The 55,652-nt window shown below is 64.1% G+C and carries 55 protein-coding genes and 1 pseudogene (2 of these 56 running past the window's edge); 18 read left to right on the forward strand and 38 right to left on the reverse strand.

What is annotated here, in order from left to right; translation table 11 throughout:
• On the forward strand, positions 1-134 hold the 3' end of the coding sequence (locus F758_RS0124535) for a nucleotidyltransferase domain-containing protein (RefSeq protein ID WP_024510354.1). The gene continues 694 nt to the left of window position 1, outside the view; the window shows 134 of its 828 coding nt (coding positions 695-828); the start codon falls outside the window, past its left edge; its stop codon occupies positions 132-134.
• A gap of 22 nt (positions 135-156) precedes the next feature.
• Here the strand turns inward: F758_RS0124535 and F758_RS0124540 are convergent, their stop codons facing one another.
• Together F758_RS0124540 and F758_RS0124545 are read right to left on the reverse strand one after the other, a co-directional pair.
• A complete protein-coding gene (locus F758_RS0124540; protein ID WP_035722941.1) occupies positions 157-792 on the reverse strand; it encodes a hypothetical protein in 636 nt (211 codons plus the stop codon).
• Positions 793-953: 161 nt separating this feature from the next.
• The gene (locus tag F758_RS0124545; RefSeq protein ID WP_024510356.1) at positions 954-1,805 is read right to left on the reverse strand and encodes a DUF1194 domain-containing protein; all 852 of its coding nucleotides are present in this window, start codon (positions 1,803-1,805) and stop codon (positions 954-956) included.
• 244 nt (positions 1,806-2,049) lie between these two features.
• Here F758_RS0124545 and clpS point away from each other — a divergent pair, with 244 nt between their 5' ends.
• On the forward strand, positions 2,050-2,355 hold the full coding sequence (gene clpS / locus F758_RS0124550; protein WP_024510357.1) for an ATP-dependent Clp protease adapter ClpS: 306 nt from the start codon (positions 2,050-2,052) through the stop codon (positions 2,353-2,355).
• 50 nt (positions 2,356-2,405) lie between these two features.
• Here clpS and F758_RS0124555 read toward each other — a convergent pair whose 3' ends face one another.
• The 5 genes from F758_RS0124555 to fabI form a co-directional block, all read right to left on the reverse strand.
• Positions 2,406-2,894: a DUF4399 domain-containing protein gene (locus tag F758_RS0124555; protein WP_024510358.1), complete on the reverse strand. Its 489-nt coding sequence runs from the start codon at positions 2,892-2,894 to the stop codon at positions 2,406-2,408.
• A gap of 21 nt (positions 2,895-2,915) precedes the next feature.
• Positions 2,916-4,508: an SUMF1/EgtB/PvdO family nonheme iron enzyme gene (locus F758_RS0124560; protein WP_035722943.1), complete on the reverse strand. Its 1,593-nt coding sequence runs from the start codon at positions 4,506-4,508 to the stop codon at positions 2,916-2,918.
• A 395-nt stretch (positions 4,509-4,903) separates the two neighbouring features.
• Positions 4,904-5,992, reverse strand: a complete 1,089-nt coding sequence (gene aroC / locus F758_RS0124565) for a chorismate synthase (protein WP_024510360.1) — start codon at positions 5,990-5,992, stop codon at positions 4,904-4,906.
• Between the two features lie 226 nt (positions 5,993-6,218).
• Positions 6,219-6,818, reverse strand: coding sequence for a histidine phosphatase family protein (locus tag F758_RS0124570; RefSeq protein ID WP_024510361.1), 600 nt, complete (start codon positions 6,816-6,818; stop codon positions 6,219-6,221).
• Positions 6,819-6,830: 12 nt separating this feature from the next.
• Positions 6,831-7,649, reverse strand: a complete 819-nt coding sequence (fabI, locus tag F758_RS0124575) for an enoyl-ACP reductase FabI (protein WP_024510362.1) — start codon at positions 7,647-7,649, stop codon at positions 6,831-6,833.
• A gap of 199 nt (positions 7,650-7,848) precedes the next feature.
• Between fabI and F758_RS0124580 the strand changes: the two genes are divergently transcribed.
• Both F758_RS0124580 and F758_RS0124585 read left to right on the forward strand, forming a co-directional pair.
• On the forward strand, positions 7,849-8,337 hold the full coding sequence (locus F758_RS0124580; protein WP_024510363.1) for a sigma-70 family RNA polymerase sigma factor: 489 nt from the start codon (positions 7,849-7,851) through the stop codon (positions 8,335-8,337).
• A gap of 40 nt (positions 8,338-8,377) precedes the next feature.
• Positions 8,378-9,148, forward strand: a complete 771-nt coding sequence (locus tag F758_RS0124585) for an anti-sigma factor family protein (RefSeq protein ID WP_024510364.1) — start codon at positions 8,378-8,380, stop codon at positions 9,146-9,148.
• Positions 9,149-9,454: 306 nt separating this feature from the next.
• On the opposite strand, the gene F758_RS0124590 is transcribed toward F758_RS0124585, so the two are convergent.
• Together F758_RS0124590 and F758_RS0124595 are read right to left on the reverse strand one after the other, a co-directional pair.
• Entirely contained in the window at positions 9,455-10,429 is a 975-nt protein-coding gene (locus F758_RS0124590) for a DnaJ C-terminal domain-containing protein (protein ID WP_024510365.1), read from the reverse strand.
• Between the two features lie 150 nt (positions 10,430-10,579).
• Positions 10,580-10,975: an RT0821/Lpp0805 family surface protein gene (locus tag F758_RS0124595; protein ID WP_502689177.1), complete on the reverse strand. Its 396-nt coding sequence runs from the start codon at positions 10,973-10,975 to the stop codon at positions 10,580-10,582.
• Between the two features lie 160 nt (positions 10,976-11,135).
• On the opposite strand from F758_RS0124595, the gene pdxH reads away from it, so the two are divergent.
• Both pdxH and F758_RS0124605 read left to right on the forward strand, forming a co-directional pair.
• Positions 11,136-11,777, forward strand: coding sequence for a pyridoxamine 5'-phosphate oxidase (pdxH, locus tag F758_RS0124600; RefSeq protein WP_024510367.1), 642 nt, complete (start codon positions 11,136-11,138; stop codon positions 11,775-11,777).
• 185 nt (positions 11,778-11,962) lie between these two features.
• Complete coding sequence (locus F758_RS0124605; RefSeq protein ID WP_024510368.1) at positions 11,963-12,715, forward strand: SDR family NAD(P)-dependent oxidoreductase; 753 nt, start codon at positions 11,963-11,965, stop codon at positions 12,713-12,715.
• Positions 12,716-12,852: 137 nt separating this feature from the next.
• Here the strand turns inward: F758_RS0124605 and F758_RS0124610 are convergent, their stop codons facing one another.
• Positions 12,853-13,794 carry a LysR family transcriptional regulator gene (locus tag F758_RS0124610; protein ID WP_024510369.1) on the reverse strand — a complete coding sequence of 314 codons (942 nt, stop codon included), beginning with the start codon at positions 13,792-13,794 and terminating at the stop codon, positions 12,853-12,855.
• Positions 13,795-13,905: 111 nt separating this feature from the next.
• On the opposite strand from F758_RS0124610, the gene F758_RS0124615 reads away from it, so the two are divergent.
• Positions 13,906-14,454 (forward strand): hypothetical protein, encoded by a 549-nt coding sequence (locus tag F758_RS0124615; RefSeq protein WP_024510370.1) that lies wholly within the window; start codon positions 13,906-13,908, stop codon positions 14,452-14,454.
• 27 nt (positions 14,455-14,481) lie between these two features.
• On the forward strand, positions 14,482-14,805 hold the full coding sequence (locus F758_RS0124620; protein ID WP_024510371.1) for a carboxymuconolactone decarboxylase family protein: 324 nt from the start codon (positions 14,482-14,484) through the stop codon (positions 14,803-14,805).
• Between the two features lie 247 nt (positions 14,806-15,052).
• Here the strand turns inward: F758_RS0124620 and F758_RS0124625 are convergent, their stop codons facing one another.
• From F758_RS0124625 to F758_RS0124640, 4 genes and pseudogenes are all read right to left on the reverse strand, one after another.
• A complete protein-coding gene (locus F758_RS0124625) occupies positions 15,053-15,391 on the reverse strand; it encodes a hypothetical protein (RefSeq protein ID WP_024510372.1) in 339 nt (112 codons plus the stop codon).
• Positions 15,392-15,600: 209 nt separating this feature from the next.
• A pseudogene (locus F758_RS52030) lies at positions 15,601-17,285 on the reverse strand (HAMP domain-containing methyl-accepting chemotaxis protein).
• 210 nt (positions 17,286-17,495) lie between these two features.
• Entirely contained in the window at positions 17,496-17,726 is a 231-nt protein-coding gene (locus tag F758_RS0124635) for a hypothetical protein (protein ID WP_024510373.1), read from the reverse strand.
• A gap of 283 nt (positions 17,727-18,009) precedes the next feature.
• Positions 18,010-18,987, reverse strand: coding sequence for a magnesium transporter CorA family protein (locus F758_RS0124640; RefSeq protein ID WP_024510374.1), 978 nt, complete (start codon positions 18,985-18,987; stop codon positions 18,010-18,012).
• A gap of 369 nt (positions 18,988-19,356) precedes the next feature.
• Between F758_RS0124640 and F758_RS0124645 the strand changes: the two genes are divergently transcribed.
• The gene (locus F758_RS0124645; RefSeq protein WP_024510375.1) at positions 19,357-20,043 is read left to right on the forward strand and encodes a L,D-transpeptidase; all 687 of its coding nucleotides are present in this window, start codon (positions 19,357-19,359) and stop codon (positions 20,041-20,043) included.
• A gap of 50 nt (positions 20,044-20,093) precedes the next feature.
• On the opposite strand, the gene F758_RS0124650 is transcribed toward F758_RS0124645, so the two are convergent.
• Positions 20,094-21,182 (reverse strand): extensin family protein, encoded by a 1,089-nt coding sequence (locus tag F758_RS0124650; RefSeq protein ID WP_024510376.1) that lies wholly within the window; start codon positions 21,180-21,182, stop codon positions 20,094-20,096.
• 93 nt (positions 21,183-21,275) lie between these two features.
• Here F758_RS0124650 and F758_RS0124655 point away from each other — a divergent pair, with 93 nt between their 5' ends.
• The 3 genes from F758_RS0124655 to F758_RS0124665 all read left to right on the forward strand — a co-directional run bounded on the left by F758_RS0124655 (position 21,276) and on the right by F758_RS0124665 (position 25,455).
• On the forward strand, positions 21,276-22,904 hold the full coding sequence (locus F758_RS0124655) for a fatty-acid--CoA ligase (RefSeq protein WP_024510377.1): 1,629 nt from the start codon (positions 21,276-21,278) through the stop codon (positions 22,902-22,904).
• A 317-nt stretch (positions 22,905-23,221) separates the two neighbouring features.
• A complete protein-coding gene (locus F758_RS0124660; protein ID WP_024510378.1) occupies positions 23,222-24,430 on the forward strand; it encodes an ABC transporter substrate-binding protein in 1,209 nt (402 codons plus the stop codon).
• A gap of 167 nt (positions 24,431-24,597) precedes the next feature.
• A complete protein-coding gene (locus F758_RS0124665) occupies positions 24,598-25,455 on the forward strand; it encodes a DUF1499 domain-containing protein (protein ID WP_024510379.1) in 858 nt (285 codons plus the stop codon).
• Positions 25,456-25,650: 195 nt separating this feature from the next.
• Here the strand turns inward: F758_RS0124665 and F758_RS0124670 are convergent, their stop codons facing one another.
• The 3 genes from F758_RS0124670 to ribB all read right to left on the reverse strand — a co-directional run bounded on the left by F758_RS0124670 (position 25,651) and on the right by ribB (position 29,271).
• Positions 25,651-26,571 (reverse strand): MBL fold metallo-hydrolase, encoded by a 921-nt coding sequence (locus F758_RS0124670; protein ID WP_024510380.1) that lies wholly within the window; start codon positions 26,569-26,571, stop codon positions 25,651-25,653.
• A 211-nt stretch (positions 26,572-26,782) separates the two neighbouring features.
• Positions 26,783-27,997: an acyl-CoA dehydrogenase gene (locus tag F758_RS0124675; RefSeq protein ID WP_024510381.1), complete on the reverse strand. Its 1,215-nt coding sequence runs from the start codon at positions 27,995-27,997 to the stop codon at positions 26,783-26,785.
• A 197-nt stretch (positions 27,998-28,194) separates the two neighbouring features.
• Entirely contained in the window at positions 28,195-29,271 is a 1,077-nt protein-coding gene (ribB, locus tag F758_RS0124685; protein WP_024510382.1) for a 3,4-dihydroxy-2-butanone-4-phosphate synthase, read from the reverse strand.
• 208 nt (positions 29,272-29,479) lie between these two features.
• On the opposite strand from ribB, the gene F758_RS0124690 reads away from it, so the two are divergent.
• Positions 29,480-30,718: an aminotransferase-like domain-containing protein gene (locus F758_RS0124690; RefSeq protein WP_024510383.1), complete on the forward strand. Its 1,239-nt coding sequence runs from the start codon at positions 29,480-29,482 to the stop codon at positions 30,716-30,718.
• A gap of 126 nt (positions 30,719-30,844) precedes the next feature.
• The gene (locus F758_RS0124695) at positions 30,845-31,486 is read left to right on the forward strand and encodes an HAD family hydrolase (protein ID WP_024510384.1); all 642 of its coding nucleotides are present in this window, start codon (positions 30,845-30,847) and stop codon (positions 31,484-31,486) included.
• Positions 31,487-31,558: 72 nt separating this feature from the next.
• Here F758_RS0124695 and F758_RS0124700 read toward each other — a convergent pair whose 3' ends face one another.
• Entirely contained in the window at positions 31,559-31,882 is a 324-nt protein-coding gene (locus F758_RS0124700; protein ID WP_024510385.1) for a helix-turn-helix domain-containing protein, read from the reverse strand.
• A 301-nt stretch (positions 31,883-32,183) separates the two neighbouring features.
• On the opposite strand from F758_RS0124700, the gene F758_RS0124705 reads away from it, so the two are divergent.
• Both F758_RS0124705 and F758_RS0124710 read left to right on the forward strand, forming a co-directional pair.
• A complete protein-coding gene (locus F758_RS0124705; protein ID WP_198026559.1) occupies positions 32,184-33,458 on the forward strand; it encodes a serine hydrolase domain-containing protein in 1,275 nt (424 codons plus the stop codon).
• A 173-nt stretch (positions 33,459-33,631) separates the two neighbouring features.
• A complete protein-coding gene (locus F758_RS0124710) occupies positions 33,632-33,850 on the forward strand; it encodes a hypothetical protein (protein WP_024510387.1) in 219 nt (72 codons plus the stop codon).
• A gap of 189 nt (positions 33,851-34,039) precedes the next feature.
• Here the strand turns inward: F758_RS0124710 and F758_RS0124715 are convergent, their stop codons facing one another.
• From F758_RS0124715 to F758_RS0124730, 4 genes are all read right to left on the reverse strand, one after another.
• The gene (locus F758_RS0124715; RefSeq protein ID WP_024510388.1) at positions 34,040-34,858 is read right to left on the reverse strand and encodes an aldo/keto reductase; all 819 of its coding nucleotides are present in this window, start codon (positions 34,856-34,858) and stop codon (positions 34,040-34,042) included.
• 351 nt (positions 34,859-35,209) lie between these two features.
• Positions 35,210-35,659: a hypothetical protein gene (locus F758_RS0124720; protein WP_024510389.1), complete on the reverse strand. Its 450-nt coding sequence runs from the start codon at positions 35,657-35,659 to the stop codon at positions 35,210-35,212.
• 160 nt (positions 35,660-35,819) lie between these two features.
• Positions 35,820-37,061, reverse strand: a complete 1,242-nt coding sequence (locus F758_RS0124725) for an ABC transporter substrate-binding protein (RefSeq protein WP_024510390.1) — start codon at positions 37,059-37,061, stop codon at positions 35,820-35,822.
• Positions 37,062-37,124: 63 nt separating this feature from the next.
• Positions 37,125-38,543, reverse strand: coding sequence for a M20/M25/M40 family metallo-hydrolase (locus F758_RS0124730; protein WP_024510391.1), 1,419 nt, complete (start codon positions 38,541-38,543; stop codon positions 37,125-37,127).
• Between the two features lie 256 nt (positions 38,544-38,799).
• Between F758_RS0124730 and F758_RS49800 the strand changes: the two genes are divergently transcribed.
• Complete coding sequence (locus tag F758_RS49800; protein WP_157450142.1) at positions 38,800-38,970, forward strand: hypothetical protein; 171 nt, start codon at positions 38,800-38,802, stop codon at positions 38,968-38,970.
• Positions 38,971-39,013: 43 nt separating this feature from the next.
• Here the strand turns inward: F758_RS49800 and F758_RS48080 are convergent, their stop codons facing one another.
• The 9 genes from F758_RS48080 to F758_RS0124780 all read right to left on the reverse strand — a co-directional run bounded on the left by F758_RS48080 (position 39,014) and on the right by F758_RS0124780 (position 47,806).
• Entirely contained in the window at positions 39,014-39,451 is a 438-nt protein-coding gene (locus tag F758_RS48080; protein WP_024510393.1) for a c-type cytochrome, read from the reverse strand.
• A complete protein-coding gene (locus F758_RS0124745; protein WP_024510394.1) occupies positions 39,448-41,043 on the reverse strand; it encodes an NAD(P)/FAD-dependent oxidoreductase in 1,596 nt (531 codons plus the stop codon). Before F758_RS0124745 ends, F758_RS48080 begins: the two co-directional genes overlap by 4 nt.
• A gap of 123 nt (positions 41,044-41,166) precedes the next feature.
• A complete protein-coding gene (gene cobT / locus F758_RS0124750; protein WP_024510395.1) occupies positions 41,167-42,222 on the reverse strand; it encodes a nicotinate-nucleotide--dimethylbenzimidazole phosphoribosyltransferase in 1,056 nt (351 codons plus the stop codon).
• Positions 42,223-42,243: 21 nt separating this feature from the next.
• On the reverse strand, positions 42,244-42,993 hold the full coding sequence (gene cobF / locus F758_RS0124755) for a precorrin-6A synthase (deacetylating) (protein ID WP_024510396.1): 750 nt from the start codon (positions 42,991-42,993) through the stop codon (positions 42,244-42,246).
• 48 nt (positions 42,994-43,041) lie between these two features.
• Entirely contained in the window at positions 43,042-43,719 is a 678-nt protein-coding gene (locus F758_RS0124760) for an energy-coupling factor ABC transporter permease (RefSeq protein ID WP_024510397.1), read from the reverse strand.
• Positions 43,720-43,762: 43 nt separating this feature from the next.
• On the reverse strand, positions 43,763-44,488 hold the full coding sequence (gene cobA, locus F758_RS0124765; RefSeq protein ID WP_024510398.1) for a uroporphyrinogen-III C-methyltransferase: 726 nt from the start codon (positions 44,486-44,488) through the stop codon (positions 43,763-43,765).
• Entirely contained in the window at positions 44,485-45,834 is a 1,350-nt protein-coding gene (locus tag F758_RS0124770) for a cobyrinic acid a,c-diamide synthase CobB (RefSeq protein WP_024510399.1), read from the reverse strand. Before F758_RS0124770 ends, cobA begins: the two co-directional genes overlap by 4 nt.
• Positions 45,834-46,616 carry a precorrin-4 C(11)-methyltransferase gene (cobM, locus tag F758_RS0124775; protein ID WP_024510400.1) on the reverse strand — a complete coding sequence of 261 codons (783 nt, stop codon included), beginning with the start codon at positions 46,614-46,616 and terminating at the stop codon, positions 45,834-45,836. The genes F758_RS0124770 and cobM overlap by 1 nt, the downstream gene beginning before the upstream one ends.
• Complete coding sequence (locus tag F758_RS0124780; RefSeq protein WP_024510401.1) at positions 46,613-47,806, reverse strand: bifunctional cobalt-precorrin-7 (C(5))-methyltransferase/cobalt-precorrin-6B (C(15))-methyltransferase; 1,194 nt, start codon at positions 47,804-47,806, stop codon at positions 46,613-46,615. The genes cobM and F758_RS0124780 overlap by 4 nt, the downstream gene beginning before the upstream one ends.
• On the opposite strand from F758_RS0124780, the gene F758_RS0124785 reads away from it, so the two are divergent.
• Entirely contained in the window at positions 47,805-48,554 is a 750-nt protein-coding gene (locus F758_RS0124785; protein WP_024510402.1) for a cobalt-precorrin-6A reductase, read from the forward strand. The two genes, F758_RS0124780 and F758_RS0124785, sit on opposite strands and share 2 nt — an antisense overlap.
• On the opposite strand, the gene cobJ is transcribed toward F758_RS0124785, so the two are convergent.
• The 6 genes in view from cobJ to cobW are tightly spaced (at most 2 nt apart) and all read right to left on the reverse strand, a layout consistent with a single transcriptional unit that may run on beyond the window.
• Complete coding sequence (gene cobJ, locus F758_RS0124790) at positions 48,530-49,261, reverse strand: precorrin-3B C(17)-methyltransferase (RefSeq protein ID WP_024510403.1); 732 nt, start codon at positions 49,259-49,261, stop codon at positions 48,530-48,532. The genes F758_RS0124785 and cobJ overlap by 25 nt on opposite strands.
• Positions 49,258-49,989 (reverse strand): precorrin-2 C(20)-methyltransferase, encoded by a 732-nt coding sequence (locus F758_RS0124795; protein ID WP_024510404.1) that lies wholly within the window; start codon positions 49,987-49,989, stop codon positions 49,258-49,260. Before F758_RS0124795 ends, cobJ begins: the two co-directional genes overlap by 4 nt.
• Before the next feature lie 2 nt (positions 49,990-49,991).
• Entirely contained in the window at positions 49,992-50,621 is a 630-nt protein-coding gene (locus F758_RS0124800) for a precorrin-8X methylmutase (protein ID WP_024510405.1), read from the reverse strand.
• Positions 50,621-51,784, reverse strand: coding sequence for a precorrin-3B synthase (gene cobG / locus F758_RS0124805; RefSeq protein WP_024510406.1), 1,164 nt, complete (start codon positions 51,782-51,784; stop codon positions 50,621-50,623). Before cobG ends, F758_RS0124800 begins: the two co-directional genes overlap by 1 nt.
• Positions 51,781-55,029, reverse strand: coding sequence for a cobaltochelatase subunit CobN (cobN, locus tag F758_RS0124810; RefSeq protein ID WP_024510407.1), 3,249 nt, complete (start codon positions 55,027-55,029; stop codon positions 51,781-51,783). The genes cobG and cobN overlap by 4 nt, the downstream gene beginning before the upstream one ends.
• A protein-coding gene (gene cobW, locus F758_RS0124815; RefSeq protein ID WP_024510408.1) for a cobalamin biosynthesis protein CobW crosses the window boundary here: on the reverse strand, positions 55,029-55,652 show its 3' portion. 426 nt of this gene lie beyond the right edge of the window; only the last 624 of its 1,050 coding nucleotides appear in the window; its start codon lies off the right edge, out of view — the gene reads right to left on this strand; the stop codon is at positions 55,029-55,031. The genes cobN and cobW overlap by 1 nt, the downstream gene beginning before the upstream one ends.

Consider the following 55,652-nt stretch of genomic DNA (forward strand, 5'->3'; position numbering starts at 1 on the left):
GATTTCCGCTGTCGATCCCGGCATTGATGCCGCGTGTCGCCGAGATCTGGCGGTTCATTGGTGAGCAGAAATTCGAGGCGGCGCTGACGATTTTACGCAGGTTGGAACAGGACTTGAAGAGCTTATCGACGTAGGCGTTCGTCGCTGATGTGTTGATCAGGCCAGCTTGTTCACCAGAGATGAATCGTCTTGCGGCTTTGTCACCGGTACGGCGAAGGTCTGGCGCCCCACCTGCAACATGACCTTTCCATTCCGTCCATCGTCGGTTGAAACCTGCGCTTTGCCGAACATCACGACGTTCTTGTACACGGTACCGGTGCCTTGGTAGGTAAAGCCGTTGGTTGTATATCTCACCTGCGCATCGCTTCCGTCGACGGACAAGACCTGAAAGGTGACGGCCTGTCCGTTGTCAGGTGACGCGCCGCTCCAGGTTCCGATCAGCTTGTTGTCGTCTGCCGGCGCGGCCTGCTTGTTGAGGAGTGCGCTCATCGTCGCGCCGCCCGCGGAGAATTGCAGTCCCGCCACCGTTCCGTCGCGCGTCGCGACCATGACGTTGCCATAAGTGATCGTACTGCCGTTGACGACGCCGAACCCCCGCTCCGTGCGCCCGTTGTGCGTATATTCGACCTGCGCCCTGGTGCCCCTGATGTTGAGAACCTTGAACTCGACGGCCTGGTTGTTCTTGGTCCACGAACCCTTCCAGTCGCCCAGCAGGTAGCTTTGATGATAAACCCTCTCGTTCGCGGGTGATATCTGGTTGGTGCTCTGGATCGTTGTCATCGCCGACTCCATTCCTCGTCCTGCAGAACACGTGCTGCGGAATCGTGCATTCGAATGCCGCAGCGTGTTCTCTGGCGCTCACAGAACCTGAGGTAGAATAGGCCGTTCGCTTGGTTAATGAACGGTTAAAGGGCTGGGGAGGAAGGTCGCGACAAATTGCCTCGACCGCCGAGCTATCTTCCCCAACGATCCTGCCAGATCTTCTCCCCGATCATGCAGGACACCCGCGGCTCCTTCTCGGCGACCCGCACCACGGGATGGGCGGGCGTTCGGCTGGCCACTTCCTGGATCAGCTTGGTGCGGATCGCTTCCTTGAATTTCTCGCGGTCCTTGATCGGCACCACGAAGGAGCCCGGACCGCCGATCACGCAGTCCTCATAATACCAATCGAGATTATCGATATCCATGGTCGAATAGGACGGCTCCTTGACCATGATCGGCAGCCCGTTGATGACGATGCCCCTGGATAGCGCTTCATCGCGCGCGGGGGTGATGGGAGCGCCGTTATTGTTCGGGCCGTCCCCGGAAATATCGATCACACGCCGCAGCCCTCGATAGGGATCCTCGTCGAACAGCGGCATGGCAAAGTAGATGGCGCCGGAGATGGAGGTGCGCGAGGCGCGGCGGATCGGCGTCTTCAGGATATCGTTGGCGACCGCATCCGCGCTCTCCGGACCGTCGATGACCCGCCAAGGAATGATGATCTTCTGGTCGTTGGAAGCGGCCCATTCGAAATAGGTGATGGAGATCTTGCCGTTCGGACCGGTCTTGAGCGCCTGCAAGAACTCTTTCGACACGATCGCCTGCGCATAGCCCTCGCGCTGCACCGCGAGTTCGTCCATGTCCATGGAATAGGAGACGTCCACTGCAAGGATCAGCTCGATGTCGACCGACGGAGTGGCCTCCTTGTCGGCGAGCTGTCGCGGGGCTTCGGATGTTGGGCCCGGTGTCGCAGCGCTTGCGGCATCTCCGCCGGCCAGTGCGCCGGCGATCAGCACAGCCCCCATCGAAGCAAACCAGCGCATGAGCCGCCCTCCAATGATGTGACGTGATGGTGACATGCAAATGCGGCCACGCAAAGCCGGAACAGCAACCCGCCTTCACATTCGAGTTAGCGGCGTGGTGCGGCCCGCGCTCGTGACGCGGGCCTGGCAGCAGAGCGCCTTTGCGTGCTGCTCATGCAGGCAAGGCATCGCAAAACAGTCGGTTCCGCGAGCGGCTCGGAAACGGTATTCTCCGGCGCGAGGATAGCCAGGAGGTGCCGCCGCAATGAACGACGCCGTCACCAAACCCCGGACCAGGGTGCGGACCAAGGTCGAACGGCCGCGCATGCACAAGGTCATTCTCGTCAACGACGACTACACGCCACGCGAATTCGTCGTTACGGTCCTCAAGGCCGAATTCCGCATGACCGAGGACGAGGCGTACAAGGTGATGATCACGGCGCATCGCCGCGGCGTCTGCGTGGTGGCCGTCTTCACCAAGGATGTCGCCGAAACCAAGGCGACACGCGCCACCGATGCGGGCCGCGCCAAGGGTTATCCGCTGCTGTTCACCACCGAGCCCGAGGAATAGGTGTTTGGCACGCGCGATGGTCTGCATCGCGCATCAATTCTCGCCGCTTGCTAGTGATGGTGGGCGCCTGCGCCCGGCTCAAGACCGGCAACGGATCCGCGGGTTGCCGGGCTCTCCTTGACCGTGATGGTGATCTTCTCCGAAACGAGCGGCGGACTGAACGGATAATGCTTGGCATCGCCCAGCACGAGCTGCAGCGTATGTTTGCCCGGCGGCAACTCAAGACGCGCCTCGGTCTGGCCCGCGCCATAATGAAGATGGTTCTTGTCCTGCGGGATCGGTTCATTCACGTTGAGCGGTTCATTCACGTCGATCAGCAAATGATGATGGCCGCTGTTCTGATAATCATCGCCGGCGTGCGTGACGCCCATGTTCCGCAGACCAAAGCGGCACCAGAACCCGCCTTTGATGACCGCGCCGTTCTGTGGCCAGATGAAATACAGAAGCGCGTCCTTGGCGGCAGGCTTGCCTTGGGCATGAGCAGCGCATGAGATGGACGCCAAAACTGCCGACAGCGCGATAAGGCGGACGATCCTCATGATGATCCCCCTTTGAAACGTTCAAGGAGAGAGAGCGACCCGAAATCCGTGTGTGGGATATCGAACGTTGGTATCGTAGCTGTCGCGGTTCGCCGGCCGAACGTAGCGCTGATCATTCTTCCATGAGCCGGACCGGATGACGTGCGAGGTGCAGTCGCCTTCGACCCAGGCTGAACCGTCCGACGGCGCGCCGTGATAGCTCCTGTGCCAGCAATCTTCGACCCACTGATCAACGCCGCCGCCCATGTCGTACAGTCCGAATGGATTGGGCTTGAAACTGCCGACCTTGATCGGCTGCTCGGCGGCCCCAATATCCGCGCAATTCTTGCAGTTGGCCATGCCGGCCTGAAACTCGTCGCCCCACCAGTACCTGGTCTGCGTTCCGCCGCGGGCGGCATATTCCCATTCGGCTTCGCTTGGCAGCCGATATGCCTTGTGCGTGACGCCCGCGAGCCAGGTCACGAATTGCTTGGCATCGCTCCAGCTCACATTGGTAACGGGCGCATCCTCCTTCCCGGTCGCCACGAACGAACACGCATTCGCCGCGGCACATTGGTTCCACTCGCGAACGGAAATCGGATAGCGGCTGATCGCGAAAGGCTTGACCGTCACCTGGTGAACGGGCTTCTCGGTGATGTCGTCATTGCTGCCCATCAGGAAGATGCCCCCTCGAAGCGTGCTCATCTCGGGCTCTCGCGGCGATGGTGCCGGCGGGGCCTGTATGGCGGCCTCCTTGGTCGTGCGCGCAGCCGGACCGAGGCCGACCAAGGCGGAGGGTTGAGTTTGCGGCGCGGGCGGCTGATCGGTCGTGGCGGGCGATGCCTGTGATGGTGGCGGCGCTTCTTTATTGAGGGCCAGCCGCGGTACGGTATCCGAAGTCCGCGACTGAGCCTGGGCCGACATTCGATCTGTCGCCGTTTGATAGGGTAGCCGGAGCAGATACCAAAGCGTACCCCCAGCGCCTCCCAGCAAAATCAGACTGAGCAGGATGATCAGGATGGTCTCGCGCCGCGTCCGCGCCCTGCTGAGAGCGCCCGGATCCGGAAGCACGCGATAGACCCGCACCGGATCGGTGATATTCTTGACCTTGCGGTCTCCAAGCGATTCATATCCGCAAACCAACTTGTGCTTGATCTGCTCGTAAATGCCGCCGGAGATATAGACCTCGCCGGGATCGGCGATGCTTTCGAGACGGACCGCAACATTGACGCCGTCGCCATAGATGTCGTCGTCCTCGATGATCACATCGCCCAAATTGACGCCGATCCGATATTCGATCCAATGATCCTTCGGCAGCGAGGCATTGCGTCCGGACATGTTCTGCTGAATGACGATGCCGCAGCGCACGGCTTCGACGGGACTGTCAAAGATCGCAATGAACCCGTCGCCGGTCGTCTTGACGAGCCGGCCCTGGTGCTCGGCAATGCTGGGCTCGATCAGGTCGCGCTGGATCCGCTTCATGCGGATATGCGTGCCCTCTTCATCGACCTCCATCAGGCGGCTGTAGCCGACGATGTCGCCTGCAACGATCGCGGCGAGACGGCGCGGCATCAATCCGCGCGGCGGCACGTCTTCGTTCCTGGTAGAATTGACGTCGCGAAACTTCTCGCGCATGGCGTCACACTCTGCGCCGCTTAAAATCGACTTGCTTTTGCCGAGTCGAGTGACAGTTGCTCAGACCAAATCAGCAGAGAAAATTCTTTGGTTTCGCGCATTGGCGCGCGGCAAATGTTCTAAAGAACGTGCTCAATACGACATGCACGATAGCAAAAAGCCCTAATTGTTGCCAGCAGCTACGCCGTTCGCTGGCGGACCGCGTCGGAATATAGCAGGTATCCTGACACTCACAGAAGGCCTAGCAGAATTCGGCTCGCGCCCTGTATGAACTGACGCACAGTTCGGCATCACGATGACGGCGACCGCGTGACAAAGCGGCGCACCCGCTTGAGGCTTGGGCCACTGATTGAGGACAATAGCGGGTTCGACTGCAATCGAGCCAGCGTGCGCCGTTACCGGCCCACCTGACCGCGATGGCGCAGGAAATGATCGGCGAGCACGCAGGCCATCATGGCCTCGCCGACAGGGACTGCGCGGATTCCGACACAGGGGTCATGCCGCCCTTTGGTCAGGATCTCGGTTTCATGCCCCTTCCGGTCGACGGTCTGCCGCGGGGTGAGGATCGACGAGGTCGGCTTCACGGCAAAGCGCGCGACGACCGGCTGGCCGGTCGAGATGCCGCCCAAGATGCCGCCGGCATGATTGGAGAGAAACCGCGTGCCCTCATTGCCGGTGCGCATCTCGTCCGCGTTCTCTTCGCCCGACAACTCCGCAGCCCCGAAGCCCGCGCCGATCTCGACGCCCTTCACCGCGTTGATGCTCATCAGCGCCGCCGCAAGATCGGAGTCGAGCTTGGCATAGATCGGCGCCCCCAGGCCGGGCGGCACGCCTTCGGCGATGATTTCGATGACCGCGCCGATCGAAGACCCCTTCTTTCTGACGCCGTCGAGATAGTCCTCGAAAAAGGCGGCCTTGTCCTTGTCCGGGCAGAAGAACGGATTGCGCGCGACTTCGTCCCAATCCCACTTGTCGCGATCGATCTTGTACGGCCCCATCTGCACCAGCGCACCGCGCACTTGCACATCGGGCAAGACCTTTCGCGCGATTGCCCCCGCGGCAACGCGCATCGCGGTCTCGCGCGCCGATGAGCGGCCGCCGCCCCGATAGTCGCGCAGGCCGTATTTCGCCTCATAGGTGAAGTCGGCATGACCCGGACGAAACTTGTCCTTGATGTCGGAATAATCCTTGGAGCGCTGATCGGTGTTTTCGATCAGAAGCGCGATCGGCGTGCCCGTCGTCACCTGCACGCCCGTATCGGGATGCGGCATCACGCCGGACAGGATCTTGACCGCATCGGGCTCCTGACGCTGGGTGGTGAAGCGCGACTGCCCGGGCCGGCGGCGATCGAGGTCGCGCTGGATGTCCTCATTGGTGAGGGGGATCAACGGCGGGCAGCCGTCGACCACGCAGCCGATCGAGACCCCATGGCTTTCGCCAAAGGTGGTGACGCGGAACATGTGGCCGAAGGTGTTGAAGGACATAATGCCGTTAATGGTGCGCAGTTGTGTTGATTGTCAACGTCATTCCGGGTTGGGCCGAAGGACCAAACCCGGAATCTCGAGATTCCGGGTTCGATCCGGAGCCTGTCATCGGGCCGGGCGTTCGCGCAGACGGGGTGGCATCGCCCCGGAATGAAGCCCCGGCACGTCATGGCCGGGTCAAGCCGGTCAAGCCCGACTATGACGACGGAGCGAGCTGCCGGCAGCCTTAACCGTACTTCTTCAGGCCGTCCTCGCTGAAGACGTAGACCACGCCCTGCTCGATATATAGATCAGCGGCACTCTCCGGCGTCTCGAAGCCCAGTGCCACCATGAGCGCCCGCGCGGTGCCGCCATGCGCGACGGCGACGGTATCGACCAGCAGCGAATCGTACCAGTCGCGAACGCGGAGCTGCACCGACGCATAGGTCTCGCCGCCGGGCGCGCCGACCGTCCATTTGTCGAACTGCCGCCGCGCGAACAGCTCCGGGTCCAAGGTCTCGCTCTCGGCGAGCGTGCGACCTTCCCACGCGCCATAACCGATCTCACGCAGCCGGTCGTCCAGCCCGTAGTCGCCGGGCGGCAGGTCCAGCTCGCCGCGCACGAGCTCCATGGTCGTGCGCGCGCGGCCCAACGGGCTCGCGATGAAAGCCAGCCGGTCCTTGTCATGCCCGTTGCGCCGAATGAGATCGGAGAGGATGCGGCCGGCCTGCACCGCCTGCCTGCGCCCAAGCTCATTCAATGGAATGTCCAGCGTGCCCTGCAGCCGGCCGGTCCGGTTCCAATCGGTCTCGCCGTGGCGGAGATAGTAAATTGTCGGCGTCGGCATTGCGGCGCTTGGCTATTCCTTCGCCAGCGAAATATCCGGCGCGTCCGGCCGCTTCATGCCGACGACGTGATAGCCGGAATCGACGTGATGCACCTCGCCGGTGACGCCGCGCGACAAATCGGACAGCAGATAGAGCGCACTGTTGCCGACATCCTCTATCGTCACTGTGCGGCGCATCGGCGCGTTGTATTCGTTCCATTTGAGGATGTAGCGGAAATCGCCGATGCCGGAGGCCGCCAGCGTCTTGATCGGTCCGGCGGAGATTGCGTTGACGCGGATGTTCTTCTCGCCGACGTCGGCGGCGAGATAGCGCACGCTTGCTTCCAGCGCCGCCTTCGCGACACCCATGACGTTGTAATGCGGCATCCACTTCTCGGCGCCGTAATAGGTCAGCGTCAGAATCGAACCGCCGTCGGTCATGAGCTTTTCCGCGCGCTGCGCTATCGCGGTGAGCGAGTAGCAACTGATCAGCATGGTCTTGGAGAAGTTATCCGCGGTGGTCTCCAGGTAACGACCATCGAGCTGGTCCTTGTCGGAGAAAGCGATCGCATGCACGACGAAGTCGATCTTGCCCCACTTCTCCTTCAATCCTTCGAACACGGCATCGATCGTTGCGGGGTCGGTGACGTCGCAATGACCAAGCAGCAGCGCGTCGATTTCGCCCGCCAGAGGCTCGACGCGCTTCTTCAGTGCGTCGCCTTGCCAGGTCAGTGCGATCTCCGCACCGGCCGCATGGCAGGCCTTGGCGATACCCCAGGCAATGGAGCGATTATTGGCGACGCCGAGCACGACGCCGCGCTTGCCCTGCATCAGACCTGAACTTTGCGCCATCCGCTTTCTCGCTTCGAATTGAGGGGGTTTGGAGGTACACCAGCCCTCCGCCGCGGTACAGCCTTAAATCCGACGCCGGCGCGGGGCGATCCTAACTCCCGGAATAGTCAAGGCATTTGGGGGTTAGCCTGAATGGGGCGATCGCGCGCTTGCGGTGGCCTGCCGCAACAGTTGAGACCGAGCCGCCAAGCGAACCACCATGAGCGCGTTCCGCCAGAGCGTCGAAGCCATGATCCCGGCCCTGCGCCGCTATGCCCGCGCGCTTGCGCGCGATGCTGATATTGCCGATGACCTCGTCCAGGACACCTTGGTGCGGGCATTGCGTTCGGAACGGCTGTTTCTCGGGGGCGACTTAAGGAGCTGGCTCTACACCATCCTGACCAACCTGAACAAAAACCGCAGGCGCTCGCTGGCGCGGCGGCCGCAATTCATGCCGCTCCTGGACAACAACCCGGACGCAAGCGGCACCGAGGCTGAAGGGCGCGACATCGAGCGCGCACTGTCGACGCTGGTCGAGGAGCAGCGCGCGGTGCTGCTGCTCGTGGTGCTGGAGGGCATGAGCTATCGCGAGGTCGCCGACATCCAGGGCGTGCCGATCGGCACGGTGATGTCCCGCCTTGCGCGGGCGCGCGCGCATGTGAAAGCCTCGATCGAGGGCGAACGGCCATCGCTGCGTCGAGTGAAATAATGCGAGATTTTTCGAATTTGATTGGTACGAGACCACGAAAATGACCGAGCGCAAGATTCCCGTCACCGAGGACGAGCTCCACGCCTATGTCGATGGCGAGCTGCCAGCGGAACGTCGCAGCGATGTCGAAGCCTGGCTCGCCGCGCATCCCGCGGACGCCGAGCGGGTGCAGTCGTGGCGCGCGATGGCCGAGGCGCTCCATCTGCGGTACGACTCCGTCGTCAACGAGCCGGTGCCGAGGCAATTGGAGCTTGAGCGCCTGGTGCGACAGCCACGCCGCTGGATCTATGGCTCGGTTGCGGCCGCACTGGTCGCCTTCGTTGCCGGCGGCGGCGTTGGCTGGGTGGTCCGCGGAGCGACGTCCAAGCCCTCGCCCGTCCAGGACTTCATGCTGGACGCGCTGGATGCGCACCGGCTCTACGTCGTGGAGGTCCGCCACCCCGTCGAAGTGCCCGGCAGCGAGCGGGCGCACCTGCAGGCCTGGCTGACCAAACGCTGCGGCCGGGAGGTGCGCGCACCGGAATTGGCGTCGGCCGGGCTGAAACTCGTCGGGGGGCGGCTTTTGCCGGGGCCGAGCGGGCCGGCGTCGTTCCTGATGTATGAAAGCGCCGCCGGCGAACGCTTCACGGTCTATGCCGCCAAGGCGTCCACCGAGACCGCGCATATGCGCTACACGACCATGGATGATGACGGCGCCATGTTCTGGGCCGACCGCGGCGTCGGCTATGTCGTGAGCGGCGGCAATGACCGCGAGCGACTCGCCCAGGTGGCGCGGGCGTTCTATGACCAGGTCGAAAAGAGCGGCGGCTAGCGCCCGACAAGCCGGGCCATCTTTGCGCCCTAAGCAGCCTCGCGGATCCTGATCCAGGCACCGAGACAACCTACCGGTGCGAGGTTCCAGTGCCTCGCCTTTGGCGCGCGCACGCCAAAGTTCCGACATTGAAAATCTGGAATCAAGTCATGGGTGCGTCTCAATATCGCACCGGATACTCACCAGAAAATGAACATGCGTTCGATCCGCCGATCGACGCAAGCGGCCTCGCAGTGGGGTTTGGTACCGCGCTGGTCCCTCACGCGAGGCCGCACCATTTTTTTCTTCAAATCTTCTTCCGATGCGTCACGCAAGGTCGCTACGCGGATTATAAGGACGGGCGTCCTTCCATTTCTGCATCAACGTCTCGAGTTCGGCATCGTTCCCGTCCGGTAGCATGATCCGGGTCGTCACAAAGAGATCGCCATTCGCCGCCCCGGTCTTGGGCAAACCCTTGCCCTTGAGTCGGAAGGTGCGGCCGGAAGACGTGTTCTTCGGGATCGACAGTTCGACCGCGCCGGTCAGCGTCGGCACCCGGACCTTGCCGCCCAGCACCGCCTCATAGAGCGTCACCGGCAGATCGAGCCGCAGATCGCTGCCCTCAACCTTGAAATAGGGGTGCGGGGCGATGTTGATGGTGATCAGGAGATCGCCGGGCGGATGGCCGGGCGCGGTTTCGCCCTGGCCCTTCAGGCGGATCTGCTGTCCGGCGGTGACGCCTGCCGGTACCTTGACGTTGAGCTCCTTGCCGGTCGGCAGTCGGACACGCTTTTCGGCGCCCCGCACGGCCTCTTCCAGCGACACCGTCATCGAGACGTTGAGGTCGAGATCAACCCCGACGCCGCCCCCGCCCATCTCGAATTCAAACGGACCGGCGCCAGCGCCGGCGCGGCCGGCTCGCGCACCACCGCCGGCGAACATGCTGTTGAGGATGTCCTCGAACGCACCGCCGCCAAAGCCGCCGGGCCCGCCACCGCCAGAGCGGAAAGTATAGGTTTCGAAGCCGCCGGGGCCGGTGCGGCCGCGCGCGCCACCACCGGGAAAACCGGTAAAGCGGGGCTTGCCCTCGGCGTCGATCTCGCCGCGGTCAAATGCCTTTCGCTTTTCCTCGTCGCCGAGGATCTCGTTGGCGGAATTGATCTCGGCGAAACGCGCCGCCGCCTTCGGATCGTTCTTGTTCGAATCGGGGTGGTGTTTCTTCGCGAGCTTGCGATAGGCGCTCTTGATGGCCGCAGCGCTTGCATTCCGCGGCACCCCCAAGACCTCATAGGGGTCGCGCATCCGTCACGTCTCCTTCAGGAAAAATCAGATTATACCCCAAGGGCTGAAAGCCCAGTTGGGTTTCATCTGGGGTTTTCGTTGCATTTTTGCAACGTCCGGCGGGGTCACCTCTCTCATCGGGAGAGGTAAACCGAGTTCGCGGACGGCGCATCAAACATCATCTCTACCGGCCCTACCCCGCCCTTGCGCCCAGGGTTTCAGCGTCTGAATCTCCCATCGGCCGTTGCCGGCCTTGCAGGCGGCCCCCTGCAGCCAGCTTTGGGTGTCGCCATTGACGTAGCTTGCCAGGAAATCGCGGCAGGTCCTGCCGTCATCGCCGGCATAGGCCGAAGCCAACGGCGTCACCGAGCCGCGTGCCCCGGTCTGGGGATTTTCCCAGGGCTGGCTTGCGCCCTTGCTCCCCTTGGCCAGCACGTCGGACGCGGCGTTGCGGGCAAGAACGAGGTCACTTTCGGTCGGCTCTTTCGCCTTGGCGTGCTTGGCCGGAATCGAGCCGGTCACGTCGTCGTCGATGAACTTCGCGAAGGTCCCGCCGGAACGGGACATGCTGCAGCCGCCTGTCCCTAACCCGATAAGAATCAATGTAAGTGCAGCGCCCTTGGCCGACATCGCCAATAGGCCAACGCGGCCCCATGCCCTATATAGGGCGAGGCCGCATCGCGGCTGGGTTTGGCCCGCAGGCGGACGCAACATCGGCTCCAGTCAAATGAACGACACCACCTCCATCAAACACCCGACACCCTTAACATCCGGTGATTTCACCGAGGCCCACGAGCCGTTCGCCCTGTTCAAGGAATGGTTTGCGGAAGCGACGAGGTCGGAGCCCAACGATCCCAACGCCATGGCGCTTGCCACCGTCGACGCCGATGGGCTTCCCGACGTGCGCATGGTGCTGATGAAGGGCTATGACACTGACGGCTTTGTCTTCTACAGCCACATTGCGAGCCAGAAAGGCCGCGAGCTGGCCGCAAATCCTAAGGCCGCTTTACTCTTCCATTGGAAATCGCTGCGCCGGCAGGTGCGCATCCGAGGGATTGTCTCACCCGTGACCGATGCGGAGGCCGATGCCTATTTCGCAACCCGCCCGAAGCAGGCGCAGATCGGCGCCTGGGCATCGAAACAATCGCAGCCTTTGGAGAGCCGCTTCGCCTTCGAACAGGCGATCGCCAAAGTCGCCGCAAAGTATGTGATCGGCGCGGTGCCGCGCCCGCCGGGCTGGAGCGGCTGGCGCATTGCGCCGCTGCGAATAGAGTTCTGGCACGACCGCCCGTTCCGCCTGCATGACCGCATCGAATTCCGCCGCGACGCGCCCGAGGGCGCGTGGACCAAGGTGAGGATGTATCCGTAACACGCAAACGCCGTCATGGCCGGGCGTCCACGTTTAGGGGCGTCATTCCGGGGCGCCTCGAAAGAGGCGAACCCGGAACCTCGAGGTTCCGGGTTCGATACTGTCGCATCGCCCCGGAACGACGGAGCAAGAACACGCGGCTGCCCGGATCGGGCATGACCGAGAACAAGAGCTAGAGAGCGAACATGCCCACTACATCCAACATGCCCCGGCGGACGCTGCTGCTCACCGGGGCCAGTCGCGGCATCGGCCATGCGACGGTGATCCGCTTTTCATCCGCCGGCTGGCGCGTGATCACCTGCTCGCGGCATCCGTTTCCGGAGGAATGTCCGTGGGACGCGGGGCCGGAGGATCATATCCAGGTCGACCTTGGCAATCCCGACGACACGCTGCGCGCAGTGGCCGAGATCAGGAAGCGGCTCGAGGGCGGCCAGTTGCACGCGCTGGTCAACAATGCGGCGATCTCGCCCAAAGGTCCCGGCGGCTCGCGGATGGGGACCATGGATACCGAGCTCGACACCTGGACGCATGTGTTCCAGGTGAATTTCTTCGCGCCGATCATGCTCGCGCGCGGCCTGATCGAGGAATTGAAGAAGGTGAAGGGCAGCGTCGTGAACGTGACCTCGATCGCAGGCTCGCGCGTGCATCCCTTTGCCGGCGCGGCTTACGCAACCTCGAAGGCGGCGCTCGCCGCGCTGACGCGCGAGATGGCTTCCGATTTCGGCCGCGTCGGCGTGCGCGTCAATTCGATCGCTCCGGGCGAGATCGACACCTCTATTCTCTCGCCGGGTACCGAGAAGATCGTGAAGGAGCAGATCCCGATGCACCGTCTGGGCACGCCGGACGAGGTGGCCAAGATCATCTACGTGCTGTGCACGGAGACGAGCTCTTACGTGAACGGCGCGGAGATCCACATCAACGGCGGGCAGCATGTGTAATCCATCGGCTCCATGGAGCTCGTCATGCCCCGCGAATGCTGGGCATGAGGTACGCCGCGCAGTCTCGATTTGACGACTGACGGGGTTCTGGAATACGCATCGTCCGCTTTCGCGGACAATGATAGCGGCTGCCGATTTCACTTCGTTTCCCGACCTACCGCCGCTCGAAGTGCCTGGTCCCATTTCTCCGAGGCGAGTTCCTGCTTCAGCGCGACCACAAACGCGCGATAGGTCGCGCTCGGCTTGGGTAGCGAGCGCAGCGCGAAAATCCCCTGCTCGCCGCTCTTGGTGAGACGCGCAGGAATCGGCACGAGCCGGCCGCGTTCGACGTCGCTCCACACGATCCATGACGCCAGACGCGCGATGCCCAGCCCGCGGCAGGCGGCGTCGCGCAGGGCTTCGAAATCGTCGCAGCGGAAGACCACGTGCCGGTCGATCTCACTCCGCTCAGCAGCCAGCGCCTCGCGCCAGCCAAGGAGATCGTCGCCATGGAGCTTGTCGAGGAGGCGGTGCTGCGCAAGCGTCGCCTTGCAAAAGGGGAGCGCGGCCTGCTTCAGATAATCTGGGCTCGCGCACATCAGCATGCGCTGCACGCCGAGTTTTGTCGCGATCAGCGAGGAGTCGGTGAGCGCACCGACCCGAATTACCGCATCCATGCGGTCGCTGACGGGATCGGCGAGACGTTCGGTGAAATCGACCTCGACCCGCAGGCCGGGATGGCTGCGCATCAGCCGCTCGGAAGCCGGGATCACGCAACGCTTGCCGAGCGTCGGCTGGCAGGCGACGCGAAAGGTGCCGGAAACTGCACCATCGAGTGACGCGATCTCGGCTCGCAAATCCACCAGCGCGTCGAGGATGGGCGAGGCGCGGTCGAGCAGCAGCCGGCCCGCCTCCGTCAGCCGCACCATGCGGGTGGAGCGGATGAACAGCGCCGCTCCAAGATGCTCCTCCAACGCATCGATCTGCCGCGTCACCGAGGACGGCGTAGAGCCCCGCGCCCGCGCCGCAGCGGAAAAGCTGCCCGCGCGCGCCGCGGCGACGAAGGCGGCGAGATGCTCTGCGAAGCGATAGTCCTGCATCTTTGCACGATACGCAAAAGCATTTTGCGCCGCAACACGCTACAGGCACGCGCGATCATCGGCATTATGGCCGCGCAAGAGCCGCCCTCAACGAAACACGGTGATCGCGCCATGAGCGAAGTCGTTTCCAACCTCACGCTGTCCTCGTCTGCTTTCAGTCATGTCATCGACATTCCAATCGAGCAGGTCGACATTGCAGATTGGCTGTTCAACCTGCCCGAGGCCGAATATCAGCGCTGCTGCCCGCCGGATCACATCTCTGCTGGCGCGACCTGGACCGACAACGGCAAGCCAATGTCGATCAATGTCGAGATGATCGGCCAGACCCTGATGGTCCAGCACTATGTCGGCGAGATCGCCGAGAAGCACCACTGCCGTATGGTGTCGATCTCTGACGCGTTCACGCCCAACGGGCGCACCCGCGTGCAGGTGATCTGGGATTTGAGCGTGACTGAGATCGACGACAAGATTTGCGAGTATACCAACAGCGTGGTCGCGCATCCGACCAAGGAATTTTTGGAGTTCATCAAGCAGCACAATATTCGTTTCGAGGACGCGGCCACCGCGCGGCAGCGCGACGGCGGCGACCATAACCGGCGCGAGACGCCGCTATTTGCGGAAAGCATAAAGCGGCGCGCTCTGACGCGGAGCAAGATGTAGCCCAGCAGGATAGATTAAGGAGGCCGGATGGCCGAGCCGGATTTCTCAAGCCCGCGCGAGGCCGCGCGGGCGTTTACGCCGAAGCTTTCGCAGCTCGTGGAAACCCCGCTGTTCGATCAGGTGTGGGCCGACCCCGCCCTCTTGCCCCGCGATCGCTCGATCGCCACCGTGGCGGCGCTGATAGCGACCGCTGCTTTCGAGGAATTACCGGCACATCTTCACCGCGCGGCGCAGAATGGGCTCACGCGCAAGGAGCTGTCGGCGCTGATCACGCACCTCGCCTTCTACGTCGGTTTTCCGCACGCGATCACGGCCTCCGCCGTCGCGCAGAGGACGCTGGGGGAAGAGTGAGTGCACCTCACGGCCGTGAGATACAGCCCGTCGGCGCCCGCTGGGGGACAATGCCGCGCGTTGCTGGCGCGCGGGCTGATCGCGGAATCCGGCCATCCACGTTTTGCCCGGGAAAAAGTAAGACGTGGATGCCCCCGGGCCTTCGCCTTGCCGAAGGGCTTCGGCCCCGCAGGCGGGACAAGCCCTGGGCATGACGAGTCAAACAACCGCTATCACGACGAAGCCGTGACACGCTCGTCTCACCGCATCAATAGCGGCGATAGTGATGATGGTGGTGATGGTGATGATGATAGAAGCGACGGTGCGGCGGGACCACCAGGATCGGCGCGCGGCGCCAGTGGTGATGGTGATGGTGATGGTGGCGATAGTACTGCGCGAGTTGCACGCGCGCTTCACCGCTGCCCGCAGCCTGCTGCTCGTCCATCGCCTGCAGCACCTCGGCGGCGTTCGGAATGGGCTCTAACAGCTCGGCATAGGAATTGGCCTGCAGCACGTCGACATGAGACGGCCCAGGCGCCGCCTGAGCCGACGAAATCGTTCCGAGCGCAGCCACCGCGCCCAACAGTCCGGCAATCTTCTTTTCCAAGTTCTTTCTCCTTGACCCTCCGGCCCCGCGAGCAAACTTCGACTTGGAACGATGGTTCCGGTGCGAGGAGGTGCCATGCGCGCGAATAGGCGCGCAGTGTCGCCCATTGGCCACACCGCGATGACGAGCAAACCCAACGAGACACGTCAATGATGACGCCATCGCCGGCCTTGTCCCGACCATCCAGGTGTTTGCAACGGCAACGGTCTCTACGCCGCCCGCATCGCGGCGAGAAACTTGTCCACTTCCATCTTCAGCCGGTTGCTGTCGCCGGCCAACAACTGCGCGGCTGAGAGCACCTGTGCTGACGCCGAGCCGGTCTCGTTCGCGCCCTGTTGCACGTCGGTGATGTTGGACGAGACCTGCTGCGTGCCGTGTGCGGCCTGCTGCACATTGCGGGAGATTTCCTGGGTGGCGGCGCCCTGCTCTTCCACGGCGGCCGCAATGGCGGAAGAAATCTCGGAAAGGCGTTCGATCGTCTCGCCGATTTCCCGGATAGCAGCGACCGACTCCTGCGTCGCGCCCTGCACGCCGGCGATCTGCTGATTGATCTCGCCGGTCGCCTTCGCGGTCTGCTCGGCCAGCGCCTTCACCTCGGAGGCGACCACCGCGAAGCCGCGGCCGGCTTCTCCGGCGCGCGCGGCCTCGATGGTGGCATTGAGCGCAAGCAGGTTGGTCTGCCCGGCAATGGTGCTGATGAGCTCGACCACGTCGCCGATGCGGGAAGCGGCCTTGGAGAGCTGGCGACGCGCTCATTGGTGCGCCGCGCCTGGTCGACGGCCTCGCCCGCCATGCGCGCCGATTCCTGCACCTGGCGGCTGATCTCGGTCACCGATGAAGACAATTCCTCCGTCGCTGAGGCCACCGACTGCACATTGGTGGACGCTTCCTCGGACGCGGCCGCCACCGTCGTGGTGAGCTCCTGCGCACGGCCGGCCGTGGCCGTGAGCGTGCCGGCGGAAGCCTCGAGCTCGGTCGAGGCGGAGGACACGGTCTCCACGATCTCGCCGATCATGGTTTCAAAATTGCGGGTGATGGCGTCGACGCGGCGGCCGCGCTCGATCTTGGCTTCGGCATCGCGCGCCGCGGCCTCGTCAGCCGCTTTTTTCGCGATCAGTGCCTCCTTGAAGACCTGCAGCGCATCGGCCATGGCGCCCATTTCCGTGACCTCGCCGCGATGCGGGACCTCGGCGGCAAGATCGCCGGCACCGAGCGACTGCATCGGCTTGATGATCGAGGCGATGCCCTGCGACACATCGCGGATCAGGTAGAACCCCGCGGTGAGGCCGCCGAGCAAAGCGAGCACGATGATACCGATGATCACCTCAATTGCCGTGCTGTAGCCGTCGGCGGCGGCCTTGGTCTCGTTCGCCGCGCCGCGGTCGTTCAGATCGATGTCCTTCTGCAGAGCCTCGTCGGCCCGCGCGCCGTTTGCCTGATTCCTGATCAGGACAGCGCGGGCCTCCACGGCGGTGCGGCCCACACTGTCGCGCGAAAGCTTGATCGCCTCCTGCGCGCCATTGAAATAGTCGCCCCACGCGCGCGACCAGTCGTCATACAGCGCACGCTCCTCGGGCGAGGTGATCATGGGTTCGTAGGATTTGCGATCCTTGGCCACACGTTCGAGGGCCGCAGCCAGTTTCTTCTCGGCCTGCGCCTTCTCCTCGGCGGTCTCGCCCATCAGATGATCGCGCAAGGCGGAGCGGTAGCTCAATACGTCCGCGCGGAGTTGACCGACCACACGCACGCTGGGCAGCCAGTTCGTGCTGATCTCCACCGTGTGGCCGTTGATGGCCTGCATGTAGTGGACCGCCATCGCGCCCATGGCGCCCGACATGATCAGCAGGAACGCAATGACCGCGATCATCTTCCAGCGAATCGAAAGCTTCGACATTGGAAATTTTTCCTCAAAACCAGAGCGCGGTTGCCCGCGCGATGTCTGGCAAAATCAAAAAACAAATGCATTTGCGCACGATTGAATCGGTTTAGACCGACAGCGCGAAGAAAGGATTAAGGATGAAATCCGGAAATCTACTGAGAGACAAAGCGGCAGGACGGTGGGTGCCGATTGGTTTGGCCGGCGCTCGGAACGACCACGCGGTCCTCAACTCAAGCTGCGCAAGATCTGCGCGGCCTGCCAGCGGAGGCGTTGGTCGGCGACGTCGACGGCGAACGCGCCGGAGCATTCTTCCTCGCGCTCGCCCTCGCTCAGCGCGGCGCCGCAATGGCGGCAGACGCGCGGGGAGAGCGCAGGCGCGCGACAATCTTCGGCGCGGCCGCGGTAGCGCGCGAGGTCAACGACGTTCGGAGACGGTGTTATGAGTTTCTCAACCATTGGGGTCCTCACGCCGCAAGCGCGTCAGCCAATCGCGGCAAGCGCTCATCCTTAACTGTTCGCGCATGATCGCCGCGCAAACGCTTCTCCTTCGTTTGCTGAAGGGAAAACCGGCTGCTCGCACCGCTTCAACCAAGCCTCCGGCTCCGGATCATGCTGGCAGGGACCCTAACCAACAAGTTTCGCTCAAATCTTCAGCACACCACTCAAATTTTACGGGTGGGGTTGGGGCACAGGGAACAGCGGGCTCTGCGTTTGCTCACCTCGCCCCGCTCGAGGTGAGCTACAGCCACTTCTTCAATTTGAAGATGTAGTACGGCACGACCGCGGCAGCGACCATGGCGACGATCGCGAGCGGGTAGCCAAGATGCCATTGCAGCTCCGGCATATCCTTGAAGTTCATGCCGTAGATCGAGGCGATCAGCGTCGGCGGCATCAACACCACGGCCATCACCGAGAACAGCTTGATGATGTTGTTCTGCTCGAGATTGACGACGCCGAGCATGGCATCGAGCACGAAGGTGATTTTGTTGGAAAGATAAGAGGCGTGATCGGTGAGCGAGCCGACGTCGCGCTGCATGGTCTTGAGCTGCTCGCGCATGTCCTTCGACCATTTCACGCCCTCGACCACCGCGGACAGGAAGGTGACGAGGCGGCCGATCGAGACGAGGCTTTCACGCACCTTGGACGTCAGGTCTCCCTTGCGGCCGATCGCGATCAGGATGCGCGAATATTGCTTGGCGTGGCCGTGGCGCTCGCTGTCGGGCTCGAAAATGTCGTGAGAGACCTGGTCGATGTCGGCGCCGACTCGCTCCAGAATGTCGGCGCAGCGGTCGATCACGGCATCCAGCAATTCCATCAGCACCTGCTCGCCGGTGATCGCGGGGGAACAGGAGCGCGCGAGCTTGTATTCCACCACGGCAAAGGGCTTTGGCGTGTCATAGCGCACCGTGACCAGGCGATGGCCGGCGAGGATGAAGGTCACCGCCGTCGTGCGCGGCATGTCGGTGTCGGACTGACACATCAACGTCGCCGTCATGTAGCGCGCGCCGTTCTCGATATAGAGCCGGCTGGAGATCTCGATCTCCTGCATGTCCTCCCGCGTCGGCACCGCGATCCCGGCGAGCCGCTCGACCGCCTTGTCCTCGGGCATGGTCGGGTTGACCAGGTCGATCCACACCGCGTTATCCGGCAGCGCGGCAAAATCCGTGATGGTGGCCTTCTTCAGAGCGGACTCGGAGGGGACAAACACGGAAAACATCAGGAACTCCAGAGACGCCGGGACGACGTGACCTGCCCTACGGGACTTGGACGGATTATGCCAGTCACCAAGTGACGGCCGCGTTAACCATGGCGGACCTTGTTGTGCACAAGCCTCCGGTGTGGAAACTTCGGTGTCGCCTGACGGCAAAGCGGCGCAAACCCGGCCCATGTTGCCCAAAAATCAGCCTCACGCCGCCGTGATTGCGGCAAAAAAGCCACAACCGAGCTCCTGCATCGCGGCGAATCGTTCTCAAAGCTGGAATTGTGGCGCGCTTCGACGGTATTGTGGCTTAACTGAATCGTGGCGTTTGCGGCGCAAACTTGGCGTTCAAGCTACGCTTGTGCCTTCAGAATCCGGAAGTGAACCATGCCGTCGCTGAAAGTGAAACTGGCCGTATTGGCCGCCGGCCTGTTGTTGTCGGGCTGCATGCAGGCCACGACCTACGAGGCCACCAACACCGCCAATTTCAAGCCGCACGACAAGGAGCTTCTGTCGAAGATCCGCTATACCAACGTACCGGTTCCGGAGCCGTTCCGCCGCGCCATCGTGGAATATCACCGCAAGGAAGCGCCCGGCTCGATCGTGGTCGATTCCGACAACCACTACCTTTATTACGTGCTCGATGGCGGCAAGGCGATCCGCTACGGCATCACCGTGGGCGAAGAAGCGATGGCCTGGTCCGGCATCGCCAAGATCGGCGCGATGACGGAATGGCCGGCCTGGCACCCGACCAAGGGCGAAATCGAGCGGCTGGGCGTGCCGACCTATGTCGCACCCGGCCCCGACAACCCGATGGGCTCGCGGGCGATGTATCTCTATGCCAACGGCAAGGACACGCTGTTCCGCATCCACGGCACCAACCAGCCGGAATATATCGGCGCCTCGATCTCGTCGGGCTGCATCCGCCTGACCAACGAGGACGCGATCGATCTCTATAATCGGGTGAAGGTCGGCACCATCGTGGTGGTGCTCGAGCCCCACAAGGGCGACTCCCCGTACAATTCGACGCTCGCATTGCAAGGTGGCAGCAGCAGTTTCCCGCTGTTCCAGTGAGGGGGGCGTCAAGCTTGGGGTGAAAAAGCGCCGGTACAGCCGGCGCTTTTTTATTGGGCGTGTCGCCTTTGGGCGCGCCTCGCTTTGCCCACCTTGCGAGTCTGCTGCGTATCCGGCTTTGCCGCTTCGGCCGCAGGAATTGTCTTCTCCGGCTGCTGCGCCTGCTCCTTCGATGGCGCCTCTGCCTTGTTCTGCTCCTCCTTGTTCGCCACCTGCCGCGGCGGCGCTTCTGCGGGGCGCTCGGACGGCAGCAGCGGGGCGACCTTCGGCAGCGGGTCCAGCACGTCCCATTGGCAGATGCGGTAGTTGTTGTGGCGCTCCATCAGGTCGAGATGGATGTGGTCCTCATGATGCCAGTCCGAGTCCGGCCCCAGCACGGTAGTGAAGCGCGTGCAGGCCGAATGCAGCATGTCCTCGCGCAACGACCGCGGCTCGTCACGGTCGGTCAGCACGATCTCGCGGCCGTCGGCGAGCTTAAAGCCGTGCACGTCGAGCGCGTTGGCATGTCCATGCTCGGACAAATGCGCGCCCTTCACGCCGTTGAAGTTGCGGCACTCGTAGGACTCGAAATTGTCGAGCTCGGCAAGCCGGCTGCCGAGCTCTTGCGCAAGCGGCGCGATGTCGGCGCGGACCCAGTCGGCGATCGCGGCGGCCATGGGGCAGCGCAGCGTCGCCGCCGGCGACACCGCCACGCGGTGCTTGTCGGGCAGCACGATCGCCTCCAGCCGCACCAGATCGTCGCCGCCGCAGCCGCCCGGGTCATGGATCGGAGGAAGTGATGGCGCAATCGCAACGTCCTCGGTCAACGCCTGCCGGCACGCCGAGGGTTCGGGAGCAGCCGGCGCCGTCGCCTGCTCGGCCGGCTTGTGTTCAGAGGAAGCCGCCGGTGGCGGGGCCGGCGGCCGGATCGCCGGCGGTATTTCGGGCTCGCCCCTGGCCTCGGTCGCCGCTTCCGCCTTCGGCGCATCGGGCGGACGTGGCTTTGGCAACGGCACCTTCACCGCATGGGCGAGGCGGCGCGGCTTTGGCGGAGCTCCGAACAGCTCGCCCCAGATCGTATGGGCCGACTTGCGTGCAGACGCTGGCGCCGGCTGGGCCAAGCTGCCGACAAGCGCCAGCGCGATTGCAGCGGTAACCATTATGCCGCGCCTTCGCCATTTGCGCACCTCTTGGCCCGCGCTAAGTTTCGTGGCAGTCCTTGGCAAGAGGGGAAACACTGGAGGAACGTCCGAATGCTTGGTTTGATGCAAGACTGGCCCTTGCTGTGCCATCGCATTATCGAACACGCGGCGACAATTCACGGCACTCAAGAGGTCGTCACACGATCGGTCGAAGGGCCCATCCACCGCACCAACTACAAACAGATCCACGATCGTGCGTTGAAGGTCTCGCAGGCGCTCACGCGCGACGGCATCAGGTTCGGCGACCGCATCGCCACAATCGCCTGGAACACCTGGCGGCATCTCGAATGCTGGTACGGCATCATGGGCATGGGCGCGATCTGCCACACCGTCAATCCGCGCCTGTTTCCCGACCAGATCGCCTGGATCATCAATCACGCGCAAGATCGCATCGTGCTGACCGATCTCACCTTCGTGCCGATGCTGGAAAAGATCGCCGACAAGATGGCGAGTGTCGAGCGCTATGTGGTGCTCACCGACGAGGCGCATATGCCGGAGACATCGCTGAAGAACGCGGTTGCTTACGAGGACTGGATCGGAAGTTGCGACGGCGATTTCGCCTGGAAGAGCTTCGACGAGAACACCGCCGCCGCGATGTGCTACACCTCGGGCACCACGGGCGATCCCAAGGGCGTTCTGTATTCGCATCGGTCCAACGTGTTGCATGCGCTGATGGCCAACTCCAAGGACGCGCTCGGCACGTCCGCCTCGGACACCATGCTTCCCGTCGTACCTTTGTTCCATGCCAATAGCTGGGGCATCGCCTTTTCCGCGCCCTCGATGGGCACCAAGCTGGTCATGCCGGGCCCGAAGCTCGACGGCGCCTCGGTCTTCGAGCTTCTCGACACGGAGCAAGTCAGCCACACCGCGGGCGTGCCGACCGTTTGGCTGATGCTGCTGAACTACATGAGCAGCAACAACCTCAAGCTGCCGCATCTGAAGATGGTGGTCTGCGGCGGCTCGGCGATGCCGCGCTCGATGATCAAGGCTTTCGTCGAGATGGGCGTCCAGGTGCGCCATGCCTGGGGCATGACCGAGATGAGCCCGCTCGGCACGCTGGCCACGCTGAAGCCACCGTTTGCGAAAACCACCGGCGAAGAGCGTCTCGACGTGCTGCAGTTGCAGGGCTATCCGCCATTTGGCGTGCAGATGAAGATCACCGACGATAGCGGCAACAAATTGCCCTGGGACGGCAAGACCTTCGGCCGGCTGAAAGTGAGCGGCCCGGCGGTTTCGAAGGCCTATTATCGCGTCGACACCAACATCCTCGATGAGGAGGGCTATTTCGATACCGGCGATGTCGCGACCATCGACGCGCACGGCTACATGCGCATCACTGACCGTTCCAAGGACGTGATCAAGTCCGGCGGCGAGTGGATTTCCTCCATTGACCTGGAGAATCTCGCGGTCGCCCATCCGGCGGTCGCGGAAGCCGCTGTGATCGGCGTTCATCATCCCAAATGGGACGAACGGCCGCTTCTGATCGTGCAGTTGAAGCAGGGTCAGAAGGCGACGCGCGAGGACATCTTGAAGTTCATGGAAGGCAAGATCGCCAAATGGTGGATGCCCGACGACGTCGCCTTTGTCGACGGCATTCCCCACACCGCCACCGGCAAGATCCTCAAGACCGCGCTGCGCGAGCAGTTCAGGAACTACAGCTTCCCGAACGCCGCGGCCTGACGCCCGAAACATCCAGCATGAAGCGGCCTCCGGCCCTCGCGGGCGGAGGCCGTGTCATTGAGGGCTGGGTCCACCCACTCCGCGGTCATCGTCCGGCTCGACCGGACGATCCAGTATTCCAGAGGCGGCAGAAATTTGAGCCAAACAACAGAGATTACTGGATACCCGCTTTCGCGGGGCATGACGGACAGATAGTCCAGATCGGTTAACGCTGGCGGCGGCTTGGCGTGAAACAGCGACGAAAGGCGAATTGGAAGCAGGGGGCTGCCTTTCTAATTTCCCGCCAGTTTAGAACCAGAAGCCCAGGGAACGCCCATATGACAGGATCAATCGCGAGACGGACTTTGCCGTGGCTGTTTTTCGCGGCGCTTGCCACGAGCGCGCACGCGGCCGGAAACAGGGTGGTGATCGGCGATATCGATGACATGTCCGGCCTCTATGCCGACGTGATCGGCCCCGGCGGCGTCGTGGCCGCCAAGATGGCGATTGAGGATTTCGGCGGCACCGTGCTCGGCAACAAGATCGAGTTCATGGAGACCGACCATCAGAACAAGCCTGACGTGGGCGCACAGAAATTCCGCGAGTGGGCCGACCGCGACGGCGTGACCATGATCCTCGGCGGCTCGAACACCGGCGTCAGCCTCGCCATGGCAAACGCCGCGAAGGAAAAGAAGATACCGTTCATCGCAATCGGCGCGGCCGGCGCATCGCTGACCGGCAAGGACTGCACGCCTTACACCGTGCACTACGCCTACGACACCACCTCGCTCGCCAACGGTACGGCGAAGACCATGGTGAATCAGGGCGGCAAGACCTGGTTCTTCCTCACCGCCGACTATGCGTTCGGCACACAGCTACAGGAAGCCGCCGCCAAGGTGGTCGAAGCCAGTGGCGGCAAGGTCGTCGGCGCGGTGCGCGTACCGCTCTCGACCTCGGATTTCTCGAGCTATCTCTTGCAGGCGCAGAACTCCGGCGCCCAGGTGCTGGGGCTCGCCAACGCCGGCAACGACTTCACCAACTCGATCAAGGCGGCCGATGAGTTCGGCATCGCCAACTCAATGAAGCCCGCGGCGCTGCTCGCCTTCATCAGCGACATCCACAGCCTGGGCTTGAGCACCGCCAAGGGGCTTTATCTCACCACCGGCTGGTATTGGGACCTCAACGACAAGACCCGCGCCTTCGCAAAGCGGTATTTCGCGAAGACCCAGCGCGAGCCGACCATGAACCAGGCGGCGTACTACTCCGCCACGCTGGCCTATCTGAACGCAGTGAAGGCCGCGGGCACCACCGATTCCGACAAGGTGATGTCCGAGTTGCACAAGATGAAAATCGACGACATGTTCACCAGCAATGGCAAGATCCGCGCCGACGGCTTGATGGAACATGAGATGTACATCATGCAGGTGAAGAAGCCGGAAGAGTCCAAATATCCCTGGGACTATTACAAGCTGGTCCAGACCATGTCGGGCGAGGAAGCGTTCGGAAAGTTGTCCGATTCCGCCTGCCCGCTCGTGACGACGCATTGAGGCAAAACCGCGCCCCGCTGCAAAGCCGGGCGCGGTTTTCTGCTCACCACTTCGGCCGAAACCTCCTATGAAGCCCCTTCCCTGCGGACCAAAAAGTGCGCTAGGCAGCTAGCGCTTGAGCCGCCCGCGTGACCGGGACGGGTGGCCCATCCGCAGTGGATTAGACGATGGCCCGCAGGTTCTCCGCTCCCTATCTCTCGGAGCCCATCTCCAGCCTAGCAAGCTGGGCGCGCAACCTCGCGGTGTTCTCCATCGTCGCGGTGCTGGTCTCGATCGTCATCGTCCGCTTCGGCTTTCTTGAGGTGAAGCCGGCGCTCGCGACCTTTTTCGGCGCGCTCGCCCTTGCGGGACTTTCCATCCTGATCGGGTTCGCCGGTTTCGCCGCGATCTGGCAGAACGGCACCCGCGGCATGAGCCGTATCTTACTGGCGTTCCTGATCGACGCCCTGGTGCTCGCCTACCCCGCCTATCTCGTGTTCCAATATCGCAGGCTACCGCCGATCCACGACATCACGACAGACCCGATTGATCCGCCGCGTTTCGAGGCGTTGAGCCGGCTGCGCACCGGTGAGGACACCAATCCCGCCGCCTATGCGGGGCTCTATTCCGCCGAGCAGCAGCGCAAGGCCTATCCCGATATCGAGCCGGTGAGCCTGGAGATTCCGGTCGATCGCGCCTATGCGCTCGCGCTGCGGCTCGCCAACAAACGCAAATGGTTGATCATCGACGAACGTCCGCCGCAGCCGCCGCGCGGCATCGGCCGTATCGAGGCGGTGGCACGCACGCCGATCATGGGTTTTCGCGAGGACGTCTCGATCCGGGTGCAGCCGGACGGCGAGGACTCTCGCGTCGATATCCGCTCCTCATCGCGCTATTTCCAGAGCGACCTCGGCAGCAATGCCGCGCGCATCTCCAAATTCATCGATGATCTCAATGCCGCGGCGGAAGCGGACAGCCAGAAACCGGCCAAGAAGCCGCCGCCACCACCGCAGCCGAAGGCACCGGCAAGAACGGTGAAAAAATGACGTCGTGACAAGTCGTCATTCCGGGGCGCGGCGAAGCCGTGGACCCGCTTTCTCTCAACGTCGTCATTGGCGGCGCGGCGAAGCACTCCAGACTTTCTCCGCGGATGCAGTCTGGATTGCTTCGTCCGCTTCGCTCCTCGCAATGACGACGTTGAGAGAGTGCGCCTTTCGCGCTGACGCGCCGGGAATGGCGGATCATGAGGCGAGCCGATATGTCCCGCCGATCACCGGATCGCCTTCGGTTGCGACCACGCCGCGCGCGACGAGGTCTTCCAGATGCGCCAGCACCGAATAGCCGGCGGCGGTGGTGAGGCGGGGATCGATGCCGATATAGATTGCGCGCACCAGGGTCGGAATGTCCGCCTCGCCCTTGCCGAGGCGATGCAGGATCGAGGCCTCGCGCGCCTTGCGGTGGCGGATGAGGAAGCGCACATAGCGCGGCCCTTCCGGAATTTCCGGACCATGGCCGGAGAAATAAAGATCCTCGTTGCGGCTCGCGAGCCGCTCCAAGGAGGCCATGTAATCGACCATCGATCCATCCGGCGGCGCGACGATCGAGGTCGACCAGCCCATCACATGGTCGCCGACAAAATTGACCTTCTGCTCCGGCCATGCGAAAGCCATGTGATTGGCGGTGTGGCCGGGTGTGGCCACCGCCTCGAGCCGCCACCCCGCTCCTTCGATGACGTCGCCATGGGCGAGCGCAACGTCCGGCGCAAATTCGCGGTCGGCGCCGGATTCCGGGTTGTGCTTCTCGCTCTCATAGCGCGGGCGCGAGGCGCGATGCGGGCCTTCGGCATACACGGTGGCGCCGGTCGCCTGCTTGATGCGGCCGGTGTTCGGGGAATGATCGCGATGGGTGTGGGTGACGACGATATGCGTCACGGTCTCGCCGCGCAGGGCATCGAGCAGCGCCTTCGCATGCGCCTCATTGTCCGGACCGGGATCGAGGATCGCGACCTTGCCTTTCCCGATAATGTAGCTGACCGTGCCGGTGAAGGTGAACGGGCTCGGATTGTCGCACAGCACGCGCCGCACGCCCGGCCGCACTTCCTCGACCACGCCGGGTTTTAAGGGGAAGTTGCGGTTGAAGGGGATGTCGTCGTTATCGGCCATCGGAGATGCCTGTCTTACGCAATGGGCACGAGGGCGCCCCACCCTCGCTCGTCATACCCCGAGAAGGCGGGATATCCAGTAAACACCGCTCTTCTGGACCGCCTCTGGAACCGGATCGTCAGTTGGAGCCTGTCATCGGGCTCGCCGAAGGCGAGACCCGCTGGCGGACGACGACAGCGGAATGCAAGGACGCGGCCCCGCCCTCGTCACCTCACGAAAACGCCTGGATCCCGGTGATCGCGCGGCCGAGGATCAGCGCGTGCACGTCGTGGGTGCCTTCGTAGGTATTGACGGTTTCCAGGTTCGCAACATGGCGCATCACGTGATATTCGATCTGGATGCCGTTGCCGCCATGCATGTCGCGGCAGGTCCGCGCGATGTCGAGCGCCTTGCCGCAATTGTTGCGCTTGACGATGGAGATCATCTCCGGCGCCATCTTGCCCTCGTCCATGAGACGGCCGACGCGCAAAGAGCCCTGCAGGCCGAGCGCGATCTCCGTCTCCATATCCGCCAGCTTCTTCTGGACGAGCTGCGTCGCCGCCAGCGGACGGTTAAACTGCTTGCGGTCCAGCGTGTATTGCCGCGCCCGGTGCATGCAGTCTTCCGCGGCACCCATGGCGCCCCAGGAAATACCGTAGCGGGCGCGGTTGAGGCAGCCGAACGGACCCTTCAGCCCCGACACGTTCGGCAACAACGCGCTTTCCGGCACCACCACACCCTCCATCACCACCTCGCCGGTGATGGAGGCGCGCAGCGACAGCTTGCCGCCGATTTTCGGCGCCGACAGGCCTTTCATGCCCTTCTCGAGAATGAAGCCGCGGATCTGGTTGTTGTGCTCGGCCGACTTGGCCCAGACCACGAAGACGTCAGCGATCGGGGCATTGGAGATCCACATCTTCGTGCCAGTCAGGCGGTAGCCGTCCGACACCTTCTCGGCACGGGTTTTCATGCCGCCGGGGTCGGAACCGGCATCGGGCTCCGTGAGGCCGAAGCAGCCGACCCATTCGCCGGTCGCGAGCTTGGGCAGGTATTTCTTGCGCTGGGTCTCATCGCCATAGGCGTAGATCGGATACATCACCAGCGAGGACTGCACCGAGTTCATCGAGCGATAGCCGCTATCGACACGTTCGATTTCGCGCGCCACCAGGCCATAGGCCACATAGCTCGCATTGGCGCAGCCATATTCCTCCGGCAGCGTAACGCCGATCAGGCCGAGCTCGCCCATCTCGTTGAAGATCTCGCGATCGGTCTTTTCCTCCAGGTAGGCCTTGATGACGCGCGGCAGCAACTTCTCCTGCGCATAGGCGCGCGCAGTGTCGCGGATCATGCGCTCGTCTTCTGTGAGCTGCTCGTCAAGCAGGAACGGATCGTCCCACTTGAAAGATGCCGCGGACGGCTTGTCCTTGGCCTGAGGGCGCACGCTCATGAGAAATCCTTTCGCATCAGACTTAACGGAATTGGCCTACAAATTAGAACGCCATCGCGCCAAGCGCAATTGCATCCGGAACATCCCGTCATTCCGGGGCGTCGGCGCTAGCGACGAACCCGGACTCTCGCGCCACAACTTCGAGATTCTGGGTTCGATGCTGCGCATCGCCCCGGAATGACGGCCAATGGTGGGAGCTAAATGTCCAACCGCTCGTTGGCGACGATCTCGATGCCGAAGCCGGACAATCCCTTGTAGTCATGCACCGACGAGGTGAGATTGATGATGGAGGTGACGCCGAGATCACGCAGGATCTGCGCGCCGACGCCGACCTCGCGCCACTGCCTGTGACGATCGGCTTCCGCGGTTTTGGTTTCGCCGACAGGCTCGACGGGAACGCCGGCCGCGCCGTCGCGCAAGTAGACCAGGACACCGCGTCCGGCGCGTTTGAAATGCTGCAGAACCACCTGCATGCGCTCCGATCCAGTGAACAGGTCCTTGACGATGTTCGGCTTGTGCAGCCGGGTCAGCACTCGTCGGCCATCGCCGATCCCGTTATAGACGAAAGCGGCATGGGTGATCTCATCGAACGGCGAGCGATAGGCATAGCCCTGCAACGGACCGATCGGGCTTTCCATCGTAAAGGTCGAGACCCGCTCGATCAGCTTCTCGCGGGCCTGGCGATAAGCGATGAGGTCGGCGATGGTGACATGCTTCAGCTTGTTGGCGGCGGCGAAGCGGGCGACCTGCTCGCCCTTCATCACCGTACCGTCGTCGTTCATCAGTTCGCTGATGACGCCGACCGGCGGCAGGCCGGACAGCTTGCAGAGGTCGACCGCGGCCTCGGTGTGGCCGGAACGCAGGAGCACCCCGCCCTCGCGGGCGATCAGCGGGAACACATGTCCCGGCCGCGCAAAATCGTCGGCGCCGACATTCGGGTTGGCGAGCGCCCGACAGCAGGAGGCGCGTTCCTCCGCCGAAATTCCGGTGCCGCCATCGGGCTTATAGTCGATCGACACCGTAAATGCCGTCGTGTGCGCCGAGTCGTTGTGCGCGACCATCGGATCGAGCCGCAGCCGGCGTGCATCCTCCTGGGTGATCGGCGCGCAGACGATCCCTGACGTGTGGCGAATGATGAAGGCCATCTTTTCCGGCGTGCACAACGAGGCAGCGACGATCAGATCGCCCTCGCCCTCGCGGTCATCATCGTCGGTGACGACGACGAGTTCGCCGTTGGCAAAAGCTTCCAGAACTTCCTGAATCGTATCGGCCATCTCTCTAAAATCTCATGTCTCTCGAGCGAGCATTAGCCGGAATGGGAACCCTATGCCAGCATTATGATGCAGGGCAGAACCTCGCTTCCAGGCGGCTTTCAAGGATCGTTTGCAGCTCAGGGATGCGCCGCATTCCGGAAAAACCATTGACGAGCCCGCTTCTCCATCGCCAAGGTCGGCGCAACCAAAAACAGGGAGACGCCCGTCCATGACCCCGGCCGCATTCGATTTTGCTCCGCTCTTCCCGGCAGGCTTGCCGCAGCCTGCGGCGAAATGGACGGGCCTTGCTAAATACAGCTTTGTGGGCGGCAACAACGACCCCGACCAGGTGCCGGTCGATGGCTTGATCGCGGCGGTCGATGCGGTGCTCCGCCGCGAAGGCAAAGGGCTCGCCACCTACAATCTCGCCCACGGTCCGCAGGGCTATCGGCCCCTGCGTGAATTTCTCACCGCGAAATTGCAGCGCGATGCGGGCATCGCGGCCAGCCCGGACGACATCCTGATCGTCTCCGGGTCGCTGCAAGCACTCGACCTCGTCAACCACACATTGCTGGCACGCGGCGACACCGTCATCGTCGAGCAGGAGACCTATCAGGGATCGCTGAACCGGTTGACGCGGCTCGGCGTCAATGTGGTTGGTATCCCGCTCGACCAGGACGGCATGCGCATGGATGCGCTCGCCTCGGCCCTCGCCGATCTCAAGGCCCGCAGCATCCGGCCCAAATATATCTACACCATTCCGACCGTGCAAAACCCGACCGGCAGCATCATGCCGGCGTCGCGCCGTGCCGAGCTGCTGCGGCTCTCGGAGGCTTACGGCGTCCCGATTTTCGAGGACGACTGCTATGCGGACCTGATCTGGGACGGCAAGCGGCCGCCTGCGATCCATGCGATGGCCAGGAATGGCGGGGTGATCCATATCGGCTCGTTCTCAAAATCGATCGCGCCGGCGCTGCGGGTCGGATTCGTGGTGGCGCCCTGGGAGATCATGTCGCGCATGCTGGCGCTGAAGACCGATGCCGGCTCCGGTGCGCTGGAACAGATGGTGCTCGCTGAATATTGCGTACCGCATTTCGTCTCGCATGTTCCCGAGCTCCGCCGCGCGCTACGCAAGAAACTCGACACGCTCATGGAGGCGCTGAACGAGCAGTTTGGCACCGCCGCCGAGTTCGAGGAGCCGAAGGGCGGGATCTTTCTCTGGGTCAAGCTCCCCGACAATGTCGACACGCCAAAGCTCTATCAATCGGCGCTCGCCGCCGGCGTCTCGATCAACCCGGGGCCGGAATGGTCGACCGACGGCGGATATTCCAAGAGCCGCCTGCGGCTGTGCTTCGCCAGTCCCTCGCATCAGCAGATCCGCGAAGGCGTCGCGCTGCTCGCCGATGTCTGCCGGCGCGAATTCGGCGTGCCGGTCCGGATCGCCAATGTGGAGAAGGCGCGGGGCTAGAGAGAGCTGCATTCGGTGCTCCCTCTCTCCGGCGCGGAGAGACAGGGAGCCTGCCATCGCCGCCAGATGGAGGTTCGTGCGAGAGGTGGCTAGACAGGCCGCGCCCGGCCGACTAGCACAATCCATATGAACACGATTTTCTTCGACCTCGACGGAACGCTGACCGATCCCAAAATCGGCATCACGCGCTCGATCCGATATGCGCTCGAAAAACTCGGCCGCGAGGCGCCCAGCGAAGATGACCTTACCTGGTGCATCGGGCCGCCCCTGCACGCGAGCTTGCTGCGACTGCTCGGCGAGCCCCATCTCGCGGATCGCGCATTGCTGCTGTATCGCGAGCGCTTCAGCGACATCGGGCTGTACGAGAACGCCGTCTATGCCGGCATCGAGGAGACGCTGGCTGTGCTTGCCGACGGCTCCCGCCGGCTCTTCGTCGCCACCAGCAAGGCCCGCGTCTATGCGACGCGCATCATCGAGCATTTCAAGCTGGGTGCGTATTTCGAGCACGTGTTCGGCTCGGAATTGGACGGCAGGCGAACCGACAAGACCGAGCTGTTGAAATACGCGCTCGAGACCACGCGTATCGATCCGGCGGACGCGCTGATGGTCGGTGACCGGAGCTATGACATCGTGGGCGCGCGCAATAACCGCATGCGCGCGCTGGGCGTGCTCTATGGTTTTGGCACGCGAGATGAGCTGACGCAGGCTGGCGCGCATCGGCTTTGTGCCATGCCTGCGGAAATACCAGGGCTCGCGGTCCGGCCCTGAACGCGCAAACTTCGCTTCTCCCCGCGCTTGCGGTAAGAGGTAAGGCGCGTGTCGGCCATGCCGCCCTCGCGGCTAGAACAAGCTCTCCCAAAGGCGATCTCCTGTCGTGGCCATCCGTTCGGCGTCGGGCATCTGCTCGCCGGCCAGAGCTTGGGCCAGACGAAGCAACAGCACGATCGAAACATTGCCTGTGCCGGCCTCGATACGGGCGATGTAGCGCTCGGAGATCTGAGATCTGCGCGACAGCTCGCGCCGCGACAGCCTGCGGCAGAGCCGCATGACGCGCAACCGATCGCCCATCTGCTTGAGAAAGTCGCTTTCGGCGCACGACAACGGACGGCCGTCGAGCGTTGCTCGAACGGTTGGACCGGCAAGCGCCGGCGCGGGCGATAGCATTTCCATGTTTGCCACGTTTCGGATCCCAATGGTTTTGCCATCGTCGCCAAGCGGCCGCAGCATCGCATTGACACAGATCAATTGCCTCGGCGCGGCCTGCCGTGCTGCCGGACCCAGGCGCGATTGAACGCAGACGTTCCGCCCAGGATGAGAAGCCGACGCCTCCGCGAAAACGCGGCTGAGTGCATCCTCGAAGACATGGCCGCCCAACCCAAAACGCATCTGGCCCGATGCAATGCGCGTCGATAGTCTTCACTGCCGAATAAACACGCGCCGACAAGGCCGAAAAAGGGAAACGCATATGGGACCGATGCGAACGCTCGTCGCAGCACTCTGCTTGTTTGCTTGCACATCGGCATTTGCTGGAGACCCCCTGCCCCGCGCGAGGCCCGAAAACGTCGGCTTCTCCGCTGAGAGGCTGGGGCGGATCGGGGCGGCGATCCAGGCGGATGTCGATGCCGGTCGAATTCCCGGCGCGGTGATCGCGATCGCCCGGCACGGCAAGCTCGTGATGTTCGACGCCTATGGCTATCGCGACAAGGCGGCCAATGCGGCGATGACCACCGACACCATCTTCAACATCGCCTCCATGACCAAGCCCATGACGACGGTGGGCGCGCTGCTGCTCTATGAGCAGGGTAAGCTCCTGATCGGCGATCCCCTGTCGAAATACTTTCCGAAATTTGCCGAGATGCGGGTGGCCAAGCGCGACGGCTATGGCGAGCCGACTGCCGACACGGTACCAACCATTCGCCCGATCCTGATCCAGGACCTGATGCGCCATACATCCGGCCTGATCTATGGCGGGCGCGGCACGACGCTCGTGCACAAGATGTATCCGGCGGGCAGCGCGGATGCCGCGCGCGAGTACGACGGCGCCGCCTTCATGGACAAGCTCGCGTCGCTGCCGCTTTTGTATCAGCCGGCCTCCGTTTGGGATTACGGCTTTGGTCTGGACGTGCTCGGGCTCACGATCGAGAAGATCACCGGACAATCGCTCGGACAGTACCTGCAGGCCAATCTGTTCGCGCCCTTGGGGATGACCGACACGGGCTTTGCGATCTCGCCTGAAAAGGCCGCGCGCTATGCGAAGCCGCTGCCGGCCGACCCCGACACCGGCAAGCCGCAGGCGCGCAGTCCGGAGTTGACCGAGCCGCTCAAATTCGAATGCGGCGGCGGCTGCGCGGCATCAACGGCATCGGACTATTTGCGCTTCGCGACCATGCTGATGAACGGCGGACGCTTTGGCGAGGCACGCCTGCTCGGGCCGAAGACGGTCGCCTATATGCTGTCGGACCAACTCGGGCCCAACATCAAAAACCTGATCGGCAATGCAGATCCCACCCGCTCCGATTACGGCTTCGGGCTCGGGCTCGCCGTACGCACCACGCCGGGTGTCGTCAAGATGATGGGATCGGTCGGGCAGTTCTCCTGGCCGGGTGCAAGCGGCACGGATTGGTGGGTCGACCCCAAGGAAGAACTCGTCGTGGTCTATCTCTCGGCCGCGCCAGGGCCGATCCGCTGGTACTACCGGCAGAAGATCAACGCGCTGGTGTATCAGGCGATCGTTGATTAGCGCAGTCGCCGAAGCACGCGCGTCTGCTTCGAGCAAGCGACAAGCTGCGCGGATCGAGCCGACGCGTGTCCGGCGCGCGAAGCTGAACGGTTGTTCAGAATTCTCTTGCGGTTTCGTCGGAACGTTCGGCCGCAGGCGAAGTTTTAAACTGCGTTCAATCGGAGGAGGACAGTATGAGGAAGATTGGACTCGCCGCTCTTGCCTTCGGCGCGCTGGCGGTTGCTCTGCCGACGGTTGCGAGCGCGGACACGGTGGTGATCAAGAGGCACCATCATCCGTTCGACGCACGCGCTGAATACCGCATGCATCGCGACTACGGCTTGCACGAGGGTTGGTACCATCACCGCCCCGGCCGGACGGTCGTGATCAAGCGCCACTACGACAGTTACTGAGGTGAGGCACGACACGAGAATGGCCCCGCAAGGGGCCATTCTTTTTGCTTTTTCCCATCATTGCGAGCAGCGAAGCGGACGAACGAATCCAGATTGCTTCCGCGCAGTCAGGCTGGATTGCTTCGCGGAGCCTGTCATCGGGCGACGCTTCGCGCCGACCCGTTGGCTCGCAATGGCGGCTCTTGGCGGTCAATCCCAGGCCGGCGCGAAGCCGGGACTCACAAGACGCTTGTCCTTGGGCAAGGCCGCGATCGCCTTGCGATCCTCGTCGTCCAGGGTCAGCTTCAGCGCATCGAGATTGGCCTTCTGGCTTTCGCTGCGCGAAGCCTTCGGGATCGCGGCGACGCCTTTCTGGTCGAGCAACCATTTCAGCGCCACTTGCGCGGCGGTCGCATTGTGCTTCCTGCCGATCTTCATCACCGTCTCGTCGCTTGCGGCGCGGCCCTGCGCCAGCGGACAATAGGCCACCATCGGAATGCCTTTGGCATCGAGATAGTTCTTGACCTTCGATTGGTCGAGCATCACGTGATACTCGATCTGGTTGCACGCGATTGGCGCCTCGATGTCCTCGATTGTGGTCTTGAGCAGCGCGAGGGTGAAATTGGCGACGCCGATCGCGCGGGTGCGCCCTTCCTCTTTCAGCTTCATCAGCGTCTCGAACACGGCCGGCAGGTTCATGCTGCGCGACGGCCAGTGCACGAGATAGAGATCGACGAAGTCGAGCCTGAGCTTCTTCAAGCTGGCATCGAACGCCCTGCGGATCGCATCCGGCGCGAGATTCTCGTGCCAGACCTTGGTGGTGACGTGCAGCTCGTTGCGGGCGATGCCGGCGGCCGCAATAGCGGGCCCGATTGCATCCTCGTTGGCGTACATCTCGGCGGTGTCGATATGGCGATAGCCGAGTGCGAGCGCGCTCTCGACCGCGGCGCGGCAGACATCGCCCTGCATGCGGTACGTGCCGAGCCCGAGCCGCGGCAGGCTGATGCCCTGGGTTTGCAGATGGTCCATGTTAACTCCTGAAGCGATACCGGCGGGGCGCAAGCCGCCGCCGACGGGCAAACGAATATTGGCTGAAAGCATCGAAATGGCGGAACCGCCGCAAGCAGTCTGCCTGCAAGGCACGCGGCGGATCAAGGCTGCCGGCTACAAGATGTCGCGACCTCTCCATCTCGCCTCGAGGCACGCCAGTCGATCGTCATCCTAAGGCGCTCGCGAAAGCGAGCCTCGAAGGATGTACGCCCCGCTGCGAGAGCGGGCCGCTCATCCTTCGAGACGGCCGCGATTCGCGGCCTCCTCGGGATGACGGGTTTACTTGAGAGCTCGCTGCAAGTTACGCCTGCCCGGGCCGTTGCCGCCCCATCAGCGCCAGGCGCAGATGCCGCCGTTGTCAGGGTTGCAAGGCCATTTCTGGATGCGCGTATCCATGGCTTGCGCATTCAACGGATTGCCATGCCGATGGGCGAGGTGAACGCGACCCGCGCCGCGCGGCTTGCTACGCGCCTGGGCAACCCGGCTCGCGCGATGCGCAGGCGACTTCAGCTCGGCGCGAACGGGCGCGCTCTTGACGCGCTCGACCGCCACTTTCTTCGGCTGCGCGTTTCGCGACACGATACCGGAGGGCTCGCTCTTGGCCTCGACCGGGACCTGCGCAAACTCGCCTGGCGGCCCAAGCCGCTTCGGTGACAGCACAGCCTTGGACAGATCGAGGTTCAGGAACTCGTCGGGCCGATAATCGGCCGCCCAGGCGGCGCTGCCGCCGAGCAGCAGCGTGGTGCCGACGAGAACCGGGACAATAGCTTTCAGGACCATCCTGGCCTCCTGAAATACGTCAAAATGCGGGCATTAGAAACTATGCCCTATCTAGGGACGTAAACGCCCATTTCCAGCGGCGGATTTTCCGCCATGGTTTCCGCGCACTGTCATTGCAGCCCTCGATTGCATGCATCGCCCACCGGAATGCGCGCGACGGTCAATTCGGTCGATCCTGACCCGTGGTCCCCACGAAGGCGCTCTCGATCACCTCGCCGATCGGCTGCCAAGTGTAGCCGTCGAATTGCACCAACCGCATCTGTTCGATCGGACGGTAATCGCTTGGCCCGGTGTTGATGGCGATGCCCGGCAGCACCACCGAGCTTTGAAAGTGATTGAGCGAAGCCGCCTGGTGCATGATGTTCTCGCGCGAAAGATCGTCGCCGCATTGTCGCAAGACCTGCGCCATGGTCTCGGCCGCCGCATAGCCGAACACGGCGTTGCTGTCGGCCTTGTCGCCATCCGGATAATATTTGTCCATGAAGGCCGACCAGGCCTTCATGCCCGCATCGTCCTTCCAGGCGGGATCGCTGGCGTCTTTCAGGAAAGCCGTCGAGATCACGCCGATCGAATTCTCAAGCCCTCCAGGCCTCAGCGCGTTGGCGATCGAGGCGGACGCGTTGTCGAGCAGCAGAACGGGATGCCAGCCGATGTCGTTCATGCGTCGGATCGCCAGCGCGGCGATGGGGGGCGCCACATCCAGCAGCACGATTTCCGCGCCCGAGCTCTGCAGCACGTCGATCTGCGCATCGACCGATTTCTCCGAACCGTCGACGGCGATATCGGAGACGATCATGCGCGCGGTATCGCCCAGCCCCTCCTGCAGCCCGCGAAACATATCGCGGCCGAACTGGTCGTTTTGCCAGAGCACGGCAATCCTGCGCTCCGCATAGGAGGCCTGGATGTAGTTGGCATAGATGCGCCCCTCGGCGCGGAAGGTCGGCGGAAAACCCATGGTCCAGGGGAAGGATTTTGGCCGGCTCCATTCCTCGTCACCCGAGGCGATAAAGAGCTGCGGAATCTTGCGCTCGTTGAGATAGGGGCGGACAGCGAGGTTTTGCGGCGTGCCGAACGAGCCGAACATCAGCCACACCTTGTCGGTCTCCACCAGCTTGCGGGTCTGTTCCCGCGTCGTCACCGGATCTGCGCTGTCGTCATAGGAAATGAAGCGCACCGTGCGGCCGTTGATCCCGCCGTGCTCGTTGACCATGTCGAAATAGGCGGCTTCCGCGCGGCCGATGCTGCCGAACGCCGCGAGCGGCCCGGTATAGGGCATGACATTGCCGATGCGGATCTCGTTGTCGGCTACAGCGGCGGCGGGGACTTCCTCGGCCATCGGGGCGCCCGAAGGCAAGGCCACGAGCAGCAGCATCGCCGCGATTTTCTTCAGATTGAGCCGCATCGCCGCCAACCTCTGTCCGGCCTTTCGACCTGGCCACGAAAGAGTTCCCGCCGCACGGGCGATTTAAGACACGCCACCCGACAACATTTTGACGAGGCGATAAAGATATTCCTCACCCTCGTAGAAGGATTTGACGGGAACCCGCTCGTCCCGACCGTGAGCCCTGACGTCGTTAATGTCGTTCGCCATGCCGGAATGGCCATAAGTGGGGATACCGGCGTTGCGTAAGTAGCTACCGTCCGTGGCGCCCGTGCTCATCACCGGCAGGACCATCGCGCCGGGCCAAAACTCGCCCGAGAGCCTGGCGATCGCGCCCATGATGTCCTCGTTCATTGGTGACGAGGCGCTGAGCACGGCCTTATCGGTCTGGGCGACGGTGATCTGGTCGTCCGCAAGCACGCGCTCCAACGTTGTCTTGACCTCCTCTACCGCTTCGCCCGGCATGATGCGGCAATTGACCTTGGCAGTGGCAAGCTGCGGCAGCGCGTTGACCGCGTGACCGCCTTGCAGCATGGTCGCGACGCAAGTGGTGCGAAGCTGGGCGTTATAGGCAGGATTGGCCGAGAGCCGCCCGACCGCCTCGGGATCCGGCTGATCCGCCAGCAGCGCCCGCATGTCGGCGGCGGTCTGCCCGCCTTCGATCTGCGCGAGCCCCTTGAAATAAGCGCGCGTGGTCTCATTGAATCTAAGCGGAAACGAGAACTTCGACAGCCGCACCAATCCCTCGGCAAGCCGATAGATCGCATTGTCCTTACGCGGCACTGAAGAGTGGCCGCCGCGGTCCCGGACCTCGAGCTGATAGCTGACGGAGACCTTCTCGCTGGTCTGCACCGCGTTCCGGATCGCCTTGCCGTCCCTGAGGCCGACGCCGCCACCTTCATTCAGCGCGAATTCCGCATCGATGAGGTCGCGATGATTCTTGAGCAGCCATTGGATGCCAAGTGCATTGCTATCGAGGATCTCCTCGTCCGTCTCAAGCGCGACGATGATGTCGCGATCGGGCTTGAATCCCTCCTGCCTGTAGCGGATCAGATTGGTGACGAAGGCCGCCGCCATGTATTTGTCGTCGCTGCTGCCGCGAGCGTAAAAATAACCATCTTTTTCGGTGAGTGTGAATGGGTCCACCGACCAGTCTTCGCGCAGCGCCGGCACGACGTCGATATGAGCGAGGAGCAGGATCGGCTTGCGCTTGCCGGTGCCGCGCAGCCGCGCCACCAGATTGCCCTTGTGCGGCGCCGGATAGAACACATGCACGTCCTCATCCGGAAAACCCGCCGCCCTGAGCCGAGCCGCCATCGCATCGGCCGCCTTCGCGGTATCGCCGGTCGCGGTCGTGGTGTCGATCTCAACCAGCTCCTTGTAGACCTCGCGGGCGAATTGCTGCTGCGGGTTCAGTTGGTCCGCATAGGCGGCCCCGCCAAAGCAGAGTGAAAGGAGAGCGGTCCAGACAAACGCGAGCTTCTTATGGCCTGATCGATACATTCCGCTCTCCGGCGTTTGGATTTGCTTGTCGCATTCAGACCTACTGAGCCGGCTTTAGCAAGACAGGTTTTCGCAGGAGCCGGCGACGATTTCGCATCCGCACGAAGGCGCCACCGGTGAGCCGCGCCCGCGCCGACCTCGCGATCGAACAGGCCAGGCAATGGTTTCCTCGGGGTCAACCGCGGCCGGCTGGGGCCCGTGCGATTACCAAGCGCTAACTCTGCCGCGCGAATCCGATTGCGGTGACTCCGCGCAAGTGATCGAATCCATCCATTTCAAATCGATCAATTGCGGTGAGGTTATTACGATGCTTGCCGAGAAGTTTTTCCTGGTGCTGGAAACCCTCCGAAGCCACGCCAACGACAGATTCGTGGTCGTGAACCCCGCCGTGCGGTACATTCCAGTGAAGCTGCCGCCCGCGAAATAGGGTCGAAGGCGAGTTTGTCGCTCCAGGTTGCGCCGAGTTGCCGCTACCGCCGCGCGCCGTGCACGTCCGCGGGCGTGACCGCATCCTGATAATTGTTGCCGAAATGCGTGCGCAGATAATTCACGACAGCCGCAATCTGGTCGTCGCTCATCATGTCCGCAAAGGACGGCATGCCGCGGCGACCATTGACGACGAGATCCACCGCATAGCCGCTGGCCTCAAGATTGCGGTCGGAGGCGAGCGACGGATAAGCGCCCGCTCCCGTTGCGCCAAGCGCGTCGCCCATGTGGCAGCCGCGGCAAACATTGACATACAACTCCTCGCCGCTCATCTCGACAAAGCGATAGCCCGAGCTGAATGTACGGCTCTTGAGAACAGGCCCGTCGTCCTCGGCGCGTGTGCCCTGACCACGCAGCAGCACCAGCAGTGCGATCGTCGCCAGCGCAGCGTGCGGCAGCGCCTTTGCGTTCGAACGCCTCATGTCTTCACCACCCGCTCGTGCAACCGGGTGATGGCATCGAGCGAAGACAGGATCGCTCCCTCCTGCCACGCCGGCAGCGCAGAGGCGTGTTCGCCCGCAAGCACAATGCGGCCGTCGATCTCGCACAGATTGCGGTAGTGCTGTGTGCGCGCATCATCCGACCAGTCGCCGCTGCAGCCCAGCGTGAAGGGCACGCGATGCCAGGCCACCGCGATGCCGTTCTCAAATTCGGATTTGTATTGCGGGTGGATCATCGCACCGAACTCGACCGCGCGAGCCACGCGCTCATCCGGCGGCATCGCGGTGAATTCGTAAGTATTGGCTCCGTCGAACAGATAGGCGCCGAGGAGCACGCCCGGCCCGGTCCTGTTATAGCCGCTATTGGGATAGCCGATTTGCCGGATCGGCAAGTCGGTGTAGCTGATGCCGCCATAGATGGCATCGTCCTCCTCCCAGAAACGCCGCCTGAACTGCAGCCCGATCTTCACCGAGCCGGCATAGGGGACCGCATCGATGGCTGCTTTCATCGCCGCGCCGGCATTGACCTTGAGCTGACTCAGGATCGACAGGGGAATCGTGCACACGCACCAGTCGGCACGCGCTTGCAACGGGCTCTTCGGGTTTTTCGCATCAACATACGTCACGGTGACACCGCGATCGTCCTGAAGAATCTCCGTCACCCGGGCGTTGTAGCGGATGAGATCGCCGACCTCCTTCACGAACGCCTTGCCGATCATATCCATCCCGCCGACGGGCTGGAACATGGTGGTCTGGAAATTGTAGTTGGCGAAATTGTGCAGATAGCGCCAGAGCTGCGACTTCAAGATGTCCGACAAGCCCACGGGATCGCTCGGCAGCGGCATTGCCGTAAGCCCGCCGCCGGGCGCCTCGGCATACCCGCGATATTCGGACGAGATCAGGCTCGCTCTGTAGCGATAGTCGCGGTCGAGCGCGCCCCATGAGCGCAGCGCCTGCAGGAGAATGTCCTGATCCTGCTTGGAGACCACTTCATCCAGTTTGCCCTGGCTCGTCACCTTCGCCAGCAATTCCGAGACCTGCCCCTGGAAATCGGCCTTCACCCAGCGAATCCGCTGCGGCACACCGCCGAACGCGCGCGAGGCATGAAGATAAGCGTTGTGATTGAGCTGGATGAAGGGCTCCAGTGCCACGTTAAAGCGTTTGCAGTAATCGAGCAACGCACGGTGGTGATAGGGAATGCGCCACGGCCCTGGATTGAGGTAGAGACCATCGTCGAATTTACAGGTCTGCTTGAAGCCGCCGAGCTCGACAAAGCTGTCGCCGCCGCGCAAAGACCAGTTGCGACCGCCGGCGCGATCATTGAACTCCAGCACCTGCACCTTATAGCCGGCCTTGCGCAGCTCGAGCGCAGCGGTCATCCCGGCAAGTCCCGCGCCGAGAATGAGCACGGAGGCGCCCTTGGGGTCGCCTTGCAGCCTGATCGGTCCCTGGTAGCGGGATTCGGAGGCAAACCCCAGCGCCGTCATCGCGTGATACATCGCGGCGCTGCCGGCCATCGCTCCGATCAGCGAGAGCAGATCGCGTCGTCTCACCGTGAGAGGCTCGTCCGGCATCCTCGTGATCGCCCCCGCTTCCGGGCGACAAAGGAAACGACTGATATGGCCGCTGTCAAGAAAGCGGATGATGCGTGCCCCGCACAACACGCGTTGTTGATCTCACGAGAGCGGCCCGCGACCTCAGCCTTTGCGGTCGGGGACTGCAGCCTCGGCAAAGGTCGCCATACCGTTATGCAGCGCACAGGCGAGGCGCAGGATCGGCAACGCTAGCGCGGCGCCTGAGCCCTCGCCAAGCCGCAAATCGAGATCGAGGAGCGGGCGCGCTTCCAGCGCGTCCAGCACCAATCGATGCCCCTGCTCGGCCGAACGGTGCGAAAATATCAGATAGGGTCGGCAGGATGGATTCACCCGCGACGCCGCAAGTGCTGCGACCGAGACGATGAAGCCGTCGACCAGCACCGGGATGCGCTGTCGCGCGGCGGCGATGATGGCGCCGGCGATGGCGGCGATCTCTAGACCACCGACCGCGCACAGGACGCGCTCGGGAGAGCTGCCCGGTGCAAGGCCATGCAGCGCGATCGCTGCGTCGATCGCGCGCGCCTTGCGTGCGCGGCCCTCAGCATCGACACCGGTGCCGTTACCAGCGATCATGTCGGCGCTTGTCCGCAGCAGCGCGGCGGCAATTGCCGCTGCGCTCGTGGTGTTGCCGATGCCCATTTCGCCGAGAATGAGCATGTCAGGCTCGCTGCTGACCGCACGCGCCACCGCGCGCTTGCCGCAATCGAAGGCGAAGGCGAGGTCCGCAGCCTCAAGCGCGGTCTGTCTGCTGAAGTCGCGGCTGCCGCGCCGCGGCTTATCGGTGACAATGCCTGGCATCGGCACTTCCGCCAGCGTGCCGGCGTCGACGACTTCCAGATGCGAGCCCAATTCGCGCGCCAGGACCGAAATTGCCGCGCCACCGCGGGCAAAGTTGGCCATCATCGCAATCGTGACTTCTTGCGGATAGGCCGAGACGCCCCGCGCTGCGATGCCATGATCGCCGGCAAAGACGATAATCGGCACGCGCGCGGCGCGTGGTCGCTCAGTGTGCTGCAGAGCGGCAAGATCGATCGCGAGCGTCTCGATCCGGCCAAGCGCGCCGCGCGGCTTCGTTAGCTGGTCCTGACGGGCGCGGGCGGACTCTCGATGGCTCGCTGAGACATCGGGGCATTTTTCGTAAACCCATCCAGGAAGCATATCGTCTCGCATTCGAACGCCTCAGCCCACGCGCTTCAAAATGTAGCTATCCATGATCCAGCCATGCCGCTCCCGCGCTTGCCGTCGCGCGGCAACGATGGTTGCGCTCACCTCCGTGAGCGCGCCCGACAAAATGATCTGGCCTGGCATGCCGAGATAGGCGCCCCACCAGATATGAAGGCCCTCAGGCTCGAGCGTCTGGAACGCGGTGCCGCCGTCGAGCATGACCACCACGGTATCGACGCCCGCCGGCCAGCCGCCTTCGCGCAAACGCCGCCCCGTGGTGACCAGAAACGGAGCACCGATCTCGTTGAGCGGCAGTGCATGCGCGGCGCACAGCGCCTGAATCGCCGTGATGCCCGGCACCACCTCGATGTCAGGCAGCGGATCGAGACGGCGCGCGATGCGCAGGCTCGAATCGTAGAGCGAGGGATCGCCCCAGATCAGAAGCGCAACGCGTCCCTCTCCGCCCAGATGACGGTCGATCTCGCGCGACCATGCCTGCGCGACCGCCTCATGCCAATGATCGACGCCGCCGCGGTAATCCTCCCGCGCGCTATCGCGTACCGGCAGATCGAACTCCACCACCTGCGTCCTACGGTTGGTGAGCACGTCGGCGCAAATCGCGCGCCGCAAATCCGCAAGCTCGGATTTTTCATCGCCCTTGCGCGGAATGAGGATGAGATCGGCGGCGTTGATCGCGCCGACCGCCTTGCGTGTCAGGTGCGCAGGGTCGCCGCAGCCGATACCGATGAGGGAGAGGGTGAGCATGGCGGGCTTAAAAGGGCGGCCGCATTCGCGGGCCGCCCTTCCCGTTTTCTAGCCGGCGTGATGCAGGCGCGGCGTGACCAGCGCACCGTCGAAGATGCCGCGCAGCGATTTTGCCAGTGCCAGCACCGCGAGATCAACCAGCGGCTCGATGACGATCACCAGTGCGTAGGACGCTCCGAACGCGGCAATCGACTTCAAGTTCTCGACGCCCAACCCAGCGCCGTAGAGCGCCCAGAACGCAACCCAGGCAATGATGCCGGCCTGATAGGCGCTGGAGAGCGACAGCGCCTGGCCGTAGCGCAGGTCGACATAGGCAGTGTGGCGCGGGATGATGCGTTCGGCCAGCGCGCCGATGGCGAACAGCGGCACCAACAGCGTCGTCACGTTCATGCCGTATTGCGGCAGGTCGGTCGGCACGAAGAACAGGCCCTGCAACAGAAGGCCCAGCGCGAGGCCGAGCGCGGCCGGCGCGGCGCCAAAAATCAGGAACAGCGTCGAACCGAAGATGAAATGCACTTCCGATACGCCGACCGGAAAATGCGGGAGCATCTGGAAGAAAGTGAACACGGATAGCGTGGTCGCGGCCGTGCGCAGCGCAAGCGAGCCCGCACCCTGCTTGCGCACCGTGTCGGCCGCAAGCCTGAAGGCGTAACCCCCGGCGCCCACGGCTGTTGCATAGCTCAACACGATCTTCGCGCCGTTCACGACGCCGGGTTCGATATGCATGGTCCAGTCTCCTTTTTCGAGGCGGTGGGGTTGAGTTGATACGTCAAGCCTCTTCAGCGGCGAGCGAGCCGAAGAGAATGATGGCGGTCGCGGTGACACTCTCCTGCTTGAGCTGCTCGGCGAGCTTTGCAACGCTCGTGCGGACGAACCGCTGATCGGCGTGGCCGATGGATTCGGCCAGCAGCGCCGGCGTGTCGGGCGACAGGCCTTGCGCGATCAGCTTGGCCGCGAGCGCCGGAAAGGTACGCTTGCCCATATAGACGGCGGTGGTGGAATTCGGGTCGGTCAACGCCGCCCAATTGAGATCCTCTGGCAGTTCGCCACGCACGTCGGCGCCGGTGATGAACTGCACGCGGCGCGAGGTGTGGCGGCGCGTGAGCGGAATTCCCGCCGCCGCCGCCGCCGCGCAGGCTGCCGTGACGCCGGGGATGATCTCAAAGGCAATGCCGGCAGCGCGCAGCGCCTCGATCTCCTCTTCGAGCCGGCCGAAGATGCCGGCATCGCCGGACTTCAGCCGCACCACGGCAGCGCCCGTCGCGGCATAGTCGACGAGCAGCCGGCTGACATGCTCCTGCTTGGCCGAGGGTCGCCCGGCGCGCTTGCCGACCGAGACCCGCCGCGCGCCTTCGCGGGCGTGATCCAGAATAGCTCCGGAAGCGAGGTCGTCATAGAGCACGACATCGGCCGCGCGCAGCCGCGCCGCGGCCTTCAGCGTCAGAAGCTCGGGATCGCCAGGCCCCGCCGAAACAAAGGAAACAAAGCCGCTCACCTGTCCTCCGCGATGAGATGAAAGAATGTGCCGGTGACGTTGCCGCGCCGCGAGCCGGTCTCGGTGACCTCGGCGCCGTTAGCGTCGCGCACGATCGCCAGGGGCGTGTCGGGCTGGGCAAGAATCGTCGCATAGTGGAACTCGTGCCCGCGGAGCTGGGCGCCGGCAGCGAAGCCCGGCATTGGCGCGTGCAAGCCGGCCTTGCGGTAGCCGAGATGCATTTTGCGCTTGGCAAAGCTGGTCTCAAGTCCGAGCAGCCCCGTCATTTCGTGGCGCATCCCCTCTTTGTCGGTCAAGGCGCGACCCAACACCATATAGCCCCCGCATTCGCCGTGCACGGGGCACGCTTCGGCAAAGTTGCGCAAGCGCTCCCGGAAGCGCAGATTCGCGGCAATCTTGCCAGCATGCAATTCCGGATAACCGCCGGGCAGCCAGCAGACATCGGCGCTCTCATCGGGTCCTTCATCGGCCAGTGGCGAAAACGGCACGATCTCGGCGCCGGCCGCGCGCCAGCCCTCGAGAATGTGCGGATAGACGAAGGAGAAGGCGGCATCGCGCGCCAGCGCAACGCGCTGGCCGGGCGGCGCGACACGCGCATGGCAGTCACGATCGTAGAATGGGTTGAGCGCTGCGAAACCCATTGCCTTCGGCGTGCGCGCTACCTCCTCAGCGAGCCCGAGCAGCTCATCAAGATCGACGCGCTCGGCCACGAGCCGCGCGGCTTCGCCGATCAACTCGTCTAGTCGCGAGAACTCTTCGGCCTGCACCAGGCCCAGGTGACGCTCCGGCAGCGCAATCGGTGCATGCCGCGGCAGCGCGCCGAGCACGGGAATATTGGCGGCCTGCATCGCATACCGGATCAGAGCCTCATGGCGCGGGCTGGCGATGCGATTGAGAATGACACCGGCGATCCGCACGCCGGGCCGGAAATCACGCAAGCCGCTCGCGACCGCCGCGGCGGTCTGGGCCTGACCTGCGGGATCGAGCACCAGCAGCACCGGCCAGCCCATCATCTCCGCGATATCCGCGCTGGCGCCGGTACCGGCCCGGCCCGGCGTCGCCACGCCATCGAACAGGCCCATCGAGCCCTCGGCCAGCACCAGATCCGCATCCTGGCCGCGAGCAACCAGCGTCTCGATGGTCTCGCGCGGCATCGCCCAGCTATCAACATTGACCGAGGTCCGTCCTGTTGCTGCGGCATGAAAAGCGGGATCGATATAGTCGGGACCGCTCTTGAAACATTGCACGGCAAGTCCGCGATCACGAAAGGCGCGCGCCAGCGCCAAGGTCAGCGTGGTCTTGCCGGTGCCGGAGGCAGGAGCGGAAATGACAAGCGCGCGCGACATTATGCGCCTTCCGGAAAGCGGGGCGCGGTGCCGATGGGCCGGTAGCGGCGGTCATAGTCGGCCGCATAGAGCCGGCTCTCGGCAAAATCCCGTGCTTGCAGCGTGCGGCCGACCAGGATGATGGCGGTGCGCTCGAGCTTCTCGCCAATTGCTGCGTCCAGCGTGCCCAAGGTGGCGCGCACGATCTTCTCATCGGGCCAGCTCGCGCGCCAGACCACAGCCACCGGGCAGTCCGCGCCATAATGCGGCAGCAGCTCCGCGATGACCTTGCCCAGCACATGCACCGAAAGGTGGATCGCCAGCACCGCCCCGGTCGCCGCAAAGGCCGCAAGCTTTTCGCCGTCCGGCATCGCACTCGCACGCCCCGAGGTGCGCGTCAGCACCACCGATTGCGCAAGCCCCGGCAGCGTAAGCTCGGCTTGCAGCGCGGCCGCGGCGGCGGCGAACGACGGCACCCCCGGCGTGACGGTGAAGGGAATGCCGAGCTCGCGCAGCCGGCGGAGCTGCTCGCCCATCGCCGACCACACCGAGAGATCGCCGGAATGCAGCCGCGCGACGTCCTTGCCTTGCGCATGCGCGCATCTGATTTCATCGATGATGGCATCGAGCGACAGCGGCGCGGTGTTGACGATGCGCGCGCCTTCCGGGCAATGCGCCAGAATTTCCCGCGGCACCAGGGAGCCGGCATAGAGGCAGACCGGACAGGCCGCGATCAGGTCGCGGCCGCGCAAAGTAATGAGGTCGGCCGCGCCGGGACCTGCGCCGATGAAATGCACGGTCATGCGCCCTCTCCCTTCACCGCGCGCCATTGCACAATCGGCCGTGACGCTTCCCAGGCACGCAAACGACCGAGCGGCGCGGCATGCGAAATCTCGATCCGCATCAGGTCACCGCCATGCCTGCCGTGTAATTCTGCGAGCAGCGCCCCGGTGTCCAGCGTCACAGAATGCGCCACGATGCGGGCGCCGTTTGGCATCAGCGGCCAGATGGCATCGAACATCGCCGCATCCAGCCCGCCACCGAGAAAAACCGCGTCCGGCTTTTGCAGGTCTGTCAGGACATCGGGCGCACGACCCGTAATGATCTTGATCCGGTGCGCGAGGCCGAAGCCATCGACGTTGCTGCGGATGTTCGCGGCGCGATCCTCGCGCTGCTCGACGGCAATCGCGGTTCCGCCGGCCAAGGCCCATTCGACAGAGATCGAGCCGGAGCCGGCGCCGATGTCCCACAGCAATTCACCAGTCCGCGGCACCAGCGCCGAAAGCGCGAGCGCACGTATCGGCCGCTTGGTGATCTGGCCGTCATGGACAAAGAGATCGTCAGGCAGGCCCGAACAGCGCGGCAATCCGGTTACGCCATCCGCTTCCAGCGCGATCGCGAGCGGGCTCGATATAGACCCACCGACATAATCCTCTGCCCGACATTCGGCGGTGCGCTCGCGCGGCCCGCCAAGCGCCGAGAGCGACCATAGTCGCGAGGTGCCCCATCCCCGCGCAGTCAGCCACGCCGCGAGATCGCCCCCTGCTTTGGCGTCACGCACCAGGCAGATGATGCGCGCGCCGCGCGAAAGCGCCGGCACCAGGCGCTCGAACGGCGCCGCGTGCAGTCCAAGGCAGATCGTCTGCTCCAGCGGCCAACCCAGCCGCGCCGCCGCGAGCGAAAATGTCGAAGGCGCCGGGTGCGCGATCCATTCTTCCCTGGACAGATGCGCAGCCAAGCTTCCGCCCGCGCCGTGCCAGAACGGATCACCGGAGGCGAGCACCACGGTCGGGCGCCCACGGCGCGCGAGCACGGGCGCGACGTCGAACGGGATGGGCCATGGTTTTCCACGCACGCCGATATCGGCGAGCCCTAGATGCCGCTCACCGCCGAACACGATCTCTGCCGTCGCAAGCGCCTTTCGGCTTGCTTCCGACAGCCCGGCAAGGCCATCTTCGCCGATACCGATGATGGTCAACCAGGGGTCAGGCATGACGCGCGCGCTCATTCTGGGCGGAACAGGCGACGCCAACCGGCTCGCGGAGCTTTTCGCGCGCGCGCGGATCGATGCCATTTACTCCTACGCCGGCCGCACCAGGATCCCGCTGCCGCACGCGCTGCCGACACGGATCGGCGGCTTTGGCGGGCCGGAGGGGCTTGCGGACTTCATCGGCGCCGAGCGGATCACGCATGTGGTCGATGCGACCCATCCCTTTGCCGCCGAGATGAGTCGCAATGCGGTCGCTGCCTGTGCCGCGACGAGGACGCCGCTGATCGCGCTGGAGCGCGCGCCTTGGACGCCGGTCCCCGGCGACAACTGGATCGAGGCGGCCGACGAGCCTGCCGCCGCGGCCGCGCTGCCCGAGGCGCCCGCCCGAGTGTTCCTCGCCATCGGCCGCCAGCATCTCGCCGCCTTCGCCGCAAGGCTGCAGCATGCCTACACACTGCGTTTTGTCGATGCGCCGGACGGGCCGCTGCCGCTGCCCAATGCGGAGGTGATCGTCTCCCGCGGCCCGTTCACCCGCGAAGATGATCGCGAGCTGATGCGTGCGCGTGGCATCCAGTGGGTTGTGTCGCGCAACGCGGGCGGCGATGGCGCACGTGCCAAGATCGACGCCGCGCGCGAGTTTGGCCTGCCGGTGATCATGATCGCGCGACCGGCGCTGCCAGAGCGGCCGCGGCTCGAACGCGCCGAAGATGTGCTTTCCTGGCTTGGTCATGACGCGCGCCTCGGGGCATAGACCCAGCGGCCGACGCGGCGCGTCGCCGAATTGCCGATAATGACCAGCGTCGCCATGTCGGCCATCTCAGCCCTGGCATCGCGCAGCAGCACGGTCTCGATACGTTCCTTGGGCGTCGTCACCGCATGGGCAAAGATGACGATGCGCTCGCCGCAGCCGGCCTCGCGCAACACCTCGAGTGCGCGACCAAGGCCGTCCGGCCGGCTCACCGAGCGCGGATTATAAAGCGCAATGGAAAAGTCGGCTTCGGCTGCCAGCCGCAAGCGTTTTTCGATCACTTCCCGCGGCTTGAGATTATCGGACAAATTGATCGCGCAAAAATCGTGGCCCAGCGGCGCACCCGCGCGCGCGGCCGCAGCTAACATCGCCGTCACGCCGGGCAAGACGCGGATGGTCACGTCCTTCACCGGCGAAGCCTCCAGTGCCTCGAACACGGCGGCCGCCATCGCGAAAACGCCGGGATCGCCGGAGGAGACGATCACCACATTCCGCCCCTCAGCAGCGAGTTTGAGCGCTTCGCCGGCGCGCTGGAGTTCCATGCGATTATCGGATGGATGGAGCCTTAAGCCCTCGCGCGCCGGCACGCGCGCGACATAGGGCGCGTAGCCCAGCACGTCCGTCGCCTCGGCAAGCGCGGCCGAGACTTCCGGCGTGACCAGCGCCGCATCACCCGGGCCGAGACCAGCGATGGCGAGCGAGCCCGTCATTCGCAAAGCTCCCGGCGCCGCCCGCGCCCATGCACCAGCACAATCGCAAAATAGGGACAATCATCCGGCGCTATGTCCTTGAGCCGCGCGACACGTTCGCCCGGCATCGTGCCACGCTCGATCAGCCAGGCTTCCTGCAGCCGGCCGGCAGCGGCGAGCGCGCGGCAAATCTTTGCAAGATTGCGCCCGGTCTTCATGATCACCAGCGCATCCTCATTGTTGACGCGCCGGGAAAGCTCTTCCTCCGGCAGCGTGCCCATCAAGATCGTCATGACGTCGTCGCCGAGCGCAATCGGCCGGCCCACCACGTTCCAGCAGCCGGCCATACCAGGAATGCCGGCGATGACATCAATGTCGGCACGACCCTGCAGCCGTGAATGGAGATGCATGAAGGAACCGTAGAAAAAAGGATCGCCTTCGCAGAGCACGACAACATTGTCTTCACGCGCGAGCCGTTCGAGCCGGTCGGCCCACGCGTCGTAGAAACTTGCGAGCAGGCGGGCATATTCATCGCCGTCGAACGCGAGCTCGGTGGTGACAGGATACTCCATCGGATATTCGCAGACGCCTCGCGCCAGCATGCCTTCGACGATCTGCCGCGCCTGGCCCGGCCGTCCCTTCTTGCGGAAATAGGCGACTTGCGTGGCGGCGCGGATTGCGCGATCAGCGCGCACGCTTATCAGATCGGGATCGCCCGGGCCCAGGCCGCAGCAGATGATCCGCCCCATGACTACTCGCTCCTGCTTGCAAGCGCATTCACGGCGGCCACAGTGATCGCCGAACCGCCGAGCCGCCCCTCGACCGTGAGGGCCGGCACCGGCAGCGCCCCCATCAACGCGGCCTTCGATTCCGCGGCACCGACGAAGCCGACGGGACAGCCGATGATCGCCGCCGGCCGCGGACACGCCTTGTCCTCGAGCATGTTCAGCAGATGGAACAGCGCCGTTGGTGCATTACCGATCGCCACCACTGCACCCGCGATATGAGGCCGCCACAGTTCGAGCGCCGCGGCCGAACGGGTGTTGCGCATGGACTGCGCGAGACCAGGCACAGCGGCATCGTCCAACGTGCAGATCACCGCATTGCTCTTTGGCAGGCGCGCCCGCGTGATACCTTCGGACACCATACGCGCGTCGCAAAGAATGGGCGCGCCGCTCGCAAGTGCTTCGCGCGTAGCGACGGCCATGCCCGGCGAAAAGCGGATGTGGCGCTCCAGCCCGACCATCCCCGCAGCATGGATCATGCGCACCACGACAGGCTCCTCGTCGGGCGAAAAGCGCGCGAGATCGGCCTCGGCGCGGATGGTCGCGAAAGACTTCTTGTAGATGGCCGCGCCATCGGTTTCGTAAGTATACGGCATCAGCGATCCTCCAGAACCGCAGACGGATCGGCCAGCATCTCGGCGCGCGTCAGGCCGCGCAGGGCCGGTGCATCCCGGCTCGAACCATTGCGGATCAGGTCGAAGCCGTCGGCGGCGGCGACCAGCGTGGCGGCCGCTGCGCCCGGATGCGCGCAACCTTTGGCGCAGCCGGACACGTGGAGATGCGCGCCCGCCGCCATATGGGGCGCCAGCGCGGCCGCAAGCGCGCGCGTCTCGGCATAAGCAGCTCCGCAAGCGGGTGCGCCGCTACAGGCGGAAACGCGTAGCAGCGGATCGTCGGCGTGACTGACGATGCCCTCATGCTCGGGCATTTCGCGCAGGCCTTCGACAAAGACCATGCGCCATGGCGTCATCCGTAAGCCACTCGCGCCCTCGGCGAGAACTCTAAAGGTCGCGCTCTGTATCTGCCCGAAGGCAATACCGACCAGCGCGCCGCCGGCACGCACGCCTGGATGCGGCGGCGGCGCGGCACGCGCCGGCACCGCGCAATCGGTAAATGCATGCGGTGGCCTCGCGCCGCTGCCGATATGGGCTGCCATGCGCCCTCGCCTACCGCTCGCCCCGCCCGAGGCCAAGAACCATTTTGCCAGCGCCAGCGCGGCCGGAACGGCCTCGCGCCTTGTGACAGGGCGGCCATTCGACGAACCGTCCGGGCGAACCATCAACCCGCCACTCGCGCTGCGCTCGATGCGGATGTCGGCGGAGTTCTGCGCCAGCAGGCGCTCGTTGCCGCAATCGACGGCAAAGCCGAATTTGGCGGGCAGACCGAGCGGCCGCTCGCCAAGCGCTCGCTCCAGCGCCGTCGCCAGCATGTGCGTGTCGTCGCCTTCGCTCCAGAGCGGCGCAACCAGGATGTTACGCTGGCTTTCCGTCTCCGCATCCGCATCGAGCAGCGCGAGCTGCGCCAGTGCCGCGAGCAGCGGTTCGTGAGCTTGCGCGCGCAGCCCGCGAATCTGCAGGTTGGCGCGGCCGGTCAGATCGATCAGCCCGTTGCCATGGCGCTCGGCGAGGTCGGCGATGGCCAGCGCCTGCGCCGGCGACAGGCGGCCGCCGCGCGGCCGGATACGCGCCACCAGCCCGTCCCCTGACGGCATCGGGCGGTGCGCGCTCGGACACCAGCCTTTGATCGCAACAGAGCTCATGAGGCCTTCCTCAAGGCGGCCGCGATGGAGTTGCGGCGCGTGACCCATAGCGAGGCGTCGTGCAGACGGCCAAAACAGTTTTCGATCGCCGCCAGCGCGGCGGGGTTTTCGCGCGCAAGAAAGTCGCGAACCTCGTCATTGCCGAGCGTCGCATCGTAATAGAGGTCGAAGAGATCCGTAGGGACTGCGTCGGCAAGGCGGGCAAAGGCGGCCATATGCTCGAGCGTCGCGGCGATTTCGGCCGCGCCGCGGAAGCCGTGGCGCGTCATTCCCGCGATCCACTTGGGATTTGCCGCGCGCGCACGCACCACGCGTGAAATCTCTTCCGTCAGCGATCGTGCGCGTGGCTCTTGCGGTCTTGTGGCGTCGAGATGGTAGAGCGCTTGCAAGGGGGCACCTAAGCTTGCCGCAGCGGCGGCCACCCCGCCCTCATGCGCGGCATAGTCGGCGGCAAGCAAGAGATCGGTTTCGGGCAGATCCTGCACGTGCACGAACGCATCAGCGGCCTCGAGCCGCGCTTCGATCGCGGCACGGTCCGGCTTCATCTCGCCACCCGCCGAGAACGACCATGACGAGGCTGCAAGCCACGCCTCGCCGGCCGCCTGCCTCGCCTCGCGTGTCAATGCATCGCGCGCGGCAAAACCGCCGACGCCGTAATGGCCCGGCTGCGGGCCGAACACGCGCGGCGCGCGCTGCGCGTAGGGATTTTCCGCGCCCTCGAAGTCGCGCCGGGAGAGCGCTTCCGACGCGGCCTCGAACAATTGCGCAAGATTCCCGAAGACGTCACGAAACAGGCCGGAGACCCGCAGCGTCACATCGACGCGAGGACGGCCGAGCTGGGCAAGGGGAATAATCTCGAATCCGGTGACGCGCCCGCTCGCCCCGTCCCAGCGCGGCGACAGGCCCGCGAGCTGCAGCGCCATCGCAAATTCCTCGCCGGCGGTACGCATCGTCGCCGAGCCCCAGAGATCGACCAGGAGACCCTTCGGCCAGTCGCCATGATCCTGCAGATGCCGCCGCAGCAGTTCTTCGGCGAGCTTGATGCCCTGCGCATGCGCCGCGCGGGTCGGCACCGCGCGCGGATCGACAGCGAAGAGATTGCGCCCAGTGGGCAGCACGTCGCGCCACCCCCGGAACGGCGAGCCCGCGGGTCCCGGCGCGACGCGTTTGCCGGCGAGCGCATCGAGCAGCGCCCGGCGCTCTTGATCTCCGCAAGCGCCGCGGCCGAAAATATGCAGACCATCACCGAACTGGCTTTCCTTGAGATCGCAGACGAAGCGATCGATGCGCGGAATGGCTTCCGCCGCCGAGGCGGAAGCAGCGAGCCCGAGATCCTGCTCAACGCCCGCGGCGCGTGCCTCTTCGCGGACCGCGGCAACGAGACGCTGACGCCGCGCCGGATCGAGACCGTCGGCAGTGGAATATTCGTCGAGCAATTGCTCGAGCCGCACGAGGTTTTCCGGCAGCCGGCTCGCTGCGAGCGGCGGCGGCAAATGGCCAATAGTGATGGCGCTCAGGCGGCGCTTGGCCTGCGCCGCCTCGCCGGGGTCGTTGACGATGAAGGGATAGATCACCGGGACGTCGCCGGTCAGCGCTTCCGGCCAGCAATCATCCGATAGCGCCACGGACTTTCCGGGCAGCCATTCCAGCGTGCCATGCGCGCCCATGTGGATGATGGCGTGAATGCCCTGAGCGCGAAGCCAGAGATAGAACGCGACATAGGCGTGGCGCGGGACGCGAGTGAGATCATGATATTCGGCGTCGCGGCCAGCGACGTCGCCACGTTCGGGTTGTACGGCGATGATGGCGTTGCCGCGCGTTACAGCGACGAACTGAAACTGACTGTCGCAGACTTGCGGATCATCCTCCGGCGCGCCCCAGGCGGCTGCGAGATCGTCCTGCAATCGACGCGGCAGCCCTGCCAGCGCGGAACGATACTCCGCGAGGCTCCAGGCCAGCCTCTCCCGCTGCAAGCCCTGCGCCAATGCAGCACCGGTCGCGACATCGAAATCGGCATCAGCAAGATCCGACAGCAGAACGTCCGTCGAGGCCAGCGCATCCAGCCCGACCGCGTGCGCGATCTGATGCGAGCGGCCAGGATAGCTCGAAAGGATAATGGCAAGCCGTTTATCGCGGTTTGGCAGCATTGCAAGGCGCGACCATGCCGCCACGCGATCGACCGCGGCATTGACACGTGTTTTGTCGGGCTGATGCGAGGCCAGCGCAATCTGCAGATCGCCGTCGCGCACGCCTTGCGACTTGAAGCTGACGACGCCAAGAAAGATCCGGCCGTCGACCTCAGGCAGCACCACATGCATCGCGAGATCTGCCGCCGACAGTCCGCGCAGCGCGGCCACCCAGTCCTCGCGGCGCGCGGTGGACAGCGCCACCTGGAACACCGGGCAGGATGCGGCATCGAACGGAGTGGTGCCGTCATCGGCCATCGCCGAGAACGCGGTTGCATTGATGATCGCCGCAGGCGCACGCTCGGCGAAGTGACGCTGCAGCCAGTCGGCGACGCCCCTGGCCTTCAGCGATGGCGCAAAGGCGCCATAGGCTTCAAAGCCCTTGTCTCGGAGGGCAGTGACAAGGGCGTCCACCGGCGCGGTATCCGCCGCGGTGACATAGGCGCGATAGAAGGTGACCAGCGCATGCGGCCTCCCCTCCGATTCCGGCAGCGACAACAGCACGCCTTGCGCCGGATCGTAAAAGCCCATCTCCGGAACTTTCACTTCTCCCGGCACAGGCCCGGCGTAGAGACCGGCGGCCAGCGCAAGCTGGGCAATCGCGGCCTGCGCCGCCACCGCACCGCCGGTGTCGCATAGTATCTTCAATTGCCGAAGCGTCGAGCGCGGCAAGGTCGAGAGCGCATCCAGCCGCGGATCGTCCCGGCCATCCGCCGGCAACACCGCGAGCGCGATGCCCTTCTTGCTTGCAAGCTCATGCAGCGCGGCGAGCCCATAGCTCCAATAGGATTCCCCGCCGATCAGCCGCACCAACACGCCGCGCGCGTGGCTGAGCGTTCGTTCGATGTAAGTATCGACCGAAAGCGGATGGCGCAGGCCGGCAAGATTGGCGAGCCGCAGCGAGGGCAGGCTTTTCCGCCCGCGCCGCCACCCCGCAGCAAAGGCCGCAAGGTCGCTGTCGGAGAACGAGAGCATGACGAGGTCGCCCCTGTCCTGCGCGAGATCGACAGGAACGGCGGTCTCCTCAAGCCCATGGCTCTCGCGAAAGACGACGTGCATCAGACGGCAAATCCCGAAAGACCGAGCCCCGCCTTGATCGCGGCTTCATCTATGTCGCCCTGCTCGCCAATCAGGACCAGCTTTGACCGCCGCGGCGCTGCACCCCAGGGACGATCGAACTGATGGCGTACGCGCTCGCCGACCGCCTGCAGGAGCAGGCGCATCGGCTTGCCGGCGATGGCGAGATAGCCCTTGGCGCGCAGCACGTTCTGTTCACGCGCGAGATGCCCGACCGCGCGCACCAGCGCGTCGATGTCGGTGATCTCGGGCAGTTCGACCACAACTGAGGCGAAATCATCGTGCTCGTGCTCCTCCTCGCCGTCATGATGCGACGGGCGCGCGGCGAGATCGTCTTCCGCGGCCGCATTCAAGCCCAGAATGACCTGCGGATCGATCGCGCCGTCGGTGACGGGCAGCATCGGCAGCGGCCGCGGCGCTTCCGCCGCAATGACCTGCTTGGCCGCGGCAACACCGGCTTCGCCCGCGAGGTCGGCTTTGGTGAGCAGCACGATGTCGGCGCAGGCGATCTGGTCCTCGAAGACTTCCGATAGCGGCGTCTCGTGATCAAGGTTCTCATCTGCGGCCCGCTGCGCATCGACTGCGGCCGGATCCGGCGCGAAACG

This window comes from Bradyrhizobium sp. ARR65 (assembly GCF_000472385.1).
In the GTDB taxonomy this organism is placed as follows: domain Bacteria; phylum Pseudomonadota; class Alphaproteobacteria; order Rhizobiales; family Xanthobacteraceae; genus Bradyrhizobium.

Coding starts and splice junctions, on each gene's coding strand:
- cobT (WP_024510395.1), bottom strand. CDS start 42,222: ATGCTTCCTGGATGGGTTTACGAAAAATGCCCCGATGTCTCAGCGAGC.
- F758_RS0124585 (WP_024510364.1), top strand. CDS start 8,378: ATGACCGAGCGCAAGATTCCCGTCACCGAGGACGAGCTCCACGCCTAT.
- F758_RS0124590 (WP_024510365.1), bottom strand. CDS start 10,429: ATGCGCGACCCCTATGAGGTCTTGGGGGTGCCGCGGAATGCAAGCGCT.
- F758_RS0124645 (WP_024510375.1), top strand. CDS start 19,357: ATGCCGTCGCTGAAAGTGAAACTGGCCGTATTGGCCGCCGGCCTGTTG.
- F758_RS0124725 (WP_024510390.1), bottom strand. CDS start 37,061: ATGCGGCTCAATCTGAAGAAAATCGCGGCGATGCTGCTGCTCGTGGCC.
- F758_RS0124560 (WP_035722943.1), bottom strand. CDS start 4,508: ATGCGCGAGAAGTTTCGCGACGTCAATTCTACCAGGAACGAAGACGTG.
- F758_RS0124700 (WP_024510385.1), bottom strand. CDS start 31,882: ATGCTATCGCCCGCGCCGGCGCTTGCCGGTCCAACCGTTCGAGCAACG.
- F758_RS0124635 (WP_024510373.1), bottom strand. CDS start 17,726: ATGGTTGAGAAACTCATAACACCGTCTCCGAACGTCGTTGACCTCGCG.
- aroC (WP_024510360.1), bottom strand. CDS start 5,992: ATGTCCTTCAACACCTTCGGCCACATGTTCCGCGTCACCACCTTTGGC.
- F758_RS0124555 (WP_024510358.1), bottom strand. CDS start 2,894: ATGAGGATCGTCCGCCTTATCGCGCTGTCGGCAGTTTTGGCGTCCATC.
- F758_RS0124760 (WP_024510397.1), bottom strand. CDS start 43,719: ATGCATATCGAACCCGGCGTCGTGAACGGCGCGAAGATCGTGTTGAGC.
- F758_RS0124620 (WP_024510371.1), top strand. CDS start 14,482: ATGGCCGAGCCGGATTTCTCAAGCCCGCGCGAGGCCGCGCGGGCGTTT.
- F758_RS0124580 (WP_024510363.1), top strand. CDS start 7,849: ATGAGCGCGTTCCGCCAGAGCGTCGAAGCCATGATCCCGGCCCTGCGC.
- F758_RS0124705 (WP_198026559.1), top strand. CDS start 32,184: ATGGGACCGATGCGAACGCTCGTCGCAGCACTCTGCTTGTTTGCTTGC.
- F758_RS0124570 (WP_024510361.1), bottom strand. CDS start 6,818: ATGCCGACGCCGACAATTTACTATCTCCGCCACGGCGAGACCGATTGG.
- F758_RS0124800 (WP_024510405.1), bottom strand. CDS start 50,621: ATGCCGTATACTTACGAAACCGATGGCGCGGCCATCTACAAGAAGTCT.
- F758_RS0124785 (WP_024510402.1), top strand. CDS start 47,805: ATGACGCGCGCGCTCATTCTGGGCGGAACAGGCGACGCCAACCGGCTC.
- fabI (WP_024510362.1), bottom strand. CDS start 7,649: ATGGCGCAAAGTTCAGGTCTGATGCAGGGCAAGCGCGGCGTCGTGCTC.
- F758_RS0124595 (WP_502689177.1), bottom strand. CDS start 10,975: ATGTCCCGTTCCGGCGGGACCTTCGCGAAGTTCATCGACGACGACGTG.
- F758_RS0124720 (WP_024510389.1), bottom strand. CDS start 35,659: ATGGTCCTGAAAGCTATTGTCCCGGTTCTCGTCGGCACCACGCTGCTG.
- pdxH (WP_024510367.1), top strand. CDS start 11,136: ATGAACGACACCACCTCCATCAAACACCCGACACCCTTAACATCCGGT.
- F758_RS48080 (WP_024510393.1), bottom strand. CDS start 39,451: ATGAGGCGTTCGAACGCAAAGGCGCTGCCGCACGCTGCGCTGGCGACG.
- F758_RS0124795 (WP_024510404.1), bottom strand. CDS start 49,989: ATGGGGCGGATCATCTGCTGCGGCCTGGGCCCGGGCGATCCCGATCTG.
- F758_RS0124670 (WP_024510380.1), bottom strand. CDS start 26,571: ATGGCCGATAACGACGACATCCCCTTCAACCGCAACTTCCCCTTAAAA.
- clpS (WP_024510357.1), top strand. CDS start 2,050: ATGAACGACGCCGTCACCAAACCCCGGACCAGGGTGCGGACCAAGGTC.
- F758_RS0124715 (WP_024510388.1), bottom strand. CDS start 34,858: ATGGACCATCTGCAAACCCAGGGCATCAGCCTGCCGCGGCTCGGGCTC.
- F758_RS0124695 (WP_024510384.1), top strand. CDS start 30,845: ATGAACACGATTTTCTTCGACCTCGACGGAACGCTGACCGATCCCAAA.
- F758_RS0124610 (WP_024510369.1), bottom strand. CDS start 13,794: ATGCAGGACTATCGCTTCGCAGAGCATCTCGCCGCCTTCGTCGCCGCG.
- F758_RS0124615 (WP_024510370.1), top strand. CDS start 13,906: ATGAGCGAAGTCGTTTCCAACCTCACGCTGTCCTCGTCTGCTTTCAGT.
- F758_RS0124540 (WP_035722941.1), bottom strand. CDS start 792: ATGGAGTCGGCGATGACAACGATCCAGAGCACCAACCAGATATCACCC.
- cobM (WP_024510400.1), bottom strand. CDS start 46,616: ATGACCGTGCATTTCATCGGCGCAGGTCCCGGCGCGGCCGACCTCATT.
- cobN (WP_024510407.1), bottom strand. CDS start 55,029: ATGCACGTCGTCTTTCGCGAGAGCCATGGGCTTGAGGAGACCGCCGTT.
- cobJ (WP_024510403.1), bottom strand. CDS start 49,261: ATGACGGGCTCGCTCGCCATCGCTGGTCTCGGCCCGGGTGATGCGGCG.
- F758_RS0124780 (WP_024510401.1), bottom strand. CDS start 47,806: ATGCCTGACCCCTGGTTGACCATCATCGGTATCGGCGAAGATGGCCTT.
- F758_RS0124660 (WP_024510378.1), top strand. CDS start 23,222: ATGACAGGATCAATCGCGAGACGGACTTTGCCGTGGCTGTTTTTCGCG.
- F758_RS0124655 (WP_024510377.1), top strand. CDS start 21,276: ATGCTTGGTTTGATGCAAGACTGGCCCTTGCTGTGCCATCGCATTATC.
- F758_RS0124650 (WP_024510376.1), bottom strand. CDS start 21,182: ATGGTTACCGCTGCAATCGCGCTGGCGCTTGTCGGCAGCTTGGCCCAG.
- F758_RS0124665 (WP_024510379.1), top strand. CDS start 24,598: ATGGCCCGCAGGTTCTCCGCTCCCTATCTCTCGGAGCCCATCTCCAGC.
- F758_RS0124730 (WP_024510391.1), bottom strand. CDS start 38,543: ATGTATCGATCAGGCCATAAGAAGCTCGCGTTTGTCTGGACCGCTCTC.
- F758_RS0124605 (WP_024510368.1), top strand. CDS start 11,963: ATGCCCACTACATCCAACATGCCCCGGCGGACGCTGCTGCTCACCGGG.
- cobF (WP_024510396.1), bottom strand. CDS start 42,993: ATGCTCACCCTCTCCCTCATCGGTATCGGCTGCGGCGACCCTGCGCAC.
- F758_RS0124640 (WP_024510374.1), bottom strand. CDS start 18,987: ATGTTTTCCGTGTTTGTCCCCTCCGAGTCCGCTCTGAAGAAGGCCACC.
- F758_RS0124690 (WP_024510383.1), top strand. CDS start 29,480: ATGACCCCGGCCGCATTCGATTTTGCTCCGCTCTTCCCGGCAGGCTTG.
- F758_RS0124545 (WP_024510356.1), bottom strand. CDS start 1,805: ATGCGCTGGTTTGCTTCGATGGGGGCTGTGCTGATCGCCGGCGCACTG.
- F758_RS0124770 (WP_024510399.1), bottom strand. CDS start 45,834: ATGTCGCGCGCGCTTGTCATTTCCGCTCCTGCCTCCGGCACCGGCAAG.
- F758_RS0124675 (WP_024510381.1), bottom strand. CDS start 27,997: ATGAGCGTGCGCCCTCAGGCCAAGGACAAGCCGTCCGCGGCATCTTTC.
- F758_RS0124745 (WP_024510394.1), bottom strand. CDS start 41,043: ATGCCGGACGAGCCTCTCACGGTGAGACGACGCGATCTGCTCTCGCTG.
- ribB (WP_024510382.1), bottom strand. CDS start 29,271: ATGGCCGATACGATTCAGGAAGTTCTGGAAGCTTTTGCCAACGGCGAA.
- cobG (WP_024510406.1), bottom strand. CDS start 51,784: ATGAGCTCTGTTGCGATCAAAGGCTGGTGTCCGAGCGCGCACCGCCCG.
- F758_RS0124710 (WP_024510387.1), top strand. CDS start 33,632: ATGAGGAAGATTGGACTCGCCGCTCTTGCCTTCGGCGCGCTGGCGGTT.